At 63.9% G+C, this 57,671-nt stretch carries 50 protein-coding genes and 1 pseudogene (1 of these 51 running past the window's edge); 29 read left to right on the top strand and 22 right to left on the bottom strand.

Features of this window, described 5'->3' with window-relative positions; all coding sequences use genetic code 11:
- The 4 genes from ACO550_RS28430 to ACO550_RS28415 form a co-directional block, all read left to right on the top strand.
- Positions 1 to 184, top strand: partial view of a porin gene (locus ACO550_RS28430; protein WP_485995041.1) — the end only. It extends 965 nt beyond the left edge of the window; only the last 184 of its 1,149 coding nucleotides appear in the window; its start codon lies off the left edge, out of view; its stop codon occupies positions 182 to 184.
- 108 nt (positions 185 to 292) lie between these two features.
- Positions 293 to 1,963, top strand: a complete 1,671-nt coding sequence (locus ACO550_RS28425; protein ID WP_485995040.1) for a GMC family oxidoreductase — start codon at positions 293 to 295, stop codon at positions 1,961 to 1,963.
- 56 nt (positions 1,964 to 2,019) lie between these two features.
- Positions 2,020 to 3,762, top strand: a complete 1,743-nt coding sequence (locus tag ACO550_RS28420) for a hypothetical protein (RefSeq protein ID WP_315598634.1) — start codon at positions 2,020 to 2,022, stop codon at positions 3,760 to 3,762.
- A 17-nt stretch (positions 3,763 to 3,779) separates the two neighbouring features.
- On the top strand, positions 3,780 to 5,201 hold the full coding sequence (locus ACO550_RS28415; protein WP_315598635.1) for an aldehyde dehydrogenase family protein: 1,422 nt from the start codon (positions 3,780 to 3,782) through the stop codon (positions 5,199 to 5,201).
- 77 nt (positions 5,202 to 5,278) lie between these two features.
- Here the strand turns inward: ACO550_RS28415 and ACO550_RS28410 are convergent, their stop codons facing one another.
- Complete coding sequence (locus tag ACO550_RS28410) at positions 5,279 to 5,905, bottom strand: hypothetical protein (RefSeq protein WP_315598636.1); 627 nt, start codon at positions 5,903 to 5,905, stop codon at positions 5,279 to 5,281.
- A gap of 164 nt (positions 5,906 to 6,069) precedes the next feature.
- Between ACO550_RS28410 and ACO550_RS28405 the strand changes: the two genes are divergently transcribed.
- The 3 genes from ACO550_RS28405 to ACO550_RS28395 all read left to right on the top strand — a co-directional run bounded on the left by ACO550_RS28405 (position 6,070) and on the right by ACO550_RS28395 (position 8,762).
- Positions 6,070 to 7,233 (top strand): CoA transferase, encoded by a 1,164-nt coding sequence (locus ACO550_RS28405; RefSeq protein WP_315598637.1) that lies wholly within the window; start codon positions 6,070 to 6,072, stop codon positions 7,231 to 7,233.
- 1 nt (position 7,234) lies between these two features.
- Entirely contained in the window at positions 7,235 to 7,702 is a 468-nt protein-coding gene (locus ACO550_RS28400) for a PaaI family thioesterase (protein WP_315598638.1), read from the top strand.
- A 91-nt stretch (positions 7,703 to 7,793) separates the two neighbouring features.
- Positions 7,794 to 8,762 (top strand): tripartite tricarboxylate transporter substrate-binding protein, encoded by a 969-nt coding sequence (locus ACO550_RS28395; protein ID WP_315598639.1) that lies wholly within the window; start codon positions 7,794 to 7,796, stop codon positions 8,760 to 8,762.
- Positions 8,763 to 8,788: 26 nt separating this feature from the next.
- Here ACO550_RS28395 and ACO550_RS28390 read toward each other — a convergent pair whose 3' ends face one another.
- Entirely contained in the window at positions 8,789 to 11,314 is a 2,526-nt protein-coding gene (locus ACO550_RS28390) for a LuxR C-terminal-related transcriptional regulator (RefSeq protein ID WP_315598640.1), read from the bottom strand.
- Positions 11,315 to 11,568: 254 nt separating this feature from the next.
- On the opposite strand from ACO550_RS28390, the gene ACO550_RS28385 reads away from it, so the two are divergent.
- From ACO550_RS28385 to ACO550_RS28355, 7 genes are all read left to right on the top strand, one after another.
- Positions 11,569 to 14,373: a winged helix-turn-helix domain-containing protein gene (locus ACO550_RS28385; protein ID WP_315598641.1), complete on the top strand. Its 2,805-nt coding sequence runs from the start codon at positions 11,569 to 11,571 to the stop codon at positions 14,371 to 14,373.
- A 163-nt stretch (positions 14,374 to 14,536) separates the two neighbouring features.
- Positions 14,537 to 16,426, top strand: coding sequence for an AMP-binding protein (locus ACO550_RS28380; protein ID WP_315598642.1), 1,890 nt, complete (start codon positions 14,537 to 14,539; stop codon positions 16,424 to 16,426).
- A 37-nt stretch (positions 16,427 to 16,463) separates the two neighbouring features.
- Positions 16,464 to 17,603 (top strand): acyl-CoA dehydrogenase family protein, encoded by a 1,140-nt coding sequence (locus tag ACO550_RS28375; RefSeq protein WP_485995039.1) that lies wholly within the window; start codon positions 16,464 to 16,466, stop codon positions 17,601 to 17,603.
- 35 nt (positions 17,604 to 17,638) lie between these two features.
- Positions 17,639 to 18,826 carry a lipid-transfer protein gene (locus ACO550_RS28370; protein WP_315597720.1) on the top strand — a complete coding sequence of 396 codons (1,188 nt, stop codon included), beginning with the start codon at positions 17,639 to 17,641 and terminating at the stop codon, positions 18,824 to 18,826.
- Between the two features lie 11 nt (positions 18,827 to 18,837).
- Positions 18,838 to 19,275 (top strand): MaoC family dehydratase N-terminal domain-containing protein, encoded by a 438-nt coding sequence (locus ACO550_RS28365; protein WP_315597719.1) that lies wholly within the window; start codon positions 18,838 to 18,840, stop codon positions 19,273 to 19,275.
- A gap of 15 nt (positions 19,276 to 19,290) precedes the next feature.
- Entirely contained in the window at positions 19,291 to 19,707 is a 417-nt protein-coding gene (locus ACO550_RS28360) for a MaoC/PaaZ C-terminal domain-containing protein (protein ID WP_315597718.1), read from the top strand.
- A gap of 31 nt (positions 19,708 to 19,738) precedes the next feature.
- Positions 19,739 to 20,563: an SDR family NAD(P)-dependent oxidoreductase gene (locus tag ACO550_RS28355; protein WP_315597717.1), complete on the top strand. Its 825-nt coding sequence runs from the start codon at positions 19,739 to 19,741 to the stop codon at positions 20,561 to 20,563.
- Positions 20,564 to 20,739: 176 nt separating this feature from the next.
- On the opposite strand, the gene ACO550_RS28350 is transcribed toward ACO550_RS28355, so the two are convergent.
- The 4 genes from ACO550_RS28350 to ACO550_RS28335 are packed head-to-tail and all read right to left on the bottom strand — an operon-like array spanning position 20,740 to position 25,060.
- Positions 20,740 to 21,825, bottom strand: coding sequence for a TauD/TfdA family dioxygenase (locus ACO550_RS28350; protein ID WP_315597716.1), 1,086 nt, complete (start codon positions 21,823 to 21,825; stop codon positions 20,740 to 20,742).
- A 46-nt stretch (positions 21,826 to 21,871) separates the two neighbouring features.
- Positions 21,872 to 23,131, bottom strand: coding sequence for a CoA transferase (locus ACO550_RS28345; RefSeq protein ID WP_315597715.1), 1,260 nt, complete (start codon positions 23,129 to 23,131; stop codon positions 21,872 to 21,874).
- A gap of 10 nt (positions 23,132 to 23,141) precedes the next feature.
- Complete coding sequence (locus ACO550_RS28340) at positions 23,142 to 24,125, bottom strand: tripartite tricarboxylate transporter substrate-binding protein (RefSeq protein ID WP_315597714.1); 984 nt, start codon at positions 24,123 to 24,125, stop codon at positions 23,142 to 23,144.
- A gap of 41 nt (positions 24,126 to 24,166) precedes the next feature.
- Entirely contained in the window at positions 24,167 to 25,060 is an 894-nt protein-coding gene (locus ACO550_RS28335; RefSeq protein ID WP_315597713.1) for a CoA ester lyase, read from the bottom strand.
- A gap of 185 nt (positions 25,061 to 25,245) precedes the next feature.
- Between ACO550_RS28335 and ACO550_RS28330 the strand changes: the two genes are divergently transcribed.
- Complete coding sequence (locus ACO550_RS28330; protein WP_315597712.1) at positions 25,246 to 26,130, top strand: LysR substrate-binding domain-containing protein; 885 nt, start codon at positions 25,246 to 25,248, stop codon at positions 26,128 to 26,130.
- Positions 26,131 to 26,147: 17 nt separating this feature from the next.
- Here ACO550_RS28330 and hutC read toward each other — a convergent pair whose 3' ends face one another.
- Complete coding sequence (gene hutC / locus ACO550_RS28325; protein WP_315597711.1) at positions 26,148 to 26,909, bottom strand: histidine utilization transcriptional repressor HutC; 762 nt, start codon at positions 26,907 to 26,909, stop codon at positions 26,148 to 26,150.
- Between the two features lie 272 nt (positions 26,910 to 27,181).
- On the opposite strand from hutC, the gene ACO550_RS28320 reads away from it, so the two are divergent.
- The 5 genes from ACO550_RS28320 to ACO550_RS28300 all read left to right on the top strand — a co-directional run bounded on the left by ACO550_RS28320 (position 27,182) and on the right by ACO550_RS28300 (position 32,634).
- Positions 27,182 to 28,189, top strand: a complete 1,008-nt coding sequence (locus tag ACO550_RS28320) for a tripartite tricarboxylate transporter substrate binding protein (RefSeq protein ID WP_315597710.1) — start codon at positions 27,182 to 27,184, stop codon at positions 28,187 to 28,189.
- 10 nt (positions 28,190 to 28,199) lie between these two features.
- A complete protein-coding gene (locus ACO550_RS28315; RefSeq protein ID WP_315597709.1) occupies positions 28,200 to 29,204 on the top strand; it encodes an ornithine cyclodeaminase family protein in 1,005 nt (334 codons plus the stop codon).
- A gap of 1 nt (position 29,205) precedes the next feature.
- On the top strand, positions 29,206 to 30,012 hold the full coding sequence (locus ACO550_RS28310) for a phosphate/phosphite/phosphonate ABC transporter substrate-binding protein (protein ID WP_315597708.1): 807 nt from the start codon (positions 29,206 to 29,208) through the stop codon (positions 30,010 to 30,012).
- A 144-nt stretch (positions 30,013 to 30,156) separates the two neighbouring features.
- On the top strand, positions 30,157 to 31,473 hold the full coding sequence (locus ACO550_RS28305; protein ID WP_315597707.1) for a citrate:proton symporter: 1,317 nt from the start codon (positions 30,157 to 30,159) through the stop codon (positions 31,471 to 31,473).
- Positions 31,474 to 31,497: 24 nt separating this feature from the next.
- Entirely contained in the window at positions 31,498 to 32,634 is a 1,137-nt protein-coding gene (locus tag ACO550_RS28300) for an extracellular solute-binding protein (RefSeq protein ID WP_315597706.1), read from the top strand.
- A 40-nt stretch (positions 32,635 to 32,674) separates the two neighbouring features.
- Here the strand turns inward: ACO550_RS28300 and ACO550_RS28295 are convergent, their stop codons facing one another.
- The 5 genes from ACO550_RS28295 to ACO550_RS28275 all read right to left on the bottom strand — a co-directional run bounded on the left by ACO550_RS28295 (position 32,675) and on the right by ACO550_RS28275 (position 39,919).
- A complete protein-coding gene (locus tag ACO550_RS28295; RefSeq protein WP_315597705.1) occupies positions 32,675 to 35,224 on the bottom strand; it encodes a hypothetical protein in 2,550 nt (849 codons plus the stop codon).
- A gap of 1 nt (position 35,225) precedes the next feature.
- Positions 35,226 to 36,782 (bottom strand): hypothetical protein, encoded by a 1,557-nt coding sequence (locus ACO550_RS28290; protein ID WP_315597704.1) that lies wholly within the window; start codon positions 36,780 to 36,782, stop codon positions 35,226 to 35,228.
- Position 36,783: 1 nt separating this feature from the next.
- Positions 36,784 to 37,569: a hypothetical protein gene (locus ACO550_RS28285; protein WP_315597703.1), complete on the bottom strand. Its 786-nt coding sequence runs from the start codon at positions 37,567 to 37,569 to the stop codon at positions 36,784 to 36,786.
- 377 nt (positions 37,570 to 37,946) lie between these two features.
- Complete coding sequence (locus tag ACO550_RS28280; RefSeq protein WP_315597702.1) at positions 37,947 to 38,726, bottom strand: TSUP family transporter; 780 nt, start codon at positions 38,724 to 38,726, stop codon at positions 37,947 to 37,949.
- Between the two features lie 41 nt (positions 38,727 to 38,767).
- A complete protein-coding gene (locus ACO550_RS28275) occupies positions 38,768 to 39,919 on the bottom strand; it encodes an ATP-binding protein (protein WP_315597701.1) in 1,152 nt (383 codons plus the stop codon).
- A 186-nt stretch (positions 39,920 to 40,105) separates the two neighbouring features.
- Here ACO550_RS28275 and ACO550_RS28270 point away from each other — a divergent pair, with 186 nt between their 5' ends.
- Positions 40,106 to 40,954 carry an NYN domain-containing protein gene (locus ACO550_RS28270; RefSeq protein WP_485995038.1) on the top strand — a complete coding sequence of 283 codons (849 nt, stop codon included), beginning with the start codon at positions 40,106 to 40,108 and terminating at the stop codon, positions 40,952 to 40,954.
- 58 nt (positions 40,955 to 41,012) lie between these two features.
- Here ACO550_RS28270 and ACO550_RS28265 read toward each other — a convergent pair whose 3' ends face one another.
- Positions 41,013 to 42,008 carry a tripartite tricarboxylate transporter substrate-binding protein gene (locus tag ACO550_RS28265; RefSeq protein ID WP_315597699.1) on the bottom strand — a complete coding sequence of 332 codons (996 nt, stop codon included), beginning with the start codon at positions 42,006 to 42,008 and terminating at the stop codon, positions 41,013 to 41,015.
- A 34-nt stretch (positions 42,009 to 42,042) separates the two neighbouring features.
- Positions 42,043 to 43,257 carry a CoA transferase gene (locus ACO550_RS28260; protein WP_315597698.1) on the bottom strand — a complete coding sequence of 405 codons (1,215 nt, stop codon included), beginning with the start codon at positions 43,255 to 43,257 and terminating at the stop codon, positions 42,043 to 42,045.
- 95 nt (positions 43,258 to 43,352) lie between these two features.
- On the opposite strand from ACO550_RS28260, the gene ACO550_RS28255 reads away from it, so the two are divergent.
- Both ACO550_RS28255 and ampC read left to right on the top strand, forming a co-directional pair.
- Entirely contained in the window at positions 43,353 to 44,249 is an 897-nt protein-coding gene (locus ACO550_RS28255) for a LysR substrate-binding domain-containing protein (RefSeq protein WP_315597697.1), read from the top strand.
- A gap of 79 nt (positions 44,250 to 44,328) precedes the next feature.
- Positions 44,329 to 45,510: a class C beta-lactamase gene (ampC, locus tag ACO550_RS28250; protein ID WP_315597696.1), complete on the top strand. Its 1,182-nt coding sequence runs from the start codon at positions 44,329 to 44,331 to the stop codon at positions 45,508 to 45,510.
- Here the strand turns inward: ampC and ACO550_RS28245 are convergent.
- Positions 45,507 to 45,731 carry a hypothetical protein gene (locus ACO550_RS28245; protein WP_315597695.1) on the bottom strand — a complete coding sequence of 75 codons (225 nt, stop codon included), beginning with the start codon at positions 45,729 to 45,731 and terminating at the stop codon, positions 45,507 to 45,509. The two genes, ampC and ACO550_RS28245, sit on opposite strands and share 4 nt — an antisense overlap.
- A 397-nt stretch (positions 45,732 to 46,128) precedes the next feature.
- Positions 46,129 to 46,947 (bottom strand): transporter substrate-binding domain-containing protein, encoded by an 819-nt coding sequence (locus ACO550_RS28240; RefSeq protein ID WP_315597694.1) that lies wholly within the window; start codon positions 46,945 to 46,947, stop codon positions 46,129 to 46,131.
- Positions 46,948 to 47,081: 134 nt separating this feature from the next.
- On the opposite strand from ACO550_RS28240, the gene ACO550_RS28235 reads away from it, so the two are divergent.
- The gene (locus ACO550_RS28235; RefSeq protein WP_315597723.1) at positions 47,082 to 47,621 is read left to right on the top strand and encodes a dihydrofolate reductase family protein; all 540 of its coding nucleotides are present in this window, start codon (positions 47,082 to 47,084) and stop codon (positions 47,619 to 47,621) included.
- Positions 47,622 to 47,992: 371 nt separating this feature from the next.
- Here ACO550_RS28235 and ACO550_RS28230 read toward each other — a convergent pair whose 3' ends face one another.
- Positions 47,993 to 48,196: a cold-shock protein gene (locus ACO550_RS28230; protein WP_315597722.1), complete on the bottom strand. Its 204-nt coding sequence runs from the start codon at positions 48,194 to 48,196 to the stop codon at positions 47,993 to 47,995.
- Between the two features lie 244 nt (positions 48,197 to 48,440).
- Here ACO550_RS28230 and ACO550_RS28225 point away from each other — a divergent pair, with 244 nt between their 5' ends.
- Together ACO550_RS28225 and ACO550_RS28220 are read left to right on the top strand one after the other, a co-directional pair.
- A complete protein-coding gene (locus ACO550_RS28225; RefSeq protein WP_315597693.1) occupies positions 48,441 to 48,749 on the top strand; it encodes an EthD family reductase in 309 nt (102 codons plus the stop codon).
- 83 nt (positions 48,750 to 48,832) lie between these two features.
- Positions 48,833 to 49,153, top strand: coding sequence for a high-potential iron-sulfur protein (locus tag ACO550_RS28220; protein ID WP_315597692.1), 321 nt, complete (start codon positions 48,833 to 48,835; stop codon positions 49,151 to 49,153).
- Between the two features lie 86 nt (positions 49,154 to 49,239).
- Here ACO550_RS28220 and ACO550_RS28215 read toward each other — a convergent pair whose 3' ends face one another.
- Positions 49,240 to 49,629 (bottom strand): hypothetical protein, encoded by a 390-nt coding sequence (locus tag ACO550_RS28215; RefSeq protein ID WP_315597691.1) that lies wholly within the window; start codon positions 49,627 to 49,629, stop codon positions 49,240 to 49,242.
- A gap of 173 nt (positions 49,630 to 49,802) precedes the next feature.
- Here ACO550_RS28215 and ACO550_RS28210 point away from each other — a divergent pair, with 173 nt between their 5' ends.
- Positions 49,803 to 51,233, top strand: a complete 1,431-nt coding sequence (locus ACO550_RS28210; RefSeq protein WP_315597690.1) for a DUF2252 domain-containing protein — start codon at positions 49,803 to 49,805, stop codon at positions 51,231 to 51,233.
- A 232-nt stretch (positions 51,234 to 51,465) separates the two neighbouring features.
- A complete protein-coding gene (locus ACO550_RS28205) occupies positions 51,466 to 52,734 on the top strand; it encodes an acyl-CoA dehydrogenase family protein (RefSeq protein ID WP_315597689.1) in 1,269 nt (422 codons plus the stop codon).
- A 44-nt stretch (positions 52,735 to 52,778) separates the two neighbouring features.
- Here ACO550_RS28205 and ACO550_RS28200 read toward each other — a convergent pair whose 3' ends face one another.
- The 4 genes and pseudogenes from ACO550_RS28200 to ACO550_RS28185 all read right to left on the bottom strand — a co-directional run bounded on the left by ACO550_RS28200 (position 52,779) and on the right by ACO550_RS28185 (position 56,507).
- A complete protein-coding gene (locus ACO550_RS28200) occupies positions 52,779 to 53,423 on the bottom strand; it encodes a methionine ABC transporter permease (protein WP_485995037.1) in 645 nt (214 codons plus the stop codon).
- 43 nt (positions 53,424 to 53,466) lie between these two features.
- Positions 53,467 to 54,255, bottom strand: a pseudogene (locus tag ACO550_RS28195) (methionine ABC transporter ATP-binding protein); the annotation flags it as partial.
- Positions 54,256 to 54,257: 2 nt separating this feature from the next.
- Positions 54,258 to 55,079 carry a MetQ/NlpA family ABC transporter substrate-binding protein gene (locus ACO550_RS28190; RefSeq protein WP_315597688.1) on the bottom strand — a complete coding sequence of 274 codons (822 nt, stop codon included), beginning with the start codon at positions 55,077 to 55,079 and terminating at the stop codon, positions 54,258 to 54,260.
- 87 nt (positions 55,080 to 55,166) lie between these two features.
- A complete protein-coding gene (locus ACO550_RS28185) occupies positions 55,167 to 56,507 on the bottom strand; it encodes an NtaA/DmoA family FMN-dependent monooxygenase (RefSeq protein WP_315597687.1) in 1,341 nt (446 codons plus the stop codon).
- Positions 56,508 to 56,739: 232 nt separating this feature from the next.
- Here ACO550_RS28185 and ACO550_RS28180 point away from each other — a divergent pair, with 232 nt between their 5' ends.
- Complete coding sequence (locus ACO550_RS28180; protein WP_315597686.1) at positions 56,740 to 57,591, top strand: class II aldolase/adducin family protein; 852 nt, start codon at positions 56,740 to 56,742, stop codon at positions 57,589 to 57,591.
- The last annotated feature ends 80 nt before the right edge of the window (positions 57,592 to 57,671 follow it).

Genomic DNA, 57,671 nt, shown 5'->3' with positions numbered 1-57,671 from the left:
GGTGACGTTCCTTGCCGACTACAACTTCAGCAAGCGCACGGATGTCTATCTGACCGCTGGCTGGGCCCACAACGGCGGCCTCAGCTTCGACAGCGCCGCCACCGCGTTCGCGTTCAAGTACCCGACCATGGCGGGCCAGAAGAACATGATCGGCGTAACCGTGGGTGTCCGTCAGATCTTCTGACCAGTTGCCGATGCCGGGTATCACCCAACCCAACTCGATATGGGGGGCTCCCGGGTGGCGACCAATTTGATGTACTTCGTACCAGCACCCGGAAAACAGGAGACGGAAGTGACTGTTAGAGAGACGCAGGCCAGCCATTCGGCGGCGGCGACATTCGACTACATCGTGGTTGGCGCGGGCTCCGCCGGCTGTGCCGTGGCAAGCAGGCTGGCCGACGATGCCGCCACGTCGGTATTGCTGCTGGAAGCTGGCCCAAGCGACCACCATTTCAGCGTCTGGACTCCGGTGGCTGTGGCGGCAATCGTGCCCAAGGCCGGACCACGCAACTATGCCTATCAAAGCGTGCCGCAGCCTGGCCTCGACGGCCGCTGCTCATACCAGCCGCGCGGACGCGGCCTGGGCGGCAGTTCCTCGATCAACGGCATGGTGTATATCCGCGGCCACCGGCATGACTACGACCGCTGGGCCCAACTGGGGTGCCAGGGCTGGGGTCATGAGGACGTGCTTCCGTACTTCCGCCGCAGCGAGACCAACCATGCCCATGACGACGAGCATCACGGCAACCAGGGGCCGCTGCATGTGAACGAGTTGCGTAGCCCCAATCCGTTCTCTTCTCGCTTTATCACCGCAGCGCTGCAAGCCGGCATTCCGTTCAATCGCGATTTCAACGGCCAGCAGCAGGACGGCGCCGGCTTCTACCAGGTGACCCAGCGCGACGGCGAGCGCTGGAATAGCGCGCGTGCCTACCTGCATCGTGGCGATGCTGCTGACCAGACGTTCAGCGGCGGACGTCGCAACCTGACCGTCTGGCCGGAAACGCAGGCATTACGCATCGTGTTCGAAGGCAAGCGTGCCGTGGGCATCGAGGTGGTGCGTAGCGGCGTGAAACAGACGCTGCACGCGCGGCGCGAGATCATCGTCAGCGGCGGCGCGTTCAATTCGCCGCAATTGCTGCTGGCATCGGGAATCGGCCCGGCGGCGCATCTGTCGACGTTCGGCATCGATGTGGTCCATGACCTTCCCGGCGTCGGTGAAAACCTGCAGGACCACCTCGATATCGCGGTCTGCCGCCAGGTGGATTCGCACGATCTGTACGGCTATTCGCTGCGCGGCGCAGCGAAGATACTAGGTGAAGTGCGGCGCTATCGCCGCGATCGTACCGGCATGATCAGCTCCAATCTTGCCGAGGCGGGCGCATTCGTGCGCAGTCGTGCCGAGCTGGATGAGCCCGACCTGCAGTTTCACTTCGTGCCTGGCCTGTCGCCTACTCACACCGGCATGCGGCGCCGCGATCTCAAGCATGGTTTCACGGGTCTGGCCTGCGTGTTGCGCCCGGAAAGCCGCGGCCATGTGCGGCTGCGCAGCGCCGACATGCGCGACGCACCACTGATCGATCCGCGTTTCCTGTCCGCCGAAGCCGACATGGCCGGCATGGTGGCGTGCTTCCGCACGATGCGACGCATTTTCGCGCAACCGGCGCTGGCCAGCGCACGCGGGCGCGAGCTACTGACCGAGCAAATCGGGCCCGGCGAGGGTGATGAAGCGGCCATCCGTGCCTATGTGCGTCGCCACGCCGATTCGGTTTTCCATCCGGTGGGCACCTGCAAGATGGGTATCGACGCGATGGCCGTGGTCGATCCCGCACTGCGCGTGCATGGCATACAGGGCCTGCGGATTGCCGACGCCTCGATCATGCCGACGCTGATCGGCGGCAATACCAACGCGCCGGCCATGATGATCGGCGAGAAGGCGGCGGACCTGATCCGCGCAGGCGCCTGACGCATCCAGCAATCCCGAAGGCCCCCCGGGTCCCCAACATCCTTGTTGAGATTTGCATGAAACAGTCCAAGCCTACCGCAATCGGTGTCGCCGGCGTGCTCGTGTGCCTGCTGGCATCCGCGTTCCCTGCCGTGGCGGCATCGACGCAACCCGCGCCCAATCCGTTCCTGGCGCAGTCCTGGAACAACCAGACGCACTGGAACGACGCCGCCACCGATAGCGTGCCGTTCACCGTCCCGCGCGGAAACTTTGAGCTGACGCCGGAATCGGTGCAGGTGCTTCCCAATGAATCGGCCAGCCTGCCGCTGGTAATGGACCATGTTGACGGTCGTGACATCTACTGGTGGTGGGCCGGGTTCTCGCTGCGCAAGCTGGCGATCGAGAACGGCAAGCTCATCGAGCTCTCGCGTACCGATATCCCCGTTAAGCTGCCGAACTACACGCCCGTTTCCGACGACGCGCGCCGCGCCCAGGCCACGCGGGTGCAGGCGTTCCTTGAAGCGCGCGACGAAGCCGGTCTGCTGGAATACATGAAGTCGCAGCCCAACCGAATGCTTACCTTTGCCGAGGACCAGGTGGCCAATGGTGCGGTCTACGCGGTACTGGGTCGCAATGACGCGTTCTACGGCTGCAGCGGGCGGCAACTGTTCCGCATCGACCAGCAGGATCCCGCGTCGCCCACCTCCGCGATGAGCCCGGCACGCGTCGTGATGTTGCCCGCCAGCGTATTCGACAACGAGAAAATCAAGCGAGCGGCAATCCGCTTGCCAATGGACATGCTGTTCGGCATGGGCATGACCTACAACGGCTATCTGGTCGTGAACACGCTCGGTGGAAAGGTCGTCACGCTGGACCGCGATTCGCTCGAAGTGATCGACACCTATACCGTGACCGGCGCCGACGAGCTGTTTATGAACAGCTTTGCCACCGGCCCCGAGGCCAATGGCGGCGCTGTCTATGTGGCTTCGAACACCACGATGTACCGGCTTGTGGTGGACGCCCGCGGCAAGATCAGGTCCGATGAAGCCAGCGGCGCATGGCAGGCGCACTACGACCGGGGCATTGTGATGCCCGCGCCCAAGGTGGGCGACGGCACCGGCTCTACCCCTACCCTGATGGGCTTTGGCCCTGGCGAAGACAAGCTCGTGGTGATTACCGACGGCGCGAAGACCATGCGGATGGTGGCGTTCTGGCGCGACGGCATCCCTGCCGGCTGGAAGCAGAAGCCCGGTACTGCCTCGCCGCGTATTGCCGACCAGATGGTGGTGGATATGGGCCCGGGCATCGAGTCGGTGCAGTCCGAGCAATCGGTATCGGCGTTCGGCGACTACGCGTTCGTGGTCAACAACATTCCGACCAATGATGCCCCGCAGCTGAATCGTGGCGGCAGTTTTACCAGCCTCGTCAACGGTGCCACGCGTCCGGGACCCACCGGCGTGGCAATGCTCAAGTGGCAGCGACAGGGCCATCGCTGGAAGAAGCTGTGGGTACGGCCCGACGTGTCGTCGATCTCGGTGGTGCCGATGATCAGTGGCGGCGGCCGCATGGCCATCGTCGACGGCTACTTTGCCAGCCGCTGGAACGACCGCTACCACGTAGGCCTCGATCTCGACACCGGCCGCACCGTGATGACGATCCGCACCGGCACCGACCCGACGTTCAACGGCTTGTACTCGCCGGTCAAGGTCGACCCCGAGGGTCATATCTTCTATAGCGGCGCCTTCGGGCTGATGCGCCTGGACACCACGCGCATGAAGCGCGTGGGTGCCGATGCGGTCGCCACGGCCAGCCGGCCCTGAACCAACAGGAGATTCGATTGAGAACACTCGACAGGTTCTATATCGGTGGCGAATGGGTGAAGCCAGGCCCCGGAGCGCACACGATGCCCGTTATCAACCCCGCCACCGAGGCCGCCGTGGCCGAACTCTGGCTGGGCACCGCCGTCGACGCTGACCGCGCCGTGGCAGCAGCGCGCGCAGCCTTTCCGTCGTGGTCGGAATCGACCCGCGAGGAACGGCTGGCGTTGCTGGAGCGCATTGCAGCCGGCTACAAGGCGCGCTTGCCAGAGTTTGCCGAAGCCGTGCGCACCGAGATGGGTGCACCGGTGAGCCTGTGCAATACGCTCCAGGCGCCGATCGGACTCGCGCATCTGGCGGCCATGGCCGAGACGTTGCGCGCATTCCCGTTCGAAACCGCGCATGGCAACAACCAGATACGGCATGAGCCCATCGGCGTGGCGGCGCTGGTTACCGCGTGGAACTGGCCGCTGAGCCTGATCTGCGCGAAGGTAGCCGCCGCATTGGCGGCGGGTTGCACGGTCGTGCTCAAGCCTTCCGAAATCGCCCCGCTCGATGCCGTGCTGTTTGCCGAGGTCATGCATGCGGCCGGCACCCCGGCAGGCGTGTTCAATCTGGTGTTCGGCGACGGTGCCACGGTGGGTGCCCGGCTGGCCGGCCACCCCGACGTCGACATGATCTCGATTACGGGCTCCACGCGCGCGGGTATTGCCGTAGCCGAGGCCGCCGCGCCCACGGTCAAGCGCGTGCACCAGGAACTCGGCGGCAAGTCGCCGTTACTGATCCTCGACGATGCCGATTTGCCGGCGGCAGTCGCCCAGGGCGTGGGCCAGGTCATGCTTAACGCGGGACAAACCTGTATCGCGCCAACGCGGATGCTGGTGCCGCGCCAGTGCTACGCCGAGGCCATGCGCGTGGCGGCTGCGACCGCCAATGCCCTGGTCGTGGGAGACCCCGCCGACCCGGCCACCCGTGTCGGGCCGCTGGCAAACCAGGCCCAGTACGAGCGGGTCCAGCACATGATCGGTGTTGGCATCGAGGAAGGTGCACGGGTAATTGCGGGAGGCCCGGGGCGGCCCGAAGGGCTCGACACGGGCTTCTATGCGCGCCCCACCGTGTTTGCCGACGTCGGCAATACCATGCGCATCGCGCGCGAGGAGATCTTCGGCCCGGTGCTGGTGATGATTCCCTATGACGATGAGCCCCAAGGCATCGCCATCGCCAACGACTCCCCGTATGGCCTGGCAGCCTATGTCGCCTCGGCCGACCCGGCCCGCGCGCGTCGCGTGGCCGCGCGGTTGCGTGCAGGCTCGGTGCGCATCAATGGCGGCCAGCTCGACCTGACGCTGCCGTTTGGTGGCTACAAGGCGTCGGGCAATGGGCGGGAGAACGGTGCGCACGGCCTGGCCGAGTACCTCGAATGCAAGGCCATCACGGTCTGAATCAAAGTCTGAATCGCCGGCTGGCATCCGGGTAAAGGCAGCATAAGGCGGGGCCGGTCGCAATGACCGGCCCGCTTTCATTTGCGGCTGATGGTCCAGCCAACGAAGGGATCGGCGCCACTGCGGTGCTCGGTCCAGGCGGCGCGGCACACCATGCACCGGTGCGCACGGGTCTCGCACAGCGCGCCGCTGCCCACGCTACGCCACTTCACGTCGCCGGCGGGCTGCAATGCCACATGGCCGCCCGCGCGCCGGCTGTCGCAACGCAAGCGCTCGCAATGCGCGCAAAGCGGCGATACGCCTGATTCCGGCGCGGCACGTACCCGCGCCGCCGCGGCAACCGTGGCGCTGTCTACCTCGAGCCGGCGCGCCACCTCGTTCCAGCGGCTGCGCTGGCGGCGCGCGGCAGCCAGGAACAGCGTACGCATTGCCATGCTGCCGCAACTGTCCACAGCCTGCCGGCAGCGTTCCGCATGCTGCCGTACGTCGAGGCCGAATTGCGATGCCGCGGCAAAGCACACCACGTGCACGCGCACATCGCCATGACCGAGCCGCGCATCGAATAGCGCGGTAAGCGTGGCTTCGTAGTCACCGGGGTCCGAGGCGAGCGCCAGCCGGTGCGCGCGCCGCGTCAGATCGCGTACCTCGCGCCTGAGTTCGGCAAGATCGGGGCCCGGATGGGCGGCGCGCAGCGCATGGGGCATGGTGGATTCTCCGTGTGACGATCCTGGACGATGCGGCAATTATAGGAACGGACTGTACGCGGCCACGGCGCTCCCGCTTGCGCCAACCTGATACGGGTGGCTTCGCACTGGCGCGCGATTTGGTCTACTGGCAATCACACAAACCTTGCATCGGGAGACTAGCCATGGGCGTACTTAGCGGCATCCGCGTGATCGAATTCGAAGCCATCGGGCCCGGCCCGTTCGGCACCATGTTGCTGGCCGACATGGGGGCCGACGTACTGCGCATCGACCGCCCCCTGGCCCCCACGGACCTGGGCCCGAAGTCGGCCACTGGCAAGCGCGTGGACATTACCGGACGCGGCCGGCGCTCGGTCACGCTGGACCTCAAGCAGCCGGACGCGCGCGCGGCCGCGCTGGACCTGATGGCACGCGCCGATGTGGTCATCGAAGGCTTCCGGCCTGGCACGATGGAGCGGCTGGGTCTGGGCCCGGCGCAGGCGCTGGAAGCCAATCCGCGCCTGGTCTATGGCCGCATGACTGGCTGGGGCCAGACCGGACCGCTGGCGGCACGCGCCGGCCACGATCTCAACTACATCGCGCTGTCGGGCGTGCTGTCCGGCATGGGCCGTGCCGGACAGGCACCCGTGCCGCCGCTGAACCTGGTGGGCGACTACGGCGGGGGCGGCATGTTGCTGGCGCTCGGTGTGGTGGCGGCGCTGCTGAATGTGCAGCGCGGCGGCAACGGCCAGGTGGTGGACGCCGCGATGATCGAAGGTGCGGCGCAACTCGGATCGGTGGTCTGGGGCATGCTGGCGTCGGGTAACTGGCGCGAATCGCGCGAAAGCAACCTGCTCGATGGCGGCACGCCGTGGTACGACAGCTATCAGACCCGCGACGGACAATACATGGCAGTGGGCGCGGTCGAGGCGCGCTTCTATGCGCAACTGCTCGAGCGCCTTGGTCTGGCCAACGACGATCTGCCAGCCCAGCACGATCGCAACGGCTGGCCGGTGCTACGCCAGCGCTTCACCGAGGTCTTCCTGACCCGGACGCGCGACGAATGGTGCGCCGTATTCGAGGGCAGCGATGCATGCGTGGCGCCCGTGCTCGGCTTCTCGGAAGCGCCAGACCACGCCCAGCATCGGGCGCGCGGCAGCTTTGTCGAGATCGAGGGGGTGGTACAGCCCGCCCCTGCGCCACGCTTCCTCGGTACGCCATCGGAAGCGCGCCGCGGTGCTACGACGCGCGGCCAGTATGGCGGGGCCGCATTACGCGACTGGGGGCTCGACGATGCCGACATTGCCCGCTTGCGCGGCTTGGGCCTCGGCTTTATCGAGGAGGCGTGACATGGCACCGTCGACAGCTTCGCTCAGGCTGGCCGCGCCTTGCGCCAATCTTGGCGTACCGCCAGGTTACCGGCGACTGATGATTCCCAACGGCTTCATGGAGATCTGCGGCGATTTCTACCTCCACGATACCGAACCGGTGATGGCCGCCCGCATCACCGCTGCGCACCTGAATCTCCAGGGCATTGTGCATGGCGGCTTCCTGGCGACGCTGGCTGACTCGGCCTATGGATCAATCTTGCGCCGCGATAACCCGGATCTGATGCCACGCACCGTGCAACTGAGCGTGAACTATCTCGGGGCCGTGCTTGAGGGCGATTTCGCGGAGGCGCGCGTGACATTCAACCGGGTTGGCAGGCGGCTCGCCTATGGGAACTGCGATGTCAGCGTGGCGGGCCGCATGGTGCTGCAGACCACGGCGGTGTTTTCGGTGATGCGTGCCACGCCGGCCGATCAGGTTTCACCCTGACCAAGGGGTATCCCGCCCACACCACGCGGGTGGCGCGGTTTCGCCGCCGATGGCCTACCTTTCCGATCAGACCACGACAGGAGACACCAGCATGCATATCAAGGTTCTGATCGCCGCCACCATGCTCGCCGCCAGCGCCACCTGCGGCGCACAGGGCTACCCTGCCCGCCCCATCACGATGATCGTGCCCGGGCCGCCGGGCGGGGCCACCGATACCATGGCACGCGCGCTGGCAGAGGACCTCGGCAAGCGGCTCGGGCAGCCGGTGATCGTCGACAACAAGGCCGGCGGCGCCGGCATCATTGCCATACAGGCGGTGATCCGCGCGCCTGCCGACGGCTACACGCTGCTGCTGAGCCATTCCACCCCGCTGATCAGCACCCCCCATCTGTATGCCAGCGTCCCCTATGACGTGCGCCGCGACCTGGCGTTCATCTCCGAACTGTGCCTGGGGCAGACCGTGCTGGTGGTCAACAACCTGGTTCCCGCGAAAACCATGCGCGAGTTCCTGGCGTGGGCCGCGCAGAACAAGGGCAAGGTCAGCTACGGGTCGTACGGCGTTGGCAGCATGCCGCATGTGCTGGGTGCCCACCTGAACCGTACGCGCGGCCTGGACATGACGCATGTCGCCTACAAGGGCGAGGCACCACTCGCGGTGGACGTGATGGCGGGCAATGTCCAATGGGCGATCGCCTCGATGACCTCGCTGGGGCCGCATATTCGCAGCGGCAAGTTGCGCGCGCTGGCCGTGGTGGGCGACCATCGCGTCAAGGGCATGCCAGATGTGCCAACGCTTGCCGAAGCTGGCACAACCGACCAGGAATTGCGCCCGCCAGCGTGGCTGGGCCTGCTTGCACGGGCGGGTACGCCTGCGGCCGATCTCGCCAAGATCGAGGCCGCCACGCGTGCGTCAATCGCATCCGACAGCATGCGCCAGCGGCTCGACGCGTTGGCGCTGGAGCCGGTGGGCAACAGCGGAGCGGACTTCCGCAAGGACTTCGACGCGAGCGAACCCGTCATGGCGCGCCTGATTCGCGACAGCGGCGCGAAGCTGGATTAGCGCTCTTTGGAGCCGGCACGGCCCTCTCAAGCCGTGCCGGTGCGCAACGCAGTGTTGCGTAGCGTGAGGATGGCCTCGTACCGCGTTGAAACTTCGAGCTTGGCGTAGATCTGGCGCAGATTCCACTTGATGGTGTCCACGCTCAGGTTCAGCGCCTGTGCGATGTGCTTGTTTGACATCGACTGGTCGAGCAACGCCATGATGTCGCGCTCGCGCGGGGTCAGGCGCTCGGGGCATGTACTGGCCTGCCGCTGGCGTGTGGTCATCGGCAGGCACACACCCGCGCTGGGCTCGGCATGGGCGGGCGCGCGGACCTGTGCAAGCCATTCATCTCGCACGCTGTCGCCTGAAGGCGCGGTGTCATCGAGCAGTGGCCCGATGCCGGGCTCGTCGCGTAGGGTCCGCAACAGGCCAAGCCGCAAGCCGGCCGCCAGCGCGGATTCGAGATGACGTCGCGCCTCATCTGAACGTGCCAGCGCCGCGTTTGCTCTCGCCAGCAACAGGTCGGTCACGGCGCCCAGCCCCTCATTGTCGGAGCGGATCGATTCAATCAGTGCAAGCGCCTCGGCTGGCCGATCATCAGCCAGTGCCACGCGTGCTCGCGAGAGCGTCGCGATGGTCGCCACATCGCGCGCACGCGGGCTACTGTCGGCGTTTCCCACCAGCGTATCGAGCTCTGCCTGTAGCTGGGCCGCGTGGCGCAAATCGGCCGACTGCAACGCAAACAGCACGCGTTGGGCCTGGCATCGCGCGCGTACGCGCGCCAGTCCGCGTGCCGTGGCGTGAGCCTGGGCATCGCTCAGTGTCGTGCGCGCACCATGCCGGTCACCGGCGAGCCATTGCAGCCGGGCCTGGCATAGTGTGGCCACGATCAATACGTCGGGCGACGAATATCTTGCAAGATCGGCCCGGCAGGCCAGCGCTTCCGTCGCTTCCTCGGTGCGTCCAAGTTCGAGCAATGCCGCCGCGACCGGTACGGCGCACATGCAGGCGCTGACCGAACGGCTGCCATGCAAGGCCTGGGCGAGGCGCGCGGCGGGCATGCCGATGGCCAATGCCTCGTGCGCGTCGCCCTCTATCAGCATTGCCAGTGCCGCACCCCCGTGCGCCATCAGCGCGATCTCGTCCGGTGCATTCGCCAACGATGGCAGTGGCCGCATCTCGCGATGGAGCATGGCATCACAGCGCACGCCGAGCCCGGTGCGCAGTACTTCGAGCGACGGGTGAGCAAGCGGGCCGTCGCCAAGCCGGGACAACCACAGTGCCATGCCTGCGGGGTCATCCTGCTGCAATGCAAGACTTGCGCGGAGCAACGCGATCTGCCCGGTCACATCCTCCTGGCTATCGAGTTGCGCCAGCCAGCGATGCGCATCGTCGATACGGGCAGCGACCGTGCACGCCCACGCGGCGGCGAGCAGCATTGCGGATTCCTGGCCATTGCGACCCAGTCCGGCGCCATCGATCCAGGCAGGCAAGTTGCGCAACTGGCTGATGGCCGGCATGGCGGGCATGGCTTCGCGCACCACGCTTACTACGAGCCCGGCATCATCGGCGCGCATCGCGTGTGCCAATGCCTCGGCATGATTGCGTTCCCGCAACCAGCCGATTGCCGCGTTGCGATGCAGCGCACGCAATGCCTGCGGCGCCAGCACGACAGTGCCGCGCAGCCATGCTGCCAACATCGGATGTACCGTGTACCAACCCGCATGCCGGGCATCGGCATTGACAAACATTCCCTGCCCGGCCAGCGTCTTCAGCGTATTCGCGGCGCCGGCCTCGGTGACGCCGTTGATGGCAGCCGCAAGTGCCGTGCTGCAGCGGCCAAGCCAGGCAAGGCGGCACAGGAAGTCACGGTGCGCGTCGCTCATTGCCGGGGCGATCACCTCGGACCAGTAGGCGGTGAGCGCGGCAGGGCAATCTTGCGTGTATGGGTCTTGCGTACGCGCGGCGCCGAGCAGGCGCACGCCGGCAGGCCAGCCACGCGTCAGTTCGTGCACGCGCGCGGCGGTTGTCTGCGTGTGTGTCGCAGCCAGGCACGCGGTGGTTTCGGCCAGGTTGAACGCCAGCGCAGCGTCGCCAATCTCGCACAAGGCGGCCTGCGCGGCGAGCCGGCCGTAGCGCAGCAGCGGACGCCTTCGCGTGGCAAGTACCACATGCAGGCGCGGCAGACCCGCATCGACCAGCGTCTGCAAGACATCCCATGCCGCAGGGTTGCGCAGGCATTCGCCGGCGTCGAGCATCAGGTAATGCTCATCGGGCATCATGGCCAGCGCCGCGACCAGCAGGCCTACCGTGTCGGGCAGTTGGCCGATACCTGCGCTGGTGCCGATGGCGGTGCAAAGCCGCGCGGGATCGTCGTCCTGTGCGTCGAGCGTCAGCCAGCTCACGCGCGCACCGGCGCCAACCAGGTTGCGGCGCCATTGCGCCATGAGCGTGGTCTTGCCGTATCCGGGACTGGCGGCCAACAGCACGAGGCCGGCATCCCTGCTGCCGTGCAGGCGCGCCAGCAATTCCTCGCGCGCGATCATGCCGCCGCTAACCCGCGGCGGCATGAGCTTGTGAGGGGAAATACACCATTGCATCGATTTCGGCTCCATACCCGCGACGACCACTGTGCGCAGCATAGGCGTTCGCGCGCGTGCGGCGATGGGTTGCTACGGTTCCCCACCTGAAGCGGGTGGGCCGGCTGCTTCGCTCAGTATTGTGCTGCGAACGACACCCCGATCACCACCCCGGCGAGTAGAATCGGCTGGCATTGGGGCTCCGCCCTGCAGCGCGCCACGCTTGCCGCTGGCGCCAGCCATCCATGTCCCTGCCCTCTTCCGCGCCAATGGCATCCGATTCGGCCGGGATTTCTCCGCTATCGGCGGCCCGCGCGCATCCACGCGCCACGGCCCGGGTGGTGTCACGCGAGCGCCTGCTGGCGCAGTTGACCGAGGCACGCCGTCGCCGCTGCATCGTGATCCAGGGACCCGCCGGCTTCGGCAAGACCGCGTTGCTGGTGGCGTGGCGGCTCGACCTGCGTGCGCTGGGCTTCGACATGACCTGGGTGACGCTGTCCCGCGATGACAACGACCTCGCGCACTGGATGGACCACGTTCTGTCCAGCCTCGCGCAGATCAGTCCCGCCGTCGTCCGCGAAGCGGCGTTACTGGCCAGGAGCGACACTCTGGATGCGGAAGCCGCCGAACGCATGATCATTGCCCTGGTTGGCGGTGTCGCGGCTTGTCCGCGCGAACTGGTGCTGGTGTTCGACGAACTGCACCACGTGGCCAATCCGCGCGTGCTCGAAGCATTGCAGTGGTTGCTTGACTACGCCCCGCCCAACCTGCATGTCGTGCTGGCATCGCGCAGCCAGGTGCCGCTCTCGTTGGGCCGCCTGCGTGACCAGGACATGGTGTTGGAGCTCGATCAGCGCGACCTGCGCTTGACCGCAGAAGAATCGCGACGCTTCCTGGTCACGCAGCTCGCGGAGATTGACGCGCGCGATGCGCGGCTGCTGCACGAACTGACCGATGGCTGGGTGGCGGGCCTGCAGCTGTTTGCCACGCACTGGAAACGCAAGAAGCAGAACGCCAGCAGCGTGTCGTTCGTCAATGACTTCGTGCGGGCCAACGTGCTGAATGCCGGCGCATTCGCCGATTACTTCGAGCGTGAGGTGCTGTCGCGCCTGGCAACTGACGAAGCCGAGTTGCTGGTACGGGCGGCCGCATGCGAGCGCTTCTGCGCGTCACTGTGCGTGGCGCTGACCGGTGCCGGCGACGACGCCGAGCCGTCGATTTCGGCGCTGCTTGCGCGGCTCGAAAGCGAGAACCTGTTTATCGAACCGGTCCAGGGCCCCGATCGCGCGCCCTGGTACCGCCTGCATCCATTGCTGCGGGAAACCCTGTCCGAGCGTTTCCGCGAGCGTGGGGCCGACGTGTGCCAGGCCGTCCATGCTGCTGCATGGCAGTGGTTTCGTGATCACCGGCTGCTGGTCGAAGCGGTACGGCACGCGGTGTTGGCCCGCGAAACCGGCACGGCCGCCGATCTGGTGGCGCGCTACGCGCCCACGCTGGTGGGGCGCGGGGAACTTCGCAAGGTAACCGGCCTGTTGCGCCAGTTGCCCGACGCGGAGGTGCGCGCGCGGCCGGTGTTGCGGCTGCTGACCGCGCAGGTCCATGCGTTCACGCATGCGCTCGATGCCGCGCGCGCCGAGCTCGACTCGCTCGATGCCGATTTGCCGCCCGATGGCCCGCTGCGCCACCGTCTGAGCCAGCTCCGGATGATGGTGATGGTGCTGGCCGATGACACCGAAAGCGCCCAGCAGCTACTGCCGGTGCTGGAATCGATGCCCGACGACGCGGGTGCGCTGCTGATCGGCGCGCGCAACAACCTGCTGACCTGGCTGTACATGCATCTTGGCGACTACGAGCGCGCGCGTGCGATCCAGACCGACAATGCGCCGCTGATCGTCGAAGGCGCCCCGCTGCTCGGAACGGCCGCCGGCATGCTCAACGGCCAGTGCATGGCGGGCTTCAGCTACGCGATCGAGGGCAACGTCAAGCAGGTGGAGCATATTGCCCGCGACGTGCTCAGGCAGGCTGAACAGGCCCGCACGCAGGCTGGTATCTATCGGGCCGAGCCGGAGTACTTCGCCGCCGCATTGCTCGGTGGAGTCCTATACGAACACAACCAGATCGACGCCGCGCTGGATCTGCTGGCGCCACGCGTGGACGTGCTCGAACGCGTCTCCATTCCCGATTCGGTGCTGCGGGTTTTCATCACGCTGGCCGCCTGCCACGCCGTGCGGGGCCAGTATCTGGACGCCTTCGCGTATCTGGAACGGCTTGAGGAGCATGGCGCCCGCGAACGGCTGGACCGCCTGCTGGCCCACAGCCTGGCCGCCCAGGCACGCCTGCATGAGCGTGCAGGCCAGCGGGACGCCGCGGATGGCTGTCTCGGTCGGCTGGCGGCGCTGGCCGCCAGGCACCGCAACGCCCCGACGGGCACCATGGACGAGGTGCGGCACGCGTGGCTACGCGCGGCCATGCTGTCACAACTCGCGCGGGGACAGCACAAGGCTGCCTGCGAATCCGCGACCCCGTTGCTGGCGTTGTGCGAAGCGCGTGGGTGGCAACGGCATTCTGCGCAGGCGCAGTGGATGGCGGCGCTGGCCGAGCACGGCGCTGGCAATATCGGCGCGGCACGGGAACGGGTATCCAGCGCGCTGCGTGCCGGGCACCGGCTTGGCTTGCTGCGAACGCTGCTCGACGTGCAGCCTGACGCGCTGGCCCTGCTGTCCCCGCTGGTGCAGCCCGACCACGCACCGGCCGACCCGGTGCTGGCGTTCTATCTCGATCGACTGCGCACAGCGAGTGCCGCGCTACAGGATGGCGTTGAGACGGTCTCCCCGGCCTCGGTGCGCACGCTGGCCGAGCCGCTCAGCGAGCGGGAGGCCGACGTGGTGGAATTGCTCGGCCAGGCACTTCCCAACAAGAAGATTGCCCGCACGCTGGGCTTGTCGCCCGAGACCGTGAAGTGGCACCTGCGCAATATCTTCCGCAAGCTCGACGTGACATCGCGCGATGAAGCGGTGGCGCGGGTGCGCGACCTGTCCCGGCCGAGCTGAAGCCCGTCCCGCGTCTCCCTGCCACCTGACATGGGTGGTGGTAGCCCGCCCCGCGTGGGCGTAACTTGGTGGCATTCGATCGCACATCCGATTCCCAGGGGTCGGACCAGCGACACCATGCCAAGCGGCGCGCTACGCGTCGCAGACCGAGGAGACGCGTTCCATGACTGCATCATCCGCTGTCCGCAGCGACACGCCCCCCAAGTTCCGCCCGACCGTCTTTCCCGAACGCCAGACGCTGGTCGAGACTCGCGCCGATGGAACCATTGTGCTGCGCTGCGCAAATCCGCCCGCCAACCCCGCCCAGCGCGGGCTTGGCGAATTCGCCGCGCATTGGGCCGCCGAACGCCCGCACCAGCGCGCGTTTGCGGAACGCGGCGCTGATGGCGCCTGGCGCGCCATCAGCTATGCCACGCTCTGGCACCAGATCCAGGCGGTGGGTGCCGCGCTGCTGGAGCTTGGCCTGGGGCTTAATCGTCCGCTGATGATCCTGTCCGGCAATTCGATCGAGCAAGCCGTGCTGCTGCTTGCCGCCGAATATGTCGGGGTACCGATGGCGCCGGTGTCGCCTGCGTACTCGCTCGTGAGCAAGGATTTTGCACGACTGCGTGACGTGGTTGCGCTGGTGCCCCCGGCTGCGATTTTCGTGCAGGATGCTGCCCCCTTCGCTCGGGCGCTCGACTTCATCGGCCAGCCCGGTGTACCGGTCATCGCGGTAAGCGGGATAGCGGAGGGCCAGTTGCCATGGGCCGATCTCGTGGCGACCACTTTGACTCCCGCCCGCCGCGCGGCGGTGCAGGAAGCCCACGCCGCGATTCGCGACGAGGATACCGGCCGTGTGCTTTTTACCTCGGGCTCCACCGGTACGCCCAAGGGCGTGGCGCTGTCTCACGCCAACCTGCGCGCGGTGATTGCGTACTACATCGACAGCTACCGCCCGCTGCTGGAACGGCCTTCCACATATTTGGACTGGCTGCCCTGGCACCACGGGCTCGGCGGCGTGCTGAACCTGACGCGCGTGGTCACGCTGGGTGGCAGTCACTATATCGATGATGGCCGTCCGCTGCCGGGCCAGTTCGAGCGCACGGTGCGAAACATGCGCGAGGTTGCGTCCACGGTCTTCACGGCGGTGCCGTCGGCATGGTCGATGCTCGTGGCCGAAGCCGAGCGCGATCCGGACGTCGCGCGCAACCTGTTTTCCGAGGCGGTCAACTTCTCTTACGGCGGCGCCAGCCTGCCGCGCGATATCTGGGAGCGCATCCACGCGCTTTCCGAGCGCACGATTGGCGAGCGCGTGGCGTTCTGCTCGGGTCTCGGGTGCACGGAATCGAGCGGTATCGGCCTCTATTGCACGTGGCCCAGCGACACCACCGGCAACATCGGTGTGCCGGCCCCGGGCGTGTCGGCCAAGCTCGTGCCGCTCGATGGTGGCGATGGTCGCCATGAGATCCGCATCAAGGGTCCGTCTCTCTTTACCGGCTACATCGGTCGTCCCGACCTGACCGAGGCGGCATTCGACGAGGAAGGCTACTTCCGCATGGGCGATGCCGTGCGCCTGGTCGATCCCTCGGATCCTGCGCGCGGCCTGTCGTTCGCCGGACGCGTGGCCGAAGACTTCAAGCTGACCAATGGCACGTGGGTACGTACGGGCGCCGTGCGACTGGCGCTGGTCGAACAATGCGCGCCGTTGCTGACCGACGCCGTGATCTGCGGCCACGACCACGATTACCTGGCGGCCCTCGCATGGCCCAATGTGGCGGCGTGCCGCCAACTGGCACCGGAACTGGCAGCGGCCGATGCCGCGGAGCTGGTGCGCCATCCGGTGGTCATCAATGCCATCCGCGAGCGCCTGCGCGCCGCGGGCGGCACCGCAAGCCTGTCCGTGCGGCGCGTGATGCTGATGGCCGAGCCACCGTCGATGGACGCCAATGAAATCGCGGACAAGGGTTACGTGAACCAGGCCGCCACGCGTGCGCGTCGCGCCGATCTGGTGCAGGCCCTGTTCGATCCCAATCCTGCCGCCCATATCGCCCAACTTGCTCGCGCGGCTTAGGCGCCGGCATTACCCAACATCCCCAGAGGAGATTTTCATGCAGATTCAACGTAGCGTCTTCCGAGACGACCACGAGATGTTCCGCGAGACCGCACGCCGCTTCCTGGAACGCGAATGCCTGCCGCGCCAGGCCGAATGGGACCGCGCCGGCAAGGTCGACCGCGAGACCTGGCTCAAGGCCGGCCGCGAAGGCCTGCTGTGCATGACGCTGCCGACCGAGTACGGTGGCGGTGGCGGTGACTTCGGCCATTCGGCCGTGTTCAACGAGGAACTGGCCCGCGTGGGTGTCAGCGGCCTGGGCTTTGGCGTGCATTCGGACATCATCGCGCCCTACCTTGCCCGACTTGGCAACGAGGAGCAGAAGCAACGCTGGCTGCCGAAGGTGTGTTCGGGCGAATGGATCCTGGCCATCGGCATGACCGAACCCGGCACCGGCAGCGACCTGAAGGCCGTACGCACCACCGCCGTGCGCGATGGCGACGAGTACGTCATCAACGGCAGCAAGACCTTTATTTCCAACGGCCTGAATTGCGACCTGATCATCATGGTCTGCAAGACCGACCCGGCCGCCGGTTCGCGCGGCGTGAGCCTGATCGTCGTCGAAGCAACTCGCGAAGGTTTCCGGCGCGGTCGCAAGCTCGAAAAAGTGGGCCAGCACGCGCAGGATACCGCCGAGCTGTTCTTCGACAATGTGCGTGTACCCGTGGCCAACCTGCTTGGCGAGGAAGGCAAGGGCTTCTCGTACCTGATGGGCGAACTGCCGCAGGAGCGCCTGTCGATCGCCGTGGGTGCGGCCGCCAAGCTCGAAGCCTGCCTCGAGCACACGATCCAGTACGTAAAGGACCGCAAGGCGTTCAACCAGACCGTATGGGACTTCCAGAACACCAAGTTCAAGCTTGCCGACATCAAGGCCCAGGCCATTGCGGTGCGACTGATAGTGGATCACTACCTTGGTGAACACATCCGTCGTCGCCTGACGCTGGAGGAAGCGGCCGTGGCCAAGCTCTACTCGACCGAGGCACTGGGCAAGGCGCTCGACGACCTGGTCCAGCTTCATGGCGGCTACGGCTACATGCTCGAGTACCCGGTTGCACGCGCGTTTGCCGATTCCCGCGTTACGCGCATCTACGGGGGCACCAGCGAAGTGATGCGCGACCTGATCTCGCGCAAGCTCTGAACCATAGCAAACCACCCACCTACAGGAGACACTTCATGACTCGCAAGGTCTTTGTTGCCGGCGCCGGCATGATTCCGTTCAAGAAGCCGGGCACCAGCGATACCTATGACGTGATGGGCGCCACCGCCACGCGCCAGGCCCTCGAAGACGCCGGCGTGCGTTACGAGGATGTGCAGCAGGCATACGTCGGCTACGTGTATGGCGATTCCACCTCTGGCCAGAAGGCGCTCTACCACGTCGGCATGAGCGGCATTCCGGTCATCAACGTGAACAACAACTGCGCCACAGGCTCGTCGGCGCTGTTCCTGGCGCGCCAGGCCGTGGCAAGCGGCGCGGTGGAATGCGCGCTTGCGCTGGGTTTCGAGTACATGGGCCCCGGCGCGCTGAAGTCTGTCTGGACCGACCGCGCCAGCGCGCTGGAACGGGCGCTGGACCTGACCGACGAACTGGTGGGCAAGACCGAGGGCATGAGCAACGCCATCCGCCAGTTTGCCGGCGCCGGCCAGGCACATATGCGCAAGTACGGCACCAAGCTCGAAACCTTCGCAAAGATCCGCGCCAAGGCCAGCCGCCATGCGGCCAACAACCCACTGGCCGTCTTTCGCAATGTACTGAGCACCGAGGATGTCATGAACGCCCCGATGCTGTGGGATGGCGTGCTGACGCGCCTGATGGCCTGCCCGCCGACCTGTGGCGCGGCAGCCGCGGTGGTGGTTTCCGAGGATTACGCGCGTCGTCATGGCCTGCGGACCGACGTGCTGATCGCCGCCCAATCGCTGACCACCGACCGTCCGGAAAGCTTCGGCAGCGACATGATCCGCCTGGTGGGTTTTGACATGACGCGTGAAGGTGCGCGCCAGGTCTACGAGCAGGCCGGCGTGGGTCCGCAGGATATCGACGTGATCGAACTGCACGACTGCTTTGCCCAGAACGAACTGCTGACCTACGAAGGCCTTGGCCTGTGCGACGAGGGCTGTGCGGAACAGCTCGTCAATGCAGGCGACAACACCTATGGCGGCAAGTGGGTGGTCAATCCGTCAGGCGGCCTGCTGTCCAAGGGCCATCCGCTGGGCGCTACCGGCCTGGCGCAGTGCTACGAAATGGTGCAGCAACTACGCGGCACGGCGGACCAGCGTCAGGTTGCGGGCGCACGCCAGGCGTTGACACACAACCTTGGCCTTGGTGGCGCCTGCGTGGTCACGCTCTACCAGAAGCACGACTGAGGAAGCCCGCCATGATTGACAAGAAGCATATCGGCAAGGTCGTTGCCGACTTCCGGGCATCGGTGCCCGCCAGCCAGTTGCGTTTCTTCGCCAAGGCCACCGGTGAGACGCGTGCGGCCTGGATCGACGAATCCGCGGCGCGTGATGCGGGGCACCGCGGCCTGCCACTGCCACCGACGTTCCTGTTCTCGCTGGAACTGTCGAATCCTCCTGGTGCATGGCGCGAGGAACTCGGCATCGTCACCGAGCGCATCCTGCACGGCGAGCAGTCGTTCACCTATCACCGCATGGCGTATGCAGGGGATGTGCTGCACTTCCGGACCACCGTCACCGACATTTACGACAAGAAGAATGGCGCGTTGGAGTTCGTGGTACGGGAGACGCATGTCCGCAACCAGAACGACGAGCATGTGGCGGACCTGCGCAGCGTGCTGGTACAGCGCAATTGACAGGCGGAGACATCGATGAGCTTTCCAACCTTTGAACAGATCCAGGTAGGCGATGCATTGCCGCCGCTGACGCTGGAACCGATCGACCGTACCACGCTGGCGCTCTTCGCCGGCGCTTCGAACGACCACAACGCAATTCATATCGATATCGACTACGCGCGCCGCGCGGGCATGCCAGACGTGTTCGCGCACGGCATGCTGTCGATGGCATGGCTGGGCCGACTGCTGACGCTTTGGGTCGACCAGCGCCAACTGCGCCACTTTGCTGTGCGCTTTGTCGGCATCACGCACCTGGGCCATCGCATTACGTGTACTGGCCAGGTGGTGGAGAAATATGAAGCCGAGGGCGAGCGACGCGTCAAGGTAGAACTGCGCACCGCAAACCAGTACGGCGAAACGAAAATCCTGGGCGACGCCGTCGTCGCCCTGTAAGTCTCAAACCAATATCAAAGGAGTGGAAGACATGGGAGCACTGGAAGGAAAAGTCGCGCTGGTTACCGGATCGGGTCGCGGCATCGGCCACGCCATCGCATTGCGACTGGCGCGTGAAGGCGCCCGGCTGGTCATCAACGACCTCGAAGCCGAACCGGCCCACGAAACGGTGAAGACGTTGCGCGAGATGGGTGTGGAGGCGGTAGCGTGCGTGGGCAATGTTTCTGCACCCGATTTCGCGGACCGTTTCATTGGCACCGCGATGTCCGAGTTCAAGGGTATCGACGTGATCGTGAACAACGCCGGCTTCACCTGGGACGACGTGGTCCAGAAAATGAGCGACGAGCAATGGTACGCGATCCTGGACTGCCATATGACCGCACCGTTCCGCATCCTGCGCGCGGCCTACCCGCATCTGAAGGCACTGCACGCCGCCGACAAGGAAGCCGGACGCGAGGTCTACCGCAAGATCGTCAATATCTCGTCGACCTCGGCGCTGAACGGCAACGCCGGGCAGATCAACTACTCGGGCGCCAAGGCAGGCGTGATCGGCATGACCCGTGCGATGGCGCGCGAATGGGGCCGCTTCAACGTGAACGTCAACGCTGTGGCCTTCGGCCTGATCCAAACGCGCATGACCTCGGCGGATGCCTCGGCCGGCGCCACCGTCAACATCGAGGGCCGCGATATCCGCGTGGGCCTGAACCCCGAGATGCTGAAGACCCATGCCCAGCGCAATCCGCTGGGACGGGGCGGCACGCCGGAAGAAGCGGCCGGCGGCGTCTACCTGTTCTGCTCGCCCGATTCCAACTACATCACTGGGCAAACTATTGCGGTAGCCGGCAACTTGCAGTAATCAATGCGATACCGCTCGTTATGCGCTCCCCTCTCCCGCGCTGCGGGAGAGGGGTTGGGGGAGAGGGCCGGCGGTTCAATCCATGACAAGTCGCAATTTGAACCTCACGCCCTCTCCCCCGCCCCTCTCCCGCGCGCGGGAGAGGGGAGAAAACCAAGGGCATATTCCGGATCCGGCTATTCCACCATTGCACCGGCCACGCCTTCGAGCAGGTCGCGGTCGTGTACCGACGGCATTTCCATGAACGGCCGACGCGATACGCTCCACAGGCGCATGTCCTCGTCCGTATGGAAAACCTGCGCCTTCGGCATCGCGGGCCAGCTTTCCACGCGCAGCCACATACGCAGCAGATGCCGGCGCTGCGATAGTTCCTTGTGGTCTTCGTAGTCGGTGCGGCCGTGCACCAGCATGCGATTGTTCAGGAACTGGATGTCGCCATCGCGGAATCCCATGTCCAGGTAATGCTCGGGCATCGCGGCGGCCTTGCGCGCGTGGTAGAGCGCGTCCGACTCTTCCTGGCTGAATGGGCATTGGCCGCTTTTCTCGGCCAGCCGTGCGTAACCGGTGGGCAGGTATGACGTAATCTCGCCATTGCCGTCGTCAGCAAAGAACGGCACGGGATGCTCGCTGAACGTGCGCGTGGCACGACGGCCATCTTCGTCGGTGCGTTTGAGAATCAGGCCGCGGCGCAGGATCTCCAGCGATCGCGGATGATTTTCGAGCAGATAGTTATGGACCGCGAGTGCGCTCGATATCCGGCTTGCACCGCCGGAGATGGCCGTGCGCAGGCACATCAGGCCGATGATGTCGCAGGAATCCGTGTGCATGAGTTGCCCGCCACCCTTGCGATAGCCACGTGACTTGGGCTCATAGTCGCTGACGTTGACCACATGGCCAAGCCGGTCGCCAAGGTACGACTGCGTCATGGTCTTGCCGATATACGCGCCCAGGCCGAAATAGATGCGTGCCATGTCGTCGTCGCTGTACTGATCGCGCGGCAGGCCTCGCAACATCAGGAAACCGGCGCCTTCACGCAGGCGCTGCGGTAGCGAAGCCATCAGCTTGCCAACCTTGTCGAGCGGGAACGTCTCGGGCGTGACGTCCGGGAAATCGACTTCGCCCAGTGATTTCAGGTGCTTGAGCGCCAGGTCGATCTCGCGCAGATCCGCGTTGTCGAGCACATGCAGTCCTTCTTTCATCCAGTCGATGTCGGGGCCTTTCCAGGCGCCCGGACCCGTGATCGGTTGGCCCAGTCGGTTCATTGTCTTCTCCTAGTGTGTGCGGTTGCGTCTGGCAGTCGACCAGTGGTCACGCTGCATGGGAAACGGGTGCGGAAGTCACGGCCTCGCCGCGCTGGCCGGAGACCAGTGCGCCATTGGCCTGCATGCGCTGCAGCGCGGCGACACCGAGCACCTCGCGAACGATCTCGTCGTTGTGCTGGCCAAGGCTCGGCGCCGGCAGCCGAAACTGGCCGGGCGTGTCGCTCCAGCGCGGCACGATGTTGTGCATCGGCAGTGCGCCCAGTTCGGCGTCCGGTACTTCAACCAGGCTTTCGCGTTCGGCCACGTAGGCGTCTTCGAGCACCTGTTCCGCGTTGTACACAGGGCCCACGGTCACGCCGGCCGCTTCAAAGATGGCCATGTTCTCATCGAGCGAACGCGCGCGAATGTACTCGCCGACCACCTTGTCGACCTCTTCGATATTGGCAAGCCGCGCGCTGTTGGTCGCGTAGCGCGGGTCTTGCAGCATATGGCCGTGTCCGATGGTTTCCATCAGGCGGCGCGCCACGCTGTTCGACGCGGTGGACAGCGCCAGCCACTTGTTGTCCTGCGTCTGGTACACATTGCGCGGCGCCGTGGTGTTGGACCGGCTGCCGGTGCGGCGCTTGAGCTTGCGCGTGAACTGGAAGTTCGCGGCCTGCGGGCCCATGATCGACAACATCGGTTCGAACAGCGACAGATCGAGCACCTGCCCGCGTCCCCCGCACACTTCCACATGCCGCAACGCCATCATGGTGGCGCTGGCTCCGTACAGACCCGTCGTCATGTCGCCAAGGAACATCGGCGGCAATACCGGTTCGCGGTCTTCGAATCCGTTGATCGCGGCAAAGCCGCTGTAGGCCTCGACCAACGTCCCAAAGCCCGGTTTGTGCCGATACGGTCCGGTCTGCCCCCAGCCCGAGATGCGCGTGATCACGAGCCGTGGGTTGAGGGCATGGAGCACCTCGGGAGCAAGGCCCATGGCTTCAAGCGTGCCGGGCCGGAAGCTTTCGACCAGCGCATCTGCGGTGCTCACCAGTTCCTTGATCAGCGCAATGCTGTCGGGGTTGCGCAGGTCCAGGCCAACGCTGCGCTTGTTGCGCGAGTAGGTCTTCCACCAGATATCGAGGCCATCGGTCTTGAAGTTGCGCAGCGTGTCACCGTCGGGCGGCTCGATCTTGATTACGTCGGCGCCAAAGTCAGCCAACTGCAGCGTCAGCATGTTGCCCGCTACCAGGCGGCTCATATCGATGATGCGCAGTCCGTGCAGCGGGCCGCGTGCCGTGGGATCGAACGATTTGCGTTGCATCGCTGGTCTCTCAGTTGGTGGCCACGGCCACGTTGCGGTCTTTCACGAGCGTGCGCCACTTGACCACCTCGGTGCGCACATAGCTTGCGAATTGCGGTGCGCTCATGTCGCCCGGCTCGGTCGATTCACGAGCAAACAGCTCGCGCATGGTCGGCGTCTCGGCCACCGCGCGGATTTCCTGGTTCAGGCGATCCACCACCTTCTTCGGTGTTTTGGCCGGTGCGAAGACGCCCCACCATGCCTCGACCACGAAGCCGGGCAAGGTCTCGGCCACCGTGGGCAGGCCCGGCGCGAAGCGCGACGGTTGCGCCGACGTGACCGCCAGCGCGCGTACCTGTCCTGCCTTGAGCGGACCCGCCACCGATGCCGCCGTAGTGATCATGATCTGGACATTGCCGCCGATCATGTCGACGACGGCGTTCGACACCCCCTTGTATGGCACATGCACTGCATTGCCTTCACCAAGCGCATTGAGCAGTTCGCCGCCGAGATGGCCGCTTGAACCCGGCCCGGCCGAGCCGAAGTTGATGGCCTTCTTCGGACCATGGATTGCCTGCACCACGTCCTTGACGCTCTTGTACGGCGTGCTCGCGGCTGTCACCAGCAGCATGGGCCCACGATTGAGCATGGCCACCGGTTCGAACGACTTGATCGGGTCGTACGGCAACTTGGGCTGAATTGCGGCATTGGTGCTGAAGCTTAGCGAGTTGAGCAATAGCGACGATCCGTCGGCCTCGGCCGTGGCCACTGCCTGCGCACCAATGGCGCCGCCTGCACCAGGCTTGTTCTCGACCACCACGGTCGAGCCAATCCGTTGCGACAGGCCCTGCGCCAGCGCACGGGCGAACAGATCGTTGCTGCCTCCGGGCGAGAACGGCACGACGATGCGAATGGTCTTGGGTAAGGCGGGTTCCTGGGCCATGACCGGTGCGGTACTCGCGAGGGCCAGTCCCGCGCATAGCAGGCCCAGCATGAGGGTGTGGGGGCGTTTCATGTTGTCTCCTGTATTTTTTTGGAATGGACGCGGCGAAGCTGCTATGGCAGGCTGGCGGAAAGCGCTTCCCGTTCGAGCAGCCCGTGTTCGCGTGCCTGCGCCAGCAGCGCTTCGGCGCGCTTCACGAAGGGCGCGTCGATCATCTGGCCGTCGACCGTACAGGCACCCAAACCAGCGCGTGCCGCGTGCGCCGCGGCTTCCACCACGCGCAACGCACGCTCAATCTCGGCGGCGCCAGGACAGAACACGGCATTGGCAAGTGCGACCTGTTTCGGATGGATGCAACTCTTGCCCACGAAGCCAAGTTGCCGAGCCTGTTCTGCTTCGGCACGGTAGCCGTCGGGGTCGCCGATATCGGGAAACGCGCCATCGACGGCCAGCACGCCCGCCTCTCCGGCTGCAAGTCGCAGCGCCAGCATGCAGGCATGCACGGCCTGCGTATCGCGGCGCGCGATGCCGAGCGGTTCGAACAAATCGCCGAAACCAAGCTGCAACCCCATCACCAGCGGATGCGCCTGGGCAATCTCGGCGGCGCGTCGCAAGCCGCGTGGCGACTCGATATTGAGCAGCAGCCGGGGCGTGCGCGCCGCGTCGTGGGCGGCACTGGCTGCGATCACGAGTTCAGCCGCCTGCATCGTTTCGTCGGGACTTTCCACCTTCGGTACGTTGATGATGTCCACGCCATCGCCGGCCAGTGCGCGTACATCTTTGGCGAACGCAGCGGTATCCACGGCGTTAACGCGCACGATCAGTGTCTTACGCGCCGCCGCGGTGTGCGGGTCGGCGAAGAGTCCGGCCAGTGCCTGCCGGGCTGCATCCTTGCGATTTGCGGGAACTGCGTCCTCGAGATCGAACGACAGCGCATCGGCGTCGGAGGCCAGAGCCTTGGCAAAAAACTCCGGGCGATTTCCCGGTACGAACAGCTTGCTGCGCATGGCGATTCATCAAATGGTTGGCGAGCGATGAAACGCAGTATGGGCAGCAGCTGACTAAAGAAAAATACGTATTACCTTTCTTCAGAAGATAGGTTATCTATCTTCCCACCCCAGCATCCATATCCAGTCCATAGCGCTTGTGCGGCATGCTGCCTTTCGCCAGCCCCGTACGTGGCCCCGACGTCATGAATACGCTGTTCCTTCAGAATTTCCTGGCCGTGCTTGAACACGGTTCCATGGCCGAGGCCGCCCGGCGGTTGTCGCTGACGCCTGCCGCGATCGCGCAGCAGATCCGTGCGCTCGAACGCGACATGGGTGCGCCGCTGGTGATACGGGCCGGTCGACAGGTGGTTGCTACCGAGGCCGGCGAGCGCGTGGCGGCGCGCGCCCGCGACGTACTGGCCCATATCAGCGCCATGCGCGAAGCAGTACTCGACCAGAAGGAACTGGCTGGTGAACTGCGGCTCGGTGCAGGCCCCACGGCGTTGACCGGAATGGTTCCCGACCTCTTGAGCGGACTGATCAAGCGCTACCCCGGCATCAATGTCTTCGTGCAGCCAGGCTATTCCGTCGACATGCATCCGGCCGTGCTCAGTGGCGCGCTGGACGCCGCGATCGTGATGGCCTCGCCTGCGCCGCTGCCCAAGCTACTGCACTGGCAACTGCTGCGCGAGGAACCACTAGGCGTGCTGGCGCCCGCGCAACTGGCGGGCTCCGATCCTCACGAGCTGTTGCGCACCGCCCCATTCATTCGCTACGACCGCCACGAATGGGGCGGCCTGATGGCCGACCGCTATCTGCGCGAAAACGGCATCGCACCACATGAACGTTTCGAACTCAATTCGCTATCAGCCATTGCGGTCATGGTGGACCGCGGCCTCGGCGTTGCGTTGGTGCCAGAGTGGATCCGCCCGTGGCCGGAAGGGCTGCGCCTCGTGCATCTGCCGTTGCCAATGCCAAGCGAGCCGCGCCGCATGGGACTGATCTGGTCACGCACCACGCAGCGTACGCGCCTGGTGGAGGCCCTGCGCGATGAAGCAGTGCGGCGTTTCAGGGGCACTTCATCGTGAAGGGCTGCGGTGCGCAACTAGCGTATCTCCTGCCCCAGCGCACCGCCAAAGCGATACCGCACCCCGGGATGCCAGAGTACAACCACGGACGCGACCGCGTCACGTGAGAACGTACGCCGGCGCAGCACCAGCGCGGGCTCGGATGGTTCGATGGCCAGCATCTCCGCTACCTCTGCATTCGGCAGCAGCGCCTCGATCTGATACTCGGCACGCTGCAACGGGGCCACGCGCATCAGGTGTTCGTTCGGCGTAGTCGTCCCAAAATCTGTCTCCATATAGTCTGGTGCCAGGATCGGGTTGACCCATCGGTCTTCGACCTGGATCGGTACGTCGTTCTCGTAGTGAAGGATCACCGAGTGAAACAGCGCGCTGCGCTCGCGTACGCCGAATTGGGTAGCCAGGCTACGCGTGGCCCGTTGCCGTTCCAGCCGGTACAGGCTGCTGCGGTGCCGATGGCCGCGTGCACGGATTTCCTCGGCAATGCTGCGGATCTCGACCACGGTGGCCTGGTAGCGCTGCTGTGCCACAAAGGTGCCGGCGCCCTTGCGTCGCACCAGTATCTGTTCCGCCTCAAGCTCATTGAGCGCACGGTTGACCGTCATGCGCGAGACCGCGAACGTCTCGGCGAGCCGCAGTTCGGGCGGTATAGCCTCGCCCTCGCGCCAGACCCCTGCCGCAATCTGTGCTTGCACGTAGTCCTTGATGCGCTGGAAGGCCGGTACGACCGGCACGCCCGGTTCGACTTGCTCGCTGGCTAGGACGGCAGGGTTCGATGGCATTCAAACTTCCTTCAGCAATGACCAATGACGGTGAAATGTGCCGCAATCGCGCGCACAGCGATAGTGCCATCGGCACCACGCACGTGCGATTGCGAGTCTTATGAGAAAACCGCTTTCCGATATGCGAAAAGTTGTCTATACAGTATCGGGCAGCTTCATTAAGATCAGTCTATACAAGTCGGCCGACAGCACAAGGGGTACAAGGGTTGCTGCACGGATAACCGGGTCAAGGATTGGAAATTGAAGTACGGGAGTTACGCGTGGATCGTTGCATGCCCAAGCCGGCGTTGAGCCGGTTCTTGTTGTCGGCCCTTCCGGCCGCCCTGTCGATTGTTTCGATACTGTCGTGGATGCCGCTGCGCGCCATGGCGCAGCCCGATGACTACCCGGTCAGGCCAGTGCGTATCGTCGTGCCGTTCGCGGCTGGCGGCGTGGCCGATGCGTTGCCGCGTCTGGTCGGGCAGAAACTGTCCGAGAAATGGGGCAAGCCGGTCGTGGTCGACAACAAGCCCGGCGCTGCAGGCAATATCGGCATGGAGACCGTCGCGCGAGCAGCGCCTGACGGTTATACGCTTGGCCTGGCGCCGGCCGGTAACCTGACGGTCAATCCGGTGCTGTTCAGGAAGCTGAACTTCGAGGCCAGGGACTTCGTGCCGGTGACCTTGCTGGCCACTTCGCCCAATGTACTGGTGGTCAATCCCGCAGTGCATGCGCGCACGCTCAAGGACCTCGTTGCCTATGCACGGAGCCATCCGGGCGAGCTTAACTTTGCTTCGCCGGGTAGTGGCAGTGGTGCGCATCTGGCTGGCGAACTGCTGAACCTCGATGCCGGCATCAAGACCGTTCATGTGCCCTACAACGGCATGGCGACCGCCCTCAATGACGTGCTCGGTGGCCAGGTGCAGATGATGTTCGGAGGCATTTCCACCGTGCTGCAGCATGTGCGCACCGGCAAGCTCGTGGCGCTGGCCGTTGCGGGCCCGCGCCGCTTGCCGCAACTTCCCAATGTGCCGACGGTGGCCGAGTCGGGATACCCGGGCTTCGACGTGACATCGTGGTACGGGCTGGTTGCGCCCAAGGGTACGCCAGACAGCGTGGTGCGCAAATGGCAGGCCGATGTGGCCACGGTGCTGCGCGATCCTGACGTGCGCCAGAAGCTCGACGGCCTTGGCCTCGAACCGGTTGGCAGCACCAGCCAGGCGTTCGGTGAAACCATCGCGAGCGAAACCACCAAATGGCGCGCCATCGTGCATCGCGCCAATATCCCCCCGCTGCAGTAAGGAGACCTTCGTGAAAGAGTTGTACCTGACCTACCTGAACGGTCCCGATGTGGCCGAACTCGCGCTGACCGATGCCGAGATCCTGGCGGCCGTAGAGGCGGCCCTGGCCGCGCAAGGGCGCCGCGAGACAGTGATCGAGCCGCGTGTGCATCTGGTGCCTGAGTCGTCGGACAAGGGGCATTTCAATGTCCTGCGTGGCTTTATCAAACCACTGCACGTCGCCGGCGTAAAGGTGGTCTCGGATTACGTTGACAACTACAAGCAGGGGCTGCCGTCGGAAATGGCGCTGCTCAACCTGTTCGATCCCGACAATGGCACACCGCTGGCCGTGATCGATGCCACTGCGATTACGGACATGCGCACTGGCGCGGTCACCGCACTCGGTGCCAAGCATCTGGCACGCAAGGACAGCAAGATTCTTGGCCACGTGGGCGCGCGCGGTACCTCCTACTGGAATGTGCGATTGCTCGACTCGCTGTTCCATTTCGACGAAATCCGCGTGCACTCGCGCCGGCCTGAAAGCCGTGATGCGTTTGCCGCACGGCTCTCGCAAGACCTGGGCAAGCGCGTGATTGTCACCGACGACTGGGAGTCGTGCGTGCGCGGCGCCGATATCGTCGTCGAGGCATCGCGCTTGCCCAAGCCCGAACCCAAGCTGCTGACCGAGTGGATCAAGCCCGGTGCGCTGGTGATTCCGTACGGCACGATGAGTGCGGTGGAATTGTCGCTGACCGACATCATGAGCAAGATGGTGGTCGACGACTGGGGCCAATGCCGCAAGGGGCTTCCGTTCGGCGCGCTGCGTCAGCATGTGGATAGCGGACGCCTGAACGAAGAGAACCTGCATGCGGAGCTGGGACAGATCGTGGCCGGGCTCCGGCCCGGGCGCGAGCGTGACGACGAGACCATTTTGTTCTGGCACCGCGGGCTATCGACCACCGACATCGCCTTGGGACATGCCATGCTGACCAAGGCCCAAGCCAGGGGACTCGGCCAGACCTTGCGGTTTGCGTGACATGGCAACCGGCATTGCGTCGACCCGCATGTACAACGCCACGCCGGCGGTGACCCAGGCGTGGCAGGCGCTGCTCGATCGCGTCTTCAACGAGTTGGGGTGGGCGGTCGACGTCGTGCCATTTGCGTGGCCGGCGTCGCTGACATCGCTATGGCAACGGCCCGACCTGGTATGCGGGTTCATGTGTGGGCTGCCTTTCGCGCAGGGCGTGGCGCCCGTCGTACCGTTGGCGGCGCCAGTGCCCTCGCCTGCGGTATATGGCGGGCTGGCACGCTATAGAAGCGAATTGCTGGTGCGCAGCGAACGCGGCTGGAACAAGGTCGAGGATACGTTCGGACATCGGATCGGATGGATGGCCACGCATTCCCAATCGGGCTACCATGCCGCCAGGCTGATGCTGGCACCACATGCCGCATCTGCGGGCGCGCTGTTTGCCGAATCGGTGGGGCCGCTCGACACGCCGATGCGCGCGCTGTCGGCCCTGCGTGAGAACGCCATCGACGTCACCGCGCTGGACAGCTACTTCCTCGATCTCATCCGCCGCCATGAACCGGCGTTGCTCGATGGCCTGCAGACGATCGCATGGACACCCTGGACGCCGAATCCGCTACTGGTAGCATCCGCAACGCTTGGTGACAACGCGTTGAACGCGCTGTCGCAAAAGCTGTGCGAACTCCATTGTGATGACAGCCATACAGCGGTGCTGGACGCTGTGCAGGTCAGCAAGTTCGTGCATCCCGATCCAGCCACATACAAGAGCCTGGCCGTTGCTGCAGCGCAGGATCGCGGCTATCCGGCACTGCGCTGAATCCGGCGGTTCCGTGCCGACCTGCTCCGGAAACAGTTCCGCAGAAGCGTCTCGCGCAACATATACTGCGTCAATATCGAAGCGGTGATCGACCCGCCGCCTCGGCCTGCAGTTTCGTCGCCTGAGCCCCCGCGGGAGTCCTGCATGCTGACTGCCATTGCCTATGCAATGATCGTCGTCTTCATGGCGCTGATCATGACCAAGCGTCTTTCGGCGATGGTCGCCCTGATCCTCGTGCCCATCGTGTTCGGGCTGCTTGCGGGGTTCGGACTGTCCCTTGGCCCGATGATGCTGGAGGGCATCAAGAAGCTGGCGCCAACCGGCGTGATGCTGATGTTTGCCATCCTGTATTTCGGGATCATGATCGATGCGGGGCTGTTCGACCCCGCAGTGCGGGTGATCCTGCGGCTGGTTGGCAACGATCCGGTCAAGATCGTGATCGGCACCTTCGTGCTGGCTGCGGTGGTCTCGCTCGATGGCGACGGCTCCACCACGTACATGATTACCTGCGCCGCCATGCTGCCGTTGTACAAGCGGCTGGGCCTCAGCCGCCTGGTGCTGGCGTGCGTGATCATGATGGCGGGGGGGCTGATGAATATCCTGCCATGGGGCGGCCCGACCGCGCGCGCGGCCAGTTCACTGGGCGTCGATGTGGGTCAGTTGTTCGTGCCGATGCTGCTGCCGATGGCGGTGACCGCCGTGTGGTGCATCTTCGTGGCGGCCATGCTGGGACGCCGTGAACGGCGACGGCTCGGTGCCATCACGCTGGCCTCGACCGGCACGCCGTCCGACGATGCCGCGATGGCCGTCACCGCCAGCGCGCCCGATACCACCCGCCCCCGGCTGCTGTGGTTCAACCTTGCCCTTACCGTACTCCTGATGGCCCTGCTGATCCACGGCGCGATTCCGCTCCAGGTTCTGTTCATGGTCGCATCGGCCATCGCACTGATGGTCAACTATCCCAGCATGCAGGACCAGAAGGAACGGATTGCCTCCCATGCGGGCAACATCGTGCCAGTCGTCTCGCTGATTTTTGCCGCTGGCATTTTCGTGGGGATCTTGTCGGGCACCAAGATGGTCGATGCGATTGCCGCGAGTGTGATTGCCGGGCTGCCGAACTGGCTGGAGCCGTACCTCGCGGTAGTCACCGCCATCCTGAGCGTGCCATTCACGTTCTTTATCTCCAACGACGCGTTCTACTTCGGTATCCTCCCGATCCTGGCCAAGGCCGGGGCCGTCCACGGGATCTCCGCCGCCGAACTGGGGCGGGCTTCCCTGATCGGCCAGCAGGTGCATCTGCTCAGTCCGCTGGTTGCATCGACCTATCTGCTGGTCGGACTTTCCGAGGTGGAGTTCGGCGACCACCAGCGCTTCACCCTGCCCTGGGCACTGTCGGCCGCGCTGGTCATGCTCGTGGCGTGCATTGTCTTCGGCGTGATTCCGGTCGTCGGCCGGACCTGAGGCGCGCTTATGCCGAACCAACGGATGCCATCATTCGCGCGACGGCGCGCCATGCTTGCCCTGGCACTGGGCGTTCCGCTGGTTGCCGCCGCACAAGAGTCAACGGAACTGCTCGACTACGCGCCACGCTCGGCACCGCCGCCCGGCTATGCGCCAGACTATGCCGCCATCGTGCGCGCTGCCGAGGACGAGGGGCGCGTGTTGATCTACGCCACCACCGATGCGGACCTCGTCAGCCCGCTGCTGGCGGACTTCCAGTCGATGTATCCACGTGTCAGGGTCGAATACGACGACCTCTCGAGCACGGAGATGTACCACCGCTACCTGGCCGAGATCCAGCTGGGTAGCGAGTCGGCCGACGTGCTGTGGAGTTCGGCGATGGACCTGCAGGCGAGCCTGGTCAGGCGCGACTATGCGTTGCGCTACGAATCGCCCGAGGCCGCCGCCCTCCCCGACTGGGCGCGCTGGCAGGACCGCGCCTGGGCCACCAGTTTCGAACCGGTGGCGCTGGCCTACAACAGGAAGTTGCTGCCGGCAACCGCGGTACCGCGTACCCATGCCGATTTCGCGAGTCTGCTGGCGGCGCAGGCGCCAAAGTTACACGGCAAGGTCATCACCTACGACATCGAGAAATCGGGGCTGGGTCTGCTGCTGGCTGCCCAGGACGCCAAGGCATGGCCATCGTTCTGGGACATGGTGGCGGGGCTCGGCGCGGTTGGTGCAAGGTTCTCGACGACCACGGCCGACATGCTGCGCAAGGTGGCAAGCGGCAACATGACGCTTGCCTACAACGTGCTGGGCGCCTACACCATTGCCCAGGCGCGCAAGGACCCCAATCTTGGATATGTATTCCTGACCGACTACACGTTGGCGCTGCCCCGCTTCCAGTTGATCAGCCGCCGCGCCAACCATCCGAATGCCGCACGGCTATGGGTGGACTACACGCTGTCACGGCGCGGACAGTCGCTGCTGGCCCAGCGCGCCGGCCTGTATGCCGTGCGTGCCGACATAGCGGGCGATGCCACCGCCGCGAAGCTCACGGCGCAACTGGGCCGCAGCCTGCGCCCAATTACACCTGACGCCGATCTGACCCGGCATCTGGATATCGATGCCTATCGGGAATTTGTCAGGCGCTGGCGCGCGGCCACGAAGCAGGCGTAGCCAGGCTTTTTTAAACGTTGCCAGACGTTACGTGGATATCCTAGATATGCTGGGTGCCAGGTGGGAGTTGGGGTGGAGGCGGCGAAGGCGGATTGTAGGGCCCGGCCGGCGCGGTATAGCCGGTCTGTGGTTGCGGTTCCGGGATTTCGAATGGGGCTTCGAGCAGTTCGCGGATGGCCTGACGGCTCGCATCCTTGTCTTCCTGCGGCAGATTCTCAAAACCCGGGATGATTTCAGCCAGCAGGTCCTCGCGCCGTTGCGAGGCCAGTGCCTGGGGATTGTCGCTCTCCAGGCCCAGCAGCAGCACGGCAATACCGGCCGGCCCGCTGCCGATGCCAAACAACTTCGTGGAAAGCTGCTCGACCACCAGCCCGGCCGCAAGATCTGCTGCCATGCTCGACGCCAGCGCCTTGGCTTGCGAATCCGCGCGTATCAGGATGACACCCGCCGCCGCGGATGCGGCCAGCACCAGTAGCACACCACCAACAGTGGCCACGCCACGCATCTTCGTCAGTCTCATGCCACGCTGCAGCGTGAGCACCTTGATGGCAGCCTCCCAGCTTGCCTGGCTCGAAAACATCTTGCCAACGCGTACGTCGTAGACCCACAAGCCTTTGCCAAACAATGCCTTGGTAAAGCGCACCGTTTCGCCGGCGAAAGCGTTCGACACCACCAGGCGGCAGTTCCCCGCCTTCACCGCCTTTGCGGCGAGATCCGCCTGCGCCTTGGCCGGACCCTTGGGCCAGCGCTCGAGTATGTTGATCACGTCCTGGTTTCCAGCCGACTGTGAAGCCGTCAGCGCATTGGCGCCGTTGATGCCACGCATCCATGCCTTGTTGTCGATCAGCCAGACATAGCCGTCCGGGGCCAGCGTTATCAGGTCAACGCCGCTGGCGGACACGCTTTTGTATAGGGGCCGGAACACCGCGTGGCCGTCCTTCTTGAGCGCATTCTCGATGAGCAGCTCGCCAATCAGGCCCACCAGATGTTGGCGGTAGCTCGGCGCAATGACGGTCCCGCTGACCTGCTGGAACATCGGATCGGTCGCCGCTTCGGCCTGGACGCCCGGCGACGTTATGCCCCCCGGTTGGCCACTGGCATCCGCGCCGGTATCGTAGGGCGCGCCCATGCCAGCCGTGCTGTCCCGCGCCAGGTCTGCCGCGGATGCGCCAAGGTCGCCGTGCACCGCCTGCCGATAGGCGTCGCGCTCGTTCATGCCGCCGCCCGTCCCGCCGGATCCGCTCGTTCCCGCACCCGGCAGCATTCCTGCTCCACCTCCCTGCGCGCCGCTCGTGGCGGCGCCCGACCGGTCCATCGAGCGGCCGTGATTGATCAGCGCCCCCGATCCCGACATCGTCTGCGATGCGCCTGAGCCGCCTCCGCCACCGCCGCCCATTACGGACTTGACTATGTCGGCAGCGATCTGCCCCATGGCCACGGCCTTCTGCGCTTGTGTGCGCATGTTGGCGCTGGCCAGTTGCCCCGCATCGGTTGCCGCCTGCAGTGTTTCCTCCATCCCGGTCTTGACCAGTCCCTGCGTGCCCGCGAGGCCGCTCATGTCGCGGAACATGTTGGGGCTTGCCAGCGTGCCCAGTACCGCGCCAACCCCGGTCGGGTTCGGCAATGTCTGGGGGTTCACGATGTTCAGCACCGGTTGCCCCAGTTGGCCCGGCTTGAGGTCTTCGGCCGTCGCACGCGACCCGGTGCTTACCGGTGCGATCTCGGTGGGCGTAAGCGGGATCGGGGAGTCCTGCCAGTTCCAGAAGCGCGTGATATCGAGCTTCTCGGCGGAATTCGACCGGCCCAGCACCGCCTCGGCAAACACGCCGGTGGTCGGCAATGGAATCAGCCGTTCATCCGCCGACTGCTTGCCCACGGTGATGGCACGGTCATGCAGCAGGTCGCCCCACGCCTTGGGTTGACCTGCTTCGGTGACGCCCGACGGATCCACCGGATCGGCCGGTGCACGGAACACCAGATAGTTGCCCGCCATGGTCAGCGGTCTTGGTTCCAGCTGGTCGATCAGCGCGCGGCCGTTCCACGAATACTCCGCCAGCATCGCCACGATGGTTCCCGAGTCCAACGAACGATGGATGGCGTTGCTGTAGTAGACGCGGTTGGCATTCAGGTGGGCGATCAACTCCTTGCGGCGGTCTTCGCGGTCACTGCTCAGTTCCAGGATCTGCCGCTCGCCCTTGCCGCCCGGCCACTGCACGGCCATCGGCGGGCTGGTGAAGCGCGTGCCCAGGTACGACAGGTCAAGCGTGACCGATCCCGACACCGCCTGCTCGTCGTCACTGGTCAGCAGGATGCGCGCGATGTCCACCAGTCTCAGCCCGGCGGTCACGTAGACCATGGCGCCGGACTCCATGCTGATCACCACATCGGCATCGGCGCTGCTGCGCACCAGCCGCACGCTCTTTGCCGCAAGGCCCTCGAACAGCAGCGCCACCAGTACCGTATCGTCCGGAAAATGGAAATCCGCCGAGCCGGCCCGAATGATCGGCCGGCCCACGGCGTGCGCGGCCGCGCTGATTGCTTCCAGCGCGGCCGAAGTCAGCACCTTCGCCTCGATGATCTTGACAGCCATTTCAACCGTCCTTCCTGGCAGCAATAGCGTCAGCCACCACCGATGCCTGGTCCTGCGCGACCATTGCCTTCAGGTACTTCGTGGATGCCAGCACGCGCACGGGCATCGGTACGCGAGCCGCATCCGATACCAGAGATCCCTTGACCGCTACCGCGGTGGCATCGTCCACCAACAGGTTTGCAACCCGCGCATTGAGCGCTGACCTCAGCAGTACACCGCGGAACCGGTCGATTACCGTGTCGTCGTCGAAATCGATCGGGGCCATCGGCAGGAACAGGCAACGCTCCGCGGTATGGACTTCGGTTGAGACGCGATAGACCTGCACCACCTCGTAATACTGGACCGTCAATGCATGCATATGGTTGTAGTTGGCCACCACGCGCGTACTGACCGCCTCGTGCTCCGATTGGCTGACCTCCCGCACAATGCTGGCGCGTCGATTGCGTACCGATGTCGAATGCTGCTGGGTGCTGTCGTTGACCTGCTGCGTCATCGACGCATTCACACTCCTGGTACCGTTGGACCATGAGGTGCTGCCGGCCGAGGATGCAGTGGAAGCCTGCTGGCCGCTGGCCGAAACGTCGCCGCTCGCCCACAGGCTGGTCAGCAACCCGGTACCCACCGTGGCCGCGATCGAGCTCGATGACGATTCCGACTGTGCCCAGCTATTGGAGCCACCACTTTGCATGTCGTTGGCGGTGGCGGATTGCACCTCGCTGATCGACCGGCCCTGCTGTGTCGCGCTGTCCAGTGCTTCCGACTCGGAAATGGCTTCGGTGGTCGATGCACGCGTCCGGCGCGACCAGTCAACCACGGCGATTCGCGTGCATTCACCCGGCGCCAGCGCCAGCGAATGCAGCATGTGCCCCAGCGTGATGCCCTGTGCGTACCACGATTGCGAAAACGTCAGTAACGCGCCCACGGCCGGCTTCTGCAACTGGCCACCGCCCGCCGCCGCGATAGCCTTGTTCAACGACACCTGGCCGTCCAGCGGCTTCAGCGCGGCATCGCCAAGGCCCATGTCGAGCATTACCAGCCGCTGGTAGTAGACCCGCTCGGTCGGATACTCGCCGAGCCGGGGACGCAGGCCTTCGGCCGACCGGTCCTCGGCGTCCTGTACGGTGCCATAAGCCTGTGCCACCAGGCTGGCCGCGAAACGGTGCGGCGGCCACAACGCGAACTCGCGAATGGTCTCGACGCCCATGCCAGCCTTCAGCGCCGCTACGTTCGCCGCATCGATGCCACGCAGATTCTCGACGCCAAGGGACGCGACCTGTTCCGGATTCACCGCTGGCGCCGACGTACCAAGCCAATCGTTGGGAGAAATGCCAAAGCGTGTGACGCTGTTACCAGGATCGTCGCGGGTGGACGCGGCTTTTGCGTTGGCGAAGAGCCAGGAGCATCCCAGGTCGAAGACCGAGATGATGCCCAGCTTGCGCAGCTCCGGAACCACGGCAGGCTGGATGTCGATCAGCACGCTGATCGGGCTTCGCAGCAAGTCGTGCGTGTCGAGTCCCTCGTAGCCACTGCGCAGGAACTCCGCCTGGTCCCCGGCCACCTTAGCGCACTCCGTAGTCGCGTAACGAAATGGCCCAGGTGTACGTAGCCGTGATCAGCGCCGTCAGCGTGTCGCCGGTGGGTTCCGGGTTGGCGACGATCAGCTTGATGGCCTCGCGACCCTGGTGTGCCACACGGCGCAACCGCTGGAACTTTTCTTCGTTGAGCACATACTGCGCCCCCAACTGCAGCTTTTCGCCAACTGCACGTACCAGCAACGCACCATTGGTGTCGTTGGCATGAAGTGGCCATTCCTCGCCGGGCGGCGGATTGACACCAAAGACCTGCGCAATGCCCGGGCTCCTGAGCACTGCATACGCCAGGTTCGACACCGACACCATCTGCTGATAGCTGCGCTGGATCGATACGCCATGAAAGCTCATCAGATAGGGCTGGAACAGCTGCAGCGCGGACAGGATCGCTTCGCGCATGGAGATACCACTGTCGGCAATCGAGCGTTCGGAGAATACCGACACCGCCTCGAACAACGGCTTGCGCAGGCTCTGGAACTTGTCGGCGGCATCGGGCGCATAGCCTTCCGAAGCGCCGAGAATGGGAAGCGCCATATCCTGGCGCTGTTCATGGTTTGGCAGCGGCGAAGTGGTACCGTATTCCATCCGCAGGTCGACGATACTCTCCGCCACTTCACCCGCCTTGTAGAACTCCGGGCGGCTGACAAAGTCCTGGGAAATCGCGTGGGCCATCTCCACCAGGCAGTCCAGGGTCCATCTTGCGTAAAAATCGCCAAGCAGGTCCGGATAGCTGGTGGCTGCATTGTCTCGTGGCATGAGCTGCCTTTCAGCGCGTACGGTGCTGACTTTGCCCCGACACGCAAGCTGTTTCTCAGACCCCGCTACTCCAGCGGGCGGTGAAAGGCAGAGCGATCGCCGCCGCGGATCGCCGCGACGGCGCGCGGTGTCACCGCGCTCCCGTTGCGGAACGCACTACGGAGGATCCCCCAACCCGGCGCATCATTCTTGATGGCATAGTGCCGAACGACCTCCTTCGCATCACTGCGGCGTCGCCAGGTAACCGGCGAATGCAATCATCCTAGTGGACGCCAATCAAAGCGCAATTGCGTGCCATTTCAATCTGATCTGTGCTGGGCTGAAGTCTCGCGACCCAAACGATGGGAGCAATGAGAGCGTTAACCGGTAGGGGCTGCCTACCTCACAACCATGGCCGCCCCCGACAGCGCGAGTAACGCCGCGACGACCGAGCGCATCAGGTTCGGAGGCAGCGGAGGCGGCGCCTTCATCGTCAGCCGGGTGGTGATCTGCACGATCGGCACGGAAAGGACGCAGAGCAGCAGCGCACGTGGCGTGATGCCCATGGAAAGCCCAACCATGAGCAGCCGCATGCCGGAATTGCTTGCGAACATCACCAGCAATGCACGTCGCACGACATCGAGCGCCAGCGGTTGCCGGTATAGATAGAACACGATGGGCGGTCCGGACGTACCGAACAACCCGCCCAACAGACCGGACAGCGCTCCTGCTATCGCAAAACTGCGTGGGGGTCCTACCCGCGCGGCCTGTTCCTTGCGAACGACGAGGCTGACCGCGCAAACGATGATGACAATGCCCAACCCGGTTTCCAGCCACGACGCGGCATGGTCATGCATCCAGCGCAGCGACAGCACACCAAGCAGCACCGTCAACAGGCTGGCCATCAGGGCTGGACGCATCATCTTCCACGGTGGCGCCTGTCGCTCGGCGCGGAAGAATGCCACCGCATTGATCAGCGTAAGCACGCTGGAGATGTTGGCCGCGTCAGCCACCGAAGCCAGGTTGAACGTGGTCACCAGGCTGAGCAGCACCAGGCCGAACGCGAAGCCGGTCAGGGTCTGCACATAGGTGGCCACCGTTACGCAGAGCAGGAAGGACAGTAAGGTCACGGGAGTCTTGACAACTTCCGCAACCGGGGCGAGTGCGAGAATATCCACCAGGGTCTTTCGTTTCTCCGGGGCGCCTGCATTTCTACTATCTACGCCGGCACGGCGTCAAGCATCCCCGCGCTGGCCATCAGTGTTGCCAGGCCGGTCTCCTCGAGCGCATAGACGCCACGGGCTGCGCGCCACACGAGTGCCTTCTCCTGCAAGGCAACAAGCGCCTGCTGGGCGCCTGACACATCGATCCTTGTGCCAACGTTCGGTGAGGTCGCCTGCAACACGGCATTGTAGGCCTCCATGGTTGCTGCTTCGAACGGCGCGAATTTTTCGCCGCGGACGGCCATGACGCACAGCACGGTTGATTGCGGTGGCGTCAGACTGTGCACCACGCGCAATTGCTCGCGATCGCTCTCCGCAATCTGCTCGTCAATGGCTTCGGAGAACCGTGTGCCGAGCAACTCCGGTGGCAAACCGAAATCAAAGCGCACCACATCCGCGGCGGCTCCCAGCAGCTCCGGGCGGAACGACGCGCGCTTGAAAACTTCGTAGGCCAAGACCGGGTCGAGGGTATTGCCGAGATCGAGCCGGTTGCAGAACCATTGCACGAAGTCCATTCCGAGGGGCGGAAAGCCAATCAGCGGCGCGCCCATGAAGGCCTGGTCGCGGCCGGCACGCAGCATCGCCAATTTGTCGCGATTGGAGCCGGTAGCCACGATGCGCAGCCCGAAGTGACGGCTGCTGTTGAGTTCGTCACGCGCCGCCTTGAGCGCGAACAATGCATCGTTGCCCTTCTCGCTCACAATGGCTTGCTGTGCTTCGTCGATGATCAGGGCGATGGGTCGCTTCACCTCATCAGACAGTTCGGCCAACGCCGCCGACAATGAAATGCCATTGCCCAGACCGACACGATCCAGCGAAAACGACATTCCGCCGACGGTGACCTTCTCCATGCCGGCAGATCGCGCAAGTCGCGTGACAACGCCCTCGTGCCTGGCAAGCGCTGCGCGTACCATGTGCACGATGGTTTCGCCGGGATCGGCGTTGCGGTCTTCCCAAAGATCGACATACAGAACCAGGGCACCTTCCTTTTCCAACGCGGGCCGCAGATCCTCGCGCAGGAACGTCGACTTGCCCGTACGCCGCGGCGCCGCCAGGAACAACCCCGAGCTCGAGGCGGATGTCGGCGAGACTTCCAGGATGTTCTTGGCAAAATTGGCTGCAAGTGCCTCGCGACGGAAGAATTCCATGTGATCTTATATGCTCTATTGTCGATTATAGGGAATTATAGACAACTATAGAGCCTGCCGGCAGGCCATTGCTGACGCCGGTCGATGACCAGGCAAAACCTGTTGAGCCGGCGGTAGGCAGCCGACATAAAGTGTAAGGTTTTGGCCGGTTTGGCCAATTTGTCCGATACATCGATGTCGGATAGCATGCCGGAAACACTCACAACAACACACCGGGGTAACAGGTTGAACGAAGACGAACGCGGAACTGGAACTGGAGGTTCCGTAGCGATCTACTGGGATTTTGAGAATCTTCACGCCGCACTTGTCGAGGCAAAGTACGGCGAAGGCACCTATGCCAAGCAGGACAACCGCTTCAAGGCACAGGAGCCCCTGGTCGACGTGCAGGCAATCGTGGAACTCTGTTCCGCGTTCGGGAACGTTGCCATCAACAGGGCATATTGCAACTGGCAGTTCTTCGGCAGGTACCGGGATGCGCTACTGCAAGGATCCGTCGAATTGATCCAGCTTTTCCCGCCAGGCGCGTCGGCCAAGAACGGAGCCGACATCAAGCTATGCCTGGATGCCGCCGAAGACATCAGCCGATTCAGCCATATCCGCACCGTCGTCATCATCGGTGGCGACAGCGATTTCATGCCGGTCGCACAAAGGATAAAGGCCGCGGGCCGTACCCTGATCGGAATCGGCTATCGCAAGAACACCAATCGCCACTGGGCAAAGTCGTGCCACGAATTTCGGTACTACGAAAGCCTGGTGGAACCGGTTGACGCAGGGAATCCCACATCTGCAGAGAATGCTTCGACTTCGCATGGGCTGGCGGCGGACATGCTCCGGCGTGCGGTGCGTCTGCTGGCGGAAGCGAACGGCGATACCTGGGTCAATGAGGCCAGCGTGTGGCCGATGATCAAGCGCCTGGACCCGACGTTCTCCATCAAGGAGCATGGCTTCGCCAGCTTCGGCGACATGCTGAAGACGCTGGATGCAGTGGTCGAAGTCAAGAAAGGCGCCAAGGACCACCTTATAAAACTGCGCTAACGGGACCAGCAAACGTTGCCGGCAGAAGGGGCGCCACGTCGCGGCACCCCTTGCGTCATCAGCTCGCGCTGATGTTCTTTTCCTTGACGATCGCACTCCAGCGGTCGTAGTCCTTGTTCAGGCGCGCCTGCATCTGCTTGCCGTCCTGGAACGACGCAATGGCACCCGCGCTGACCAGTTTCTGCTGCAGTTCCTTGTCATTGCTGACGATTGCGCGGGTTTCAGTCGCAATACGGTCGACGATGGCTTGCGGTGTGTCGAGCGGAGCGATCAGGCCACCCCATGAATCGAAGTCAAACCCCGGGAAGCCTTGCTCGGATACGGTCTTCACGCCCGGCAGCAGCACGCGCGCGTTGGGCGAACTGAGCGCGATGGCCTTGAGCTTGCCCGCACGGATATGCGGCAGCGCGGCCACCACGTCGGCGAACATGATGCCCACCTGTCCGCCCAGCAGGTCGGCCACGGCGGGCGCGCTGCCACGGTACGGCACGTGCAGCATGTCGAAGTGCCCCAGGTCCTTGAGCTGTTCCATTGCCAGATGGCCGAAGCTGCCGGTACCCGAGCTGGTATAGCTCTGCGGGGTCTTGCTGGACTTGGCAAAGCGGATCAGGTCAGGCAACGTTTCCACACCCGGAACCACCTGCGGATTGATGACGATGGCCATCGGCAACACGTAGACTGTGGCCACGGACAGGAAGTCCTTTTTCACGTCATACGCATTGGTCTTGTACATCAACGGTGCCAGCAGCGCCGGCATGCCGAACATCGACAGGTTGTAGCCATCTGCCGGGCTCTTGATAAAGCTGGCCGTGCCGATAGAGCCCGATGCGCCGGGCTTGTTCTCGATGATCACCTGCTGGCCCAGCCGCTCGGACAGCTTTTGCGCCACGATGCGCGCGGCGGTGTCGGTCGGGCCGCCCGCCGGAAACGCCACCACCATCTTGATGAACTTGTCGGGCCAACCGGTCTTTGCCATTGCGGATGGCAGCATGGCGGCCAGCGATGCGGCGGCGCCCGCCTTGAGCACGTGGCGGCGGCTCAGCAGTGTGGTCATTGTCTTGTCTCCTGGATTTCGAAATTGGGATGAATCAGATCACGCCGCGGGACCGCAAGGCCTCGATGGCGTTGTCGTCGAGTTGCAGCAGATCGCGGAACACCTCACGCGTGTGCTGGCCCATATGTGGCGGCGGCATGCGCACCGGCATGCGCTGGCCGTCGATGGCGTACGGCGGCGCCAGCACGGCTTGCGGGCCGGCCTCGCTGTCGTCGAACCGATGCAGCAGGCCGGCCTGTGCGGTGCGCTCGGACTGCAGCGCGTCAAGCATGCCCAGCACCTCGCCGCATGGAATCTGCGCTGCCGTCAGCCGTTGCAGCAGGTCGGCACGGGTAAAGGTCCGCAGCACTTCACGCACCTGCGTCAGCAACATGTCGCGATGGGCGGAGCGCGCCGTGTTCGTGGCAAAGCGTTCGTCTTCGGCCCATTCGGGACGTCCGATCACTTCACGGCAGAAACGCTGGAATTGGCCGTTGTTGCCTACCGTAATGACCAGCGGGCCGTCGGCGGCTTCGAATACGCCGTATGGGACGATCGAAGGATGGGCGTTGCCGAACTTGGGCGGATCGCCGTCCTTGAGCAGTGCTTCCATGCCGTAGTACGACGTAATCATGAGCCCGCAATCGTATAAGGCCATCTGTACATGGCGGCCCTTGCCGGTCGACTGGCGCGCAAACAGCGCGGCCAGGATGGCCTGGGCCGAATACATGCCGGTGAACATGTCGACGGCGGCCACACCGAACTTGAGCGGCCCTTGCCCGGCCTCGCCGTTGGTAGCCATCACGCCGGACTCACCCTGCACCACGAGGTCATAGCCAGGACGCTCCGCTTCGGGCGTGAAGCGCGCGTAACCGGAAATCGAGCAATAGACCAGGCGTGGGTTGCTGGCGCTGAGCTGGTCGTAGCCAAGCCCAAGTTTTTCGGCGCCACCAACCTTGAAGTTCTGGATCACCACGTCGCTTTGCGCTGCCAGCTGGCGGGCCAGTGCCGCGCCCTCCTCGCTTTGCAGATCGAGCGTGACCGAGCGCTTGTTGCGGTTGGCGCTATTGAAATACGACGTATTGCGTGTGCCGATGCGTACACCCCAGTCCCGGGTATCGTCGCCGCGCGCCGGGTGTTCGACCTTGATGACATCGGCGCCCAGATCGGCCAGTGCCATTGCGCACATCGGTCCCGCCAGCACGCGCGACAGGTCCAGCACGCGCAAACCGGCCAGCGGCAATGGCGCCACATTGTTTTCTTGATGCATCTTTAGCGTCTCCTATGGACGCCGATTGTCCATATGTTCTATATGCTTGACAATTGCAACCGAAATTCAACAGATATGACAACTGGGAGTTGACAATGGATCTGGGCGCGCTGTCCTTGCTGGTGGACATCATCGACGCCGGCAACCTGAGCCGTGCGGCCGCGCAATTGGGCATGAGCCGTGCGAACGTCAGCAAGCGCCTGAACCATTTCGAGCGGCAGCTCGGTGCGGAACTGCTCCGGCGCAGTACGCGGCAGCTGGAGCCAACCGAGCTGGGCAGGCAATTGTATGAACATGGCCGGGCCATCCGCCACGTACTGATCGCTGCGCAGGAGTCGGTGCAAAGCCTGGGCAAGCAGCTCAGCGGCACGGTACGGCTCAGTGTGCCGAGCGGGTTCGGACAGCACACCATGTCGGCGTGGTTTGTCGAGTTCATGCGGCGGTACCCGGCCATCACGCTCAATGTCATCTTCGACAACGACATCGAGGATCTGGTAAAGGGCGCGGTGGACTTCTCGGTGCGTGTCATGGGCGAGGCGCCGTCCAATGCCATTTCCCACAGCCTTGGCGATGTCGAATACGTGGCATGCACCACGCCCCAACTGGCCCGCGAACTCGGCATGCCGCAGACGCTGGACCAGTTCAAGGACTTGCCGTTGATCACGTCGGAGCTCACCGGCCAGAAGCTGCTCGTGGCGGGACGCGCGGGCACGGCGGGCGCGCAATCGCAAATCCGCCCACGCCTGATGTCGGCAAACTTCTTCTTCCTGCGCGACACCATTCTCCAGGGCCTCGGTGTTGGTCTGGTGCCGCGCTATATGGTCGACCGGGAACTCGCGGCCGGCACGCTGTTGCAGTTGCCGCTGCCGCCCGAAGAGCTGGCCTTCCTGCGCACGACAATGTACCTGCTCTATATGCCCGCGCGGTACCAGACACGCGCCGTCAGCACACTGATTGCGTTCCTGCGTGACAAGGCGGCGGCCCGGCAATGAACGCTTCCGCGCCAAAGATCGCTGTATAGTGCCTGCGCCAATCGTTCTCCGTTATCTGTCATCCCCCAGGAAGCTGCATATGCCGTTCATATCCCTGAAGCCCTTCGTGGCCTCAATGTTGTGCGCCCTGTGCGTGATGCCATCGATTAGCCATGCAACCGAGATATCGAATGATCAGGTCCGGCGGGTCGTGGACAAGGCAATTCGTCCGTTGATGGCCAGGGACAAGATCCCGGGCATGGCCGTAGGCGTGATCGTTGAAGGCAGGCGCCATGTATTCAACTACGGCGTGGCATCGACAGAGACCCGCGGGCCGGTCACCGACCATACGCTATTCGAGCTTGGATCGGTCACCAAGACATTCACAGCCACCTTGAGCGCGTGGGCACAGGAGCAGAAGAAGCTTTCCCTGTCGGACGACGTCGCAACACACTTGCCGGCATTGCGCGGCAGCCCGTTCGGCAGCGTCAGTTTGCTGAATCTTGGCACCCATACCCCAGGCGGCCTGCCGCTGCAGGTGCCGGACGACGTACGCAATGAAGAGCAGTTGATGGATTACTTCAAGGCATGGCGTCCGACCTATGCAGCCGGCGCGTATCGAACCTATTCCAACCCCGGCATTGGCACCCTTGGCCTGATCACTGCCAAGAGCATGGGCCAGGACTTCGTCACCCTGATCGAACAGCGCCTTTTTCCGGAACTCGGACTCAAGAACAGCTATATCAAGGTTCCCACCGAGCGGGCGGGCGACTACGCGCAAGGCTATACAAAGGAAGGCAAGCCAATCCGCATGACAGATGGCGTGCTCGGCGCGGAGGCTTACGGCGTGAAATCAACCGCTTCCGACATGCTCCGTTTCGTCGAAGCCAATATGCAACTGGCGAGCATCGACGGGCAACTGCAACGCGCCATTACGAACACTCACACCGGATACTTCACCACCGGGCCGATGACCCAGGATCTGATCTGGGAACAGTATCCGTACCCGGTTACGCTGAATGCGCTGCTGGAAGGTAACGCGCCCAGAATGGCGTTCAATGCAACGCCAGTGCAAGAAATCAAACCGCCGCTGCCGCCGCAGGCCAATGCCTGGATCAACAAGACCGGCTCGACAAATGGTTTCGGGGCTTATGTGGCGTTTGTACCGGGGCAACGAATCGGTATCGTGATGCTGGCCAACAGGAATTTCCCGATCGAGGACAGGGTCAGGGTTGCATACGGGATTCTGTCCGCGCTCACCTCGCCAGCATTGCGCCGCTAATCAGCGCTCGCCTGCTGCATCTGTACCTGTGCGAGATTGACGATCCGCAACGCTTCCGCAAAGACTCCATCAACATTCGCCGTGGAGGCAGCGGTTCGATCTGCCGAGATACCTTGAACCAATTCCTGCAACATGCCCGGGCGCTGCAGTTCCATGCGCTGCAACAGCATGTGCAGAATATAGATGCAGGCGCCGACTTGGTCGTCTTTTGATGGATTCAAGGGGTCTCCCTTCATTTACAGGATAAATGCCGATGCGAATCGGTATCGGGTGGGGCAATATCAGAGGGGAGAAGACGCAAGGTAAATGACGCTGAGAGCCAATAGCACAAAGCCGACGAACATGGCGGCCAGGCAGTAGTCTCGCGAAACTACGCCAAGCCAGGAATGCTGTGCATTACGCCGTTCCTCATCCGTATCGAAAGTGCTGTTACCCTTTCGATAAGCGGCGTACCTGGCTGCGTCCTCATTTTGCTTTGCACTTGGGAACGGCGTCGCAATTTCAAACATCCCGTAGGTCCCGCCTAGAAGCAGGAAGGCTCCTACCATCATGATTGCATGAACCAAAGCGAACCCTCTTCGATTGCGAGATTGAGATGGTGCGGTTGATCGGGATGGCTCAGCGCGCAGGGCTAGATTTACCTAACCACTTCTCCCGAACCGCGCCAAATTCTCCGTTGGCCTGCGTGAGATGCAGCCACTGGTCAACGTAGCGCTTGAACACTTCATCGCCACTGGGCAGCAGATAGGCCATTTCCGCATACTGCAGCGGCTTGTCGGGATTCACTGCGCATAGCTCGGGATGCGCCCTGCTTTGCACGATGGCTTCAGCAGCTTCAGTGACGAAGACATCGGCACGGCCCGCGATGATTTCGTCGAAGATTCCGAGATTGTCCTTGTGGATGGTCAATTGGGCATGCGGTAACCGTGCCTTGGCGAATTTCTCGTTGCTGCCACCGGGATTGGCCACTACACGCACCCCCGGCTGATCGATCGCCTCGACGGTCTGGAACTTGGCCACGTTCTCGCAGCGCGTGATCGGCGTCTTGCCATTGACCATGTAAGGCATGCTGAAGTACGCCAGCCTCTGCCGCTCCAGCGAGACGGAAATGCCGCCAGCCGCGATATCGCATTTACCGGCCCCGAAATCGGCCATCAGCGTGGCCCAGGTGGTCTTGACCATTTTGGGCTCGGCACCCAGCGATCGCGCCAATGACGTCATGAGATCGACATCAAGCCCCTCGAACGTATCGGGTGCCTTCATGAAACTGAATGGCTTGTAGTCACCCGGGGTGCAGACCCGCAATTCGTGCGACTCGGCGATGCCCTTCATGGTTGCCGACGCGGGCGGCCTTGGATAGCTGGCAGGTGGCTGCGGGGACAAGGCAAAGGCAGGGAATGCGACCAGCATGCCAACAACGGCGAGCTTCGCTTTCATTAGGGCGTCTCCAATTGACGATCGAATTCGGTTGGCATTCAGGCTGCGCTTCGCAGGATACAACAGCCGATGCACCGCCATCCATCGGCCATAATCACCGATTCGACACTTGCCCCTGATTTGGTAGATAGATGATGATCACCGGACACGTCTTTATTGCCACCAGCCTTGATGGCTATATCGCCCGCCCCGATGGCGACATCGGCTGGCTTCTGGAGCGGGATGATCCCGCGGAAGACCACGGCTACCCGAACTTTATCGCCGACAAGGACGCGATCGTAATGGGTCGCGGCTGTTATGAAAAAGTGCTGACGATGGGCGAATGGGCCTACGACAGGCCGGTGCTGGTGCTGTCCCGGCAATTGGCCAACATGCCGGTTCCCGTGGAACTGCAGGGGAAGGTTCGTTTTTCAGACCGTTCGCCCGTCGAGGCAATGGCGCAACTGGAGGCCGAAGGTATGCGCCGCGTATATGTCGACGGCGGCCAGGTAGTCCAGTCATTCCTGCGCGAGGGTTTGATCGCCGATCTGGTTGTCACCGCGGTACCGGTGTTGATCGGGGCCGGCCGGCCGTTGTTCGGCACCCTGCCGCACGACGTAAGCCTGGCGCTCGAATCGAGCCGGCATTTTCCGTCGGGACTGGTGCAGTCGACTTATCGGGTGTTGGGGAATTGACCAAGTGCGCGGCCAAATCATCGCTCATGGATGAAGTTCGCGAATGGCATGAGATGAACGCCCCCCCTTGGTGGGGGTGAAAAAGGAGCGAGCGGCACGCGGGGTGGTGCTGCTCGCCCACGCAGCTCCTGAATCAGGCGCCCTTGCAAAATTGTTTTATCGGCATAGGAATTGGCTTGATTAGTCAACCCCTGGCCGCAACGATTTCGCGCGCCTGCTTGCCCGCCAGCCAGTCCGTTGAGGACTCCGGCAACGACAAAAAGGGGCGCAAGCGCCCCTTTTTACGCCCTGTTACAGATGCGCAGCGATCAAGCCATCAGCCCGATCACAGCCCTCACAGGACGCGTTCGCAGCGTTGGAAACTCGCAGCCTTACAGCGGCTTGATGCTTCCTGCCTGCTTGCCCTTCGGGCCTTGCTTGACTTCAAAGCTGACCTTCTGGCCTTCCTGAAGGGATTTGAAGCCGTTGCCCTGCACTTCGGAGAAGTGCGCGAACAGGTCCTCGCCGCCGTCGTCCGGCGTGATGAACCCAAAACCCTTTGCATCGTTAAACCACTTGACGGTACCTGTTGCCATGTTCTGAATAATCCAAAAAAAACAATATGTTGATGACGCCGCCGGCTTGCGCCAGGCGTGCGGCCATTTTGTATCATAGTCCAACCGCTTCCGACAATCGGGATTGGACATGACTGTGCCTGCGACGTAGTGTCCGTGCACGACGGGACCTGCCGAGCCTATGATCGCCAGGCTCGCCCGAGTCCGCACCGGCCGTACCCTAACACTAAACGCTCGATAACGCCTTACAACCGGAGAATGCCCCATGGCAAAGCTCATGGCGCTGTACAAGAAGCCCGCGGACAGCGCAGCGTTCGATTCGCACTATTTCGCCAGGCATATCCCGATCGCCAAGAAGATCCCTGGTCTACGCAGTTACGAGGTCAGCAATGGCCCGGTAACGACGCCCGCTGGGGAGTCGCCATTCCATCTGGTGGCGCTACTGGGCTTCGATTCCCTGGCGGATATCCAGAAGGGGCTGGCTTCGCCAGAAGGCGCCGCAGCGGCGGCGGATTTGGCAAACTTCGCCCAGGCCGGGGTGGATCTACTTATTTTTGACACCAAAGAGGTTTAGGATCGACCGTTTTCGGTCGCATCCTGTCGCGACTAGACGTGCCTGCAAACGCTTCCTTCCCCCAACACAAAAGAGCCCCCAACATGCCGCGCAGACGACAGTTCCTTGGCTACCTTCCGCTCGCACTGACCACCGGCATGGTGGGCACCGCGGTCTTCGGCAGCCGGCAAGCCTACGCCGCCGCCTTGCTGGACGAGCAGGATCCGCAGGCGCTCAAACTGGGCTACAAGGCTGATTCCTCCAGGGTCGATTCGCGGAAGTACCCCAGCCACAAACAATCCCAGACGTGCGGGAACTGCCAGCTTTATCAGGGTGACGCAGGCAGCGCTGCCGGGGGCTGCGTGCTGTTTGGCAGCAAGGAGGTTGCGGCGAAGGGGTGGTGTAGCGCTTGGGCGCAGGGGTGACGGAGGGCTGACGGAGGGCTGACGCAGGTCTGACATGCCGCGCAGCACTCCGGATCCAGCCGCTGCCGCAGATTGCGACCTCGCTTCTACGGACCCTTCGGCAGCAAAGACTGCAGGCTACTACCCCTGCGCGGTTTCGGCTCGACCCCGACACGCGGATCACGCTTTAGCACGAGCGACGTGACAGTCTGCGCGGTCTCCTCGAATGCCGGATCGTCCTGAGGGACGTACAGCCACTTCCGCAGTACGGGATGCGGCGCCAAGGCCGGCATCTCCGCAATGAGCGCCGGATGTCGGTCTTGCGACGTGCATACCAACAACCCGCTCCATGGCGCTTCGCGATCTGCAGCCACCAGGCACAGCAGGCCATCAACATATGCGGCATCGGACCCGAACATCCGCTTTCGGACGTAGCTTCGCTCCCGCTCAAATGCTTCGAAGATCCAAACAAGCGAATTGCTGACGGTAGCTGGCATCGGTAGTGGTCGATTGGAAGGCGTTCTGCCGATGATCGGCCGATACCCCACGTCTTGACAAGAAGATAGGGTAATTTCCCCATCCCGCCAGCCGGTTTGCACCTAACCTTGGGTAAGCGATGAGGCTCCTGCGCCGTCGCAGTCTTGTCATCAGCCACAGGGAGGCGAACCAAATGTCCAAAGCGGAGAATAAGAAGAGCACCAAGCAAGCAGACGAGCAGGCCTCCCGGTCGACCTACCTCACGCCCGACGAACGCGCCGCGAAAGGCCGGGCTCTACGCGATGCCGTGCCGCGGTCCTCCCAATCCGGATGGAGGCCTGCCGACAATCGCCGGGACCCCGTGGCACTACTGGACGAATCCAACGCCGGGCGAATTATGGAACTGGTCCCCATTCGATTCGGCCGCATGTCTGCCTCGCCGTTTGCCTTCTATCGCGGCGCCGCCGCAATCATGGCCGCCGACCTCGCCACAACCCCGTCCAGCGGCATCCGCGTCCAGTCTTGCGGCGATGCACACCTGATGAACTTCGGTGGATTCGCCACGCCAGAGCGCAACATCATCTTCGACATCAACGACCTGGACGAAACCCTTCCGGCGCCCTTCGAGTGGGACCTGAAGCGGCTCACCGCCAGCATCGTGATTGCCGCCGACCATCTGGCACTGCCCAGGAGCGACGCAGCGCGCGTCGCGACCGATTCCGTGCGCGAGTATCGGGAACGCATGCACAACTATGCCGGGATGCGTGCGCTCGATGTCTGGTACGACCGCATTGACCTGCAGAAGTATGAAGACCGCACGGGTGACCCCAAGGTCGTGGAGGCGACGCGCAAGCGACTGGCCGAACGCATCGAGGCGGAACGGCGTAAATCGGTGCCGGACCACATGTACCCGAAGTTTGTCGCCGAGGCAGGCCTGCATCCGAAAATCAAGGACGAGCCGCCGTTGATCTTCCATCCATCCGAAGACCTTGCGCCCGGCCTGTCATCAGGCTACGAGGCGGCAATCGAAGGGTATCGGGCGAGCCTGGCGGACCATACCCGGGTGCTGTTCGATCGCTTTCATTTTTTCGACATGGCCATCAAGGTAGTCGGCGTTGGCAGCGTCGGCACGATGTGTGCGGTGTGCCTGTTCATGGCAGCGGACAACGATCCCCTGTTCCTCCAGGTAAAGGAGGCCCGGGCGTCGGTGCTGGAGCCCTATGCGGGCAAAAGCGTCTACGACAATCACGGCCAGCGCGTCATTGTTGGGCAACGGCTGATGCAGGCCGCCACAGATGTGTTCCTCGGCTGGACCCGCGGCAGAAACGGCAAGGACTTCTATATTCGCCAATTGCGCGACATGAAGATGTCCGCCCTGATCGAGGACTGGGACAGCGGCTTGCTTCGGCAGTACGGCAGGATGTGCGCCCACGCCCTGGCCCGTGCGCATGCCCGGACGGGCGATGCCGCCATGATGGCGGGATACATGGGGTCAGGCAGGACGTTTGACGATGCGATTTGCGAGTTTGCCACCGAGTACGCGTCGCAGAACCGCAGCGACTTCCGGGCCTACCTGGCCGCCATTCGGGAAGGACGCATCCAGGCGACGATTGAAGATATCTAGTCTTGCGGCGCACCACAAGCATTGACCCTGCCCTTGGTAGTCTCCCCTCTCCCGCACGGCGGGAGAGGGGAGCAAACCACGGGCATTTCAGATACTTTCGGTGGTCTCCCCTCCCCGCTCCATCGCTGCGCCACTATCGACATGCGGTATTCGTGCTTAGCCGGAAGTCGGGAATTCGGTACGCTCGGTCTGATTGTTTATCACGCCAGTCATCGAACCAAAGGACCGCTGCATGTCGATCCCCGACACCGTTACACCCATCACTGCCGCAGACGCCGCGGCGCTTCGCGATGCGCCGCAGTTGCGCCCCCTACCCGTCGACATGTCGGTACTGCGTCAGCGGGCCCAGGCGTTGCTGCCTGACATCGCGCTTCAGGCAGCGCAACGCGAAAGCCGGCGGGAACTGCCATTTGACTTTGCACGCCAGATCGCCGATGCCGGTCTGCTGACCATCCGCATTCCCCAGGCCTATGGCGGCCCGGGTGGAAGCGTCCGTGACGCTATCCGTTTCGTGATCGAACTGGCCTCCGTGGACGCCAACCTTGCGCAGGCGCTGCGGCCAAACTTCGGTCTTGTCGAAGGCTTGCTCGCGGGAAGAGACAACGAAGCAGAGCGGCAGCGCTGGTTTGATCGCCTGCTGGCGGGCCAGATCATCGGCAACGGTGGCGTGGAGCGTGGCGGCAAGCATGGCGCGATCCAGGCGACGATCGTGCGCCACGATGCGGCCGGGACGGCGGCAGCCCATTTTGTGGTCAACGGCACCAAGTACTACAGTACGGGCGCCCTGTATGCCGACTGGATCAGTTCGATCGCGCTGGACGAAGACGGCAGGGAAACGCATTTCACGGTGCCGCGTGATCGCGCGGGCATGGAACTGCTGGACGACTTCGACACCATCGGGCAACGGCTGACTGCCAGCGGGACGACTCGCTTCACGAACATGCGTGTTGAAGCCGATGAAGTCCGCAACGGGTATTTCCCGCGTGACCGCCGCAATGCCGTGACGCCCGTATTCCAGCTCTATCTGGCGGCGACCGAAGCGGGCATCGCGCGCAATGCATTGAACGATGCGGTCTGGTTTGCTCGCAACAAGGCACGGCCGATCAAGCACAGTTCGGCGGACCGTTCGGTGGACGATCCGTATGTGCAGGAAACCATCGGCAAGATTGCCGCCGAAGCGTTCGCGGCGGAAGCCGCCACGTTGCGCGCCGCCGATTCCATCGATGCGGCGTGGGCCGACAATCTCAGCGATGCATCGCTGACGCAGGCGTCGCTGGACGTGGCGCAGGCGCAGTACTTTGCCGTGGCGGCGGCTCTCGAGAGCGCTGAACTGGCTTTCGACGTGGGCGGCGCCTCGGCATGCGACCGCCAGTACAACCTCGATCGCCACTGGCGCAATGCACGCACCGTGGCCAACCACAATCCGCGCCAGTGGAAGGCGGCGGTGGTTGGCGCCTGGCTGCTCAAGGATGAACCGCCGCCGACTACCGGCCTGTTCTGACCGACGGACGAACAACAGCCAGCGCCAACCGGCGCTGGCGCTGCCTACCGCCGATGATCGAAGCGGCGGGCCAGACGTTCCCCGCCGAACTGCACGAGCGTAACGAGCGCTATGAGAATCGCGATCACGTTGAACATGACCTCGGTTTCATAGCGTTCGTAACCGTAGCGGATGGCGAGGTCACCCAGCCCGCCAGCGCCCACGGCACCGGCCATGGCTGACGCGCCGATCATGGCGATCACGGTGACCGTGGCGCCGCCGATCAGCGCCGGGAGGGCTTCCGGCAACAACACATGCCGGACGATATGCCAGCGCCGGCACCCCATGGCGCGCGCCGCTTCGACCAGTCCGGCATCGGTCTCGTTGAGCGCCACTTGCGACACGCGGGCAAAGAATGGAATCAGATGCGCGCTTAGCGGCACCACCGCCGCCCACGTGCCCATCGTCGTGCCGACGATGATGCGCGTGACCGGCAGCATGGCTACCAGCAGGATGATGAACGGGATCGAGCGGAACATGTTCACCAGCACCGACAACACGCGGTGCGTGCGCGGCCTGGGCGCGAGGCCGGTGGGCGCTGTGACGGTGAGCACGATCGCCAGCGTCAGGCCGGCAACGAACACCACCAGGCAGGCGCTGCCTGTCATCAGCAGTGTTTCGCCAAATGCCTTCAGGTACTTCTCAGCCATTGGCAACACGATGAGGTATCTCCGTAGGTCCGACATGCCCTTGCAGGCGTCCGCGCAGCGGCTTTAGCAGCGCCACGGTAGCGTCGGCCTGTGGCTCGGAAAATATCCGCCATACCGGGCCATGCTCCATCATGCGGCCGTGGTCGAGCACCAGCACGCGGTCGCACACGGCCTCGATCACAGCCATGTCGTGCGTGATCAGCACTACCGTCAGGCCAAGCTGTTGGTTGATGTCGCGCAGTAGCGCCAGGATCTGCTCGGTAGTCTCCGGGTCGAGTGCTGACGTGGCTTCATCGCACAGCAGGATTTCAGGCCGGTGTACCAGTGCGCGCGCAATGCCTACGCGCTGCTTCTGGCCACCGGACAGCATTGCCGGGTAGGCCTGTGCCTTGTCTGCGAGCCCGACCATGGCCAGCAGTTCGTTCACCCGTGCCTCGATTTCGGCGCGTTTTACGCCGGCCACGCGCAGTGGCAGCGCCACATTGTCGAACACGGTCTTGGCCGACAGCAGGTTGAAGTGCTGGAAGATCATGCCAATGCGCCGGCGCAGCGCCACGAGTCGATCCTCATCGAATCGCCCGATATCCGCGTCGTCTATCCACACGTGGCCCAGGTCGGGCCGCTCCAGCATGTTGATGGTGCGCAGCAACGTGGACTTGCCAGCGCCGCTGCGGCCGATGATGCCGAACATTTCAGCGCGACTGATGGAGAACGAGATATCGGCCAGTGCCGGCGCGGTCGCGCCTGCGTAAGTCTTGCCGACCTGCTCGAAGACGATGTGCGGATCGCGCGCGGGCAATTGCGAAACCGATTGCATGTCCGAGTCTCCCATTCTCAGAACGCGGGGATCACGGAGCCCTGGTATTTGGTCAGGATGAACTTGCGTACCGCCTCCGAGTGATAAGCCTTCACAAGGTGCGGCACCCACGGGGCATTCTTGTCTTTCTCGCGCACCGCAATCACGTTGACGTACGGATTGTTCTCGCGTTTTTCCACGGCGATGCCGTCGCGTGTGGCGACCAGTCCCGCCTGATAGGCGAACGTGTTGACGATGGCGGCCGCGTCAACATCCGGCAATGCGCGCGGCAGCACCACCGATGCACTCTCGATGAACTCGAGCTTGCGCGGGTTGGCCGTGATGTCCGCCAGTGATGCCGTGCCGGTAAACGGATCGAAGCCGTCTTTCAGCTTGATCAGGCCGTGGTCGCGCAGAATTACCAGTGCGCGGGTCTGGTTGCTTGGATCATTGGGGATGCCGAGGCGTGCGCCAGTCGGCAATGCCTCTAGCGACTTGACCTTGCGCGAGTAGAACGCAATCGGCGAGATCAGCGTATCGGCCACATTAACGATCTTGTAACCGCGTTGGCGGATCTGGTCGCGCAAGAATGGAATGTGCTGGAACGCGTTGGCGTCGAGATCGCCATTGTTCAGTGCTTCGTTGGGGCTGGCGGTGCCCGTAATGATCACCGGCTCGACCTTCAGCCCATGCTTCGCCGCTTCGCGTGTGACCACTTCCCAGATTTCCTCGTCTACTCCGCCGCGCACACCCACCTTCAAGGTCTTGCCGGCCGGCTCGGCATTGGCAGTACCTAGCGAGAAAGCAGTGAGGGCGAGTACGAGCGAGGCAAAGACACCGAAAGCGGAGCGTCGTTTCATGATGACTAATGCAGAAGTTTGGGAAGCACCAGTCTATGAAGCCCACCGCCACGGGTCCACGAAGTATTACGAGGTAGCAAATGCAGTCTACGCCGCTACCCTGGCGGCCGCCCTGCCCGCGGGACGTGCCAATCCCATATGCTCGCGCAAGGTACGCCCGGTGTATTCGGTGCGGAACAGTCCGCGCCGCTGCAGGATCGGCACCACCCCATCGACGAATTGCTGCACGCCATCCGGCAGTACATCCGGCATCAGGTTGAAACCATCGGCAGCGCCGCCGCGGAACCAATGCTCGATATCGTCGGCAATCTGCTCGGGCGTGCCCACGATCACCCGGTGCCCGCCGCCTCCGGCCAGTTCGCGGATCAGCGCACGTACGGTCAGGTTCTGCCGCTGGGCCAGGGCGATCGTGGCGCGGAAGAACGTATGGTTGCCGTTGGCTGGCAGCGCCAGCGCCTCGGGCAATGGTGCATCGAGCGACAAGCGGTCTGCGGTGATGCCTAATGTTCCTGCCAGCCGGTTGAGGCTGTAGTCCCATGGGATCAGGTCGACCAGTGCATCGCGACGCTGGCGCGCCTCGGCTTCGGTCGCGCCAATGATCGTGGTGAGTCCGGGCAGCACCTTGATGGCGCCCTCGCCTCGTCCAAGTGCTTCGGCACGCTGGTTCAGCGCGCGGCGGTATTCAAGCGATTCCTCGAACGATTGCGACGCCGAGAACACGGCTTCCGCATGCCGCGCGGCCAGTTCGCGTCCGTCTGACGAACCGCCGGCCTGGAACAGCACCGGGTAACCCTGCGGCGCGCGTGGCAGGTTCAATGGTCCCTGCACGTCGAAAAACTCGCCGTGATGGGCAATGGGCTGCAGCTTGCCGGTATCGACGAAGCGCCCCGATGGCTGGTCGCCGATAAAGGCATCGTCTTCCCAGCTGTCCCATAAGGCCTTGGCAATGCTGGTGAACTCATCGGCGCGCGCATAGCGCTGCGCATGGTCGGCAGGCGCGGTGCGCCCGAAATTTCGTGCGGAGCCGGCATCCGCCGTGGTCACCACGTTCCAGCCCGCGCGGCCGCCGCTGACATGATCGAGCGTGGCGAAGCGGCGGGCGATATTGTAGGGCTCGTTGTAGCTTGTCGATGCCGTTGCCACCAGTCCGATATGGGTAGTGGCTGCCGCCACGCAGGCCAGCAGCACCGTTGGCTCCAGTGCGGTGATCGGCCGGAAATTGATCTGGTCTGCAATCGACGCATTGTCGGCCAGGAAGATCGCATCGAACTTGCCGGCTTCGGCAACCTGCGCCAGCCGCACGAAATGCTGGACATCGATGAATGCACGCGGATCGCTGTCTGGGAGCCGCCATGCGGATGGCACGAAGCCGGAATGCAAGGCGTTCAGGTTCAGGTGAAGCTGGCGGGGTGGCGTGGCTTGGGTCATGGTGGCGTGGGTCGGGGCGCCGTCGGTGAGACGGTCCAGCGGTCGAGCATAAGGAAATCCGCTCTGGACGGGAACGAACGAAAGCCGATATCGATATGCCACGCGCCATCACGCAGCATCACGCAGCATTACGCGATATCGGCGTCATATCGACGTGCCGAAAGCTTCGTTCCGTTTGCGGACATGGTGGCGTACGGTCCGTTGGGATCCACTTCCCGCACAAGGACCCGCAATGAGTTCCGTATTCCCGTTCGAGCGCCCCGCCACGCCCGCCACGCCCGCCACATTTACGCCGAATCCCGCGCCGAAGCAGAAATTCTGGTTCGACCCCCTGCCCCAACGACCCAGTATCGAGGCCGAACGCCGGCACCGCCAGGAACGGCTGGCCGGCGCTTTCCGCATCTTTGCGCGACAAGGTTTCGACCTCGGGCTGGCCGGCCATATCACGGCGCGCGACCCCGAGTTTCCCGATCATTTCTGGGTCAACCCGCTCGGGGTGCATTTCTCGCGCATCCGCGTATCGGACCTGCTGCTTGTAAATGCGCGCGGTGAAACCGTGGTGGGCAATCGCCCGCTGAACAAGGCCGCGTTCGCGATCCATGCCGCCATCCACGAGGCGCATCCGCATATCGTAGCCGCCGCGCACACGCATTCCACGTACGGCAAGGCATGGTCAACGCTGGGACGCAAGCTCGATCCATTGACGCAGGACTCATGCTCGTTCTACGAGGATCACGTGCTATTCGATGACTTCACCGGCATGGTGGTCGACAACTCGGAGGGACAACGGATTGCCGACGCGCTCGACAAGGGCAACGGTCACACCCACAAGGGTGCGATCCTGAAGAACCATGGCATCCTGACTGCCGGGCCCACCGTTGAAGCCACCGCCTGGTGGTACATCGCATTGGAGAACGCGGCGCACACGCAGTTGTTGGCCGAGGCAGCAGGCACGCCCCAGCCCATCGACGAGGCCACCGCGCGCCACACTCACGGGCAGGTCGGCGGCAACGAGGGATCGTTGCACGCATTCGAAAGCCTCTACGCGGGACTGGTGGAAGCAGAGCCGGATCTGCTGGACTGACGGACTTCCATACCGACACCCGTGCTTGACATCCTCCCCTGCCTGAAGGCAGGAGATTCCTTCTGCGTCTGAAACGATGA

The organism is Cupriavidus sp. (assembly GCF_057315035.1).
Note: the sequence above shows the minus strand (reverse complement) of the source record. Positions and strands in the feature narration are given on the sequence as shown.

Bases quoted from the DNA above. Each gene is read 5' to 3' on its own strand.
- ACO550_RS28420 (WP_315598634.1), top strand. From the start codon at position 2,020: ATGAAACAGTCCAAGCCTACCGCAATCGGTGTCGCCGGCGTGCTCGTG.
- ACO550_RS28410 (WP_315598636.1), bottom strand. From the start codon at position 5,905: ATGCCCCATGCGCTGCGCGCCGCCCATCCGGGCCCCGATCTTGCCGAA.
- ACO550_RS28405 (WP_315598637.1), top strand. From the start codon at position 6,070: ATGGGCGTACTTAGCGGCATCCGCGTGATCGAATTCGAAGCCATCGGG.
- ACO550_RS28400 (WP_315598638.1), top strand. From the start codon at position 7,235: ATGGCACCGTCGACAGCTTCGCTCAGGCTGGCCGCGCCTTGCGCCAAT.
- ACO550_RS28395 (WP_315598639.1), top strand. From the start codon at position 7,794: ATGCATATCAAGGTTCTGATCGCCGCCACCATGCTCGCCGCCAGCGCC.
- ACO550_RS28390 (WP_315598640.1), bottom strand. From the start codon at position 11,314: ATGCCGCCGCGGGTTAGCGGCGGCATGATCGCGCGCGAGGAATTGCTG.
- ACO550_RS28385 (WP_315598641.1), top strand. From the start codon at position 11,569: ATGTCCCTGCCCTCTTCCGCGCCAATGGCATCCGATTCGGCCGGGATT.
- ACO550_RS28380 (WP_315598642.1), top strand. From the start codon at position 14,537: ATGACTGCATCATCCGCTGTCCGCAGCGACACGCCCCCCAAGTTCCGC.
- ACO550_RS28375 (WP_485995039.1), top strand. From the start codon at position 16,464: ATGCAGATTCAACGTAGCGTCTTCCGAGACGACCACGAGATGTTCCGC.
- ACO550_RS28370 (WP_315597720.1), top strand. From the start codon at position 17,639: ATGACTCGCAAGGTCTTTGTTGCCGGCGCCGGCATGATTCCGTTCAAG.
- ACO550_RS28365 (WP_315597719.1), top strand. From the start codon at position 18,838: ATGATTGACAAGAAGCATATCGGCAAGGTCGTTGCCGACTTCCGGGCA.
- ACO550_RS28360 (WP_315597718.1), top strand. From the start codon at position 19,291: ATGAGCTTTCCAACCTTTGAACAGATCCAGGTAGGCGATGCATTGCCG.
- ACO550_RS28355 (WP_315597717.1), top strand. From the start codon at position 19,739: ATGGGAGCACTGGAAGGAAAAGTCGCGCTGGTTACCGGATCGGGTCGC.
- ACO550_RS28350 (WP_315597716.1), bottom strand. From the start codon at position 21,825: ATGAACCGACTGGGCCAACCGATCACGGGTCCGGGCGCCTGGAAAGGC.
- ACO550_RS28345 (WP_315597715.1), bottom strand. From the start codon at position 23,131: ATGCAACGCAAATCGTTCGATCCCACGGCACGCGGCCCGCTGCACGGA.
- ACO550_RS28340 (WP_315597714.1), bottom strand. From the start codon at position 24,125: ATGAAACGCCCCCACACCCTCATGCTGGGCCTGCTATGCGCGGGACTG.
- ACO550_RS28335 (WP_315597713.1), bottom strand. From the start codon at position 25,060: ATGCGCAGCAAGCTGTTCGTACCGGGAAATCGCCCGGAGTTTTTTGCC.
- ACO550_RS28330 (WP_315597712.1), top strand. From the start codon at position 25,246: ATGAATACGCTGTTCCTTCAGAATTTCCTGGCCGTGCTTGAACACGGT.
- hutC (WP_315597711.1), bottom strand. From the start codon at position 26,909: ATGCCATCGAACCCTGCCGTCCTAGCCAGCGAGCAAGTCGAACCGGGC.
- ACO550_RS28320 (WP_315597710.1), top strand. From the start codon at position 27,182: ATGCCCAAGCCGGCGTTGAGCCGGTTCTTGTTGTCGGCCCTTCCGGCC.
- ACO550_RS28310 (WP_315597708.1), top strand. From the start codon at position 29,206: ATGGCAACCGGCATTGCGTCGACCCGCATGTACAACGCCACGCCGGCG.
- ACO550_RS28305 (WP_315597707.1), top strand. From the start codon at position 30,157: ATGCTGACTGCCATTGCCTATGCAATGATCGTCGTCTTCATGGCGCTG.
- ACO550_RS28300 (WP_315597706.1), top strand. From the start codon at position 31,498: ATGCCATCATTCGCGCGACGGCGCGCCATGCTTGCCCTGGCACTGGGC.
- ACO550_RS28295 (WP_315597705.1), bottom strand. From the start codon at position 35,224: ATGGCTGTCAAGATCATCGAGGCGAAGGTGCTGACTTCGGCCGCGCTG.
- ACO550_RS28285 (WP_315597703.1), bottom strand. From the start codon at position 37,569: ATGCCACGAGACAATGCAGCCACCAGCTATCCGGACCTGCTTGGCGAT.
- ACO550_RS28275 (WP_315597701.1), bottom strand. From the start codon at position 39,919: ATGGAATTCTTCCGTCGCGAGGCACTTGCAGCCAATTTTGCCAAGAAC.
- ACO550_RS28270 (WP_485995038.1), top strand. From the start codon at position 40,106: ATGCCGGAAACACTCACAACAACACACCGGGGTAACAGGTTGAACGAA.
- ACO550_RS28265 (WP_315597699.1), bottom strand. From the start codon at position 42,008: ATGACCACACTGCTGAGCCGCCGCCACGTGCTCAAGGCGGGCGCCGCC.
- ACO550_RS28260 (WP_315597698.1), bottom strand. From the start codon at position 43,257: ATGCATCAAGAAAACAATGTGGCGCCATTGCCGCTGGCCGGTTTGCGC.
- ACO550_RS28255 (WP_315597697.1), top strand. From the start codon at position 43,353: ATGGATCTGGGCGCGCTGTCCTTGCTGGTGGACATCATCGACGCCGGC.
- ampC (WP_315597696.1), top strand. From the start codon at position 44,329: ATGCCGTTCATATCCCTGAAGCCCTTCGTGGCCTCAATGTTGTGCGCC.
- ACO550_RS28240 (WP_315597694.1), bottom strand. From the start codon at position 46,947: ATGAAAGCGAAGCTCGCCGTTGTTGGCATGCTGGTCGCATTCCCTGCC.
- ACO550_RS28235 (WP_315597723.1), top strand. From the start codon at position 47,082: ATGATCACCGGACACGTCTTTATTGCCACCAGCCTTGATGGCTATATC.
- ACO550_RS28230 (WP_315597722.1), bottom strand. From the start codon at position 48,196: ATGGCAACAGGTACCGTCAAGTGGTTTAACGATGCAAAGGGTTTTGGG.
- ACO550_RS28225 (WP_315597693.1), top strand. From the start codon at position 48,441: ATGGCAAAGCTCATGGCGCTGTACAAGAAGCCCGCGGACAGCGCAGCG.
- ACO550_RS28220 (WP_315597692.1), top strand. From the start codon at position 48,833: ATGCCGCGCAGACGACAGTTCCTTGGCTACCTTCCGCTCGCACTGACC.
- ACO550_RS28215 (WP_315597691.1), bottom strand. From the start codon at position 49,629: ATGCCAGCTACCGTCAGCAATTCGCTTGTTTGGATCTTCGAAGCATTT.
- ACO550_RS28210 (WP_315597690.1), top strand. From the start codon at position 49,803: ATGTCCAAAGCGGAGAATAAGAAGAGCACCAAGCAAGCAGACGAGCAG.
- ACO550_RS28205 (WP_315597689.1), top strand. From the start codon at position 51,466: ATGTCGATCCCCGACACCGTTACACCCATCACTGCCGCAGACGCCGCG.
- ACO550_RS28200 (WP_485995037.1), bottom strand. From the start codon at position 53,423: ATGGCTGAGAAGTACCTGAAGGCATTTGGCGAAACACTGCTGATGACA.
- ACO550_RS28190 (WP_315597688.1), bottom strand. From the start codon at position 55,079: ATGAAACGACGCTCCGCTTTCGGTGTCTTTGCCTCGCTCGTACTCGCC.
- ACO550_RS28185 (WP_315597687.1), bottom strand. From the start codon at position 56,507: ATGACCCAAGCCACGCCACCCCGCCAGCTTCACCTGAACCTGAACGCC.
- ACO550_RS28180 (WP_315597686.1), top strand. From the start codon at position 56,740: ATGAGTTCCGTATTCCCGTTCGAGCGCCCCGCCACGCCCGCCACGCCC.